The organism is Aequorivita antarctica (assembly GCF_007997155.1).
Taxonomy (GTDB): domain Bacteria; phylum Bacteroidota; class Bacteroidia; order Flavobacteriales; family Flavobacteriaceae; genus Aequorivita; species Aequorivita antarctica.
Genome location: NZ_VORT01000007.1, coordinates 1 through 57,671, shown reverse-complemented (window position 1 = coordinate 57,671; position 57,671 = coordinate 1). Strand labels below are relative to the sequence as shown.

Genomic DNA, 57,671 nt, shown 5'->3' with positions numbered 1-57,671 from the left:
AGCTTATTTTCTGTATAAGTATTTTAAAAAATGGCTCGCCATTCAACTGCTTTTGGCGGTCATTGGGTTTATTGGCTTGGTGCCTATAGTTATAAAATATTTAAATTATTCCTCCAAATGGATGCAGCAACCAGATAGTATTGAAAGCGTTATATTCCAAAAAAAACCGAATATTTATTACATTCAACCAGATGGCTATGTAAATTTTTCTCAACTGGAAAGCGGATTTTACAATGTGGACGATTCGGGCTTTAAGACATTTTTGGAAGAAAACGATTTTAAAAATTACCCCAATTTTCGAAGCAATTATATTTCGACCTTAACTTCCAACAGTGCAACATTTATGATGAAGCACCACTATTACAATAGAAAAACGGATTATAAGGAAATGATTAACGCACGAAAAAACATAATTTCTGAAAATCCAGTGTTGACCATTTTCAAAAACAATGGTTATAAAACACATTTTATTACCGAGCATCCATATTTATTGGTAAATCGACCAAAAGTGGGATATGATTTTACCAACTTCAAATACAGTGAAATTCCGTATATCACTACAGGTTTTAATGTTGTTAAAGATGTGTATCCCGATTTGGAAAAAGCTATCGCTTCCAAGAGCGATGTTGGAAATTTCTTTTTTATAGAAATTTTTGAACCGAGCCACATATCAAGTACAAAAGCTGCCTCGAAAGGAAAAGAAAAAGAACGGGAACTGTGGCTTAAAAAAAGGGAAATTGCCAACGGAAAAATAAGAAAAATGGTAAGCCTTATTGTTGAAAATGATCCAAATGCGTTAATTATGATTATGGCAGATCACGGAGGTTTTGTGGGCTTGGATTATACCCATGAACTTTACAAAAAAACTACTGACCGCAATATTGTTTATAGTGCTTTTAGCGTAATGTTTTCTATTCGTTGGCCAAACAATGAAGTGCCGTCTATAGATTCAAATTTAAAGAGTTGTATAAATGTTTTCCGGGTTTTATTTTCTTATTTGGGGAACGACAAAGAATATTTGAAACACCTTCAAGAAGATAAAAGCTATTTAATTTTAAAAGAAGACGCGGTCGAGGGAGTCTATGAATATATAGACGAAAAAGGAGATGTTGATTGTAAAAAAATCTAACTTGCACTATTAATATAGTTCAAGAGACCAATTCATAAACGATAATACAAAAAGCTTTGGCAAACTATTCCGTAAAAAAGTATACTTCGAAAGATAGAGCACTTTGGCAGTCTTTTTTGCTGAACACAAAAAATGCTACGTTTCTTTTTCATCGGGATTTTATGGAATATCATTCTGATAGATTTGAGGACCATTCTTTACTAATTTTTAAAAATGAAAAAGTGGTTGGGATCTTACCAGCCAATATTTCTAGAAAAACCTTATACACCCATCAAGGCTTAACTTACGGCGGCTTGCTACTTAACGAAAAAGCAAAATTGAAGGAAGTTGTTGAGATTTTTAAAAATCTACTTCAGTGGTTGGACGAAAATAAAATTAAAAAACTTCAGTTAAAAGTAATACCAAGCATTTACAATCTGTTACCCTCGGATGAAATGGATTATCTGCTTTTTATAGTTAGAGCCGCAATGATAAGAGTTGATGTTTTAAGTGTAATAGACAAACAGCGTCCATTGAAAATTGCATCAAACCGCTTGGAAGGAGTTAAAAAAGGCCAGAAAAATAACTTAAAAGTAGTGGAAGGAAATGATTTTGAGCCATTTTGGAATACTATTTTAATTCCAAATTTGGCTTTGCGCCACGCAGCGATGCCTGTTCATTCGGCTGTTGAAATCACTCAGTTGGCAAATTATTTTCCAAAAAACATATTGCAATTTAATGTTTATAAAGAAAATGAAATAGTTGGTGGGGCAACAATTTTTGAAACCGAAAATGTGGCCCATATGCAATATATTTCAGCCAATGAAGACAAACAACAGTTGGGAACATTAGATTTTTTGTTTGAATATTTAATAAATCAGCGTTTCAAGGAAAAGAGATATTTTGATTTTGGGACTTCAAACGAAAATAATGGAAGAAACATAAACGAAGGATTGCTTTATTGGAAAGAATGTTTTGGAGCCAGAAGTATTTCACAATCATTTTATGAAGTGAAAACAGCAAATTATAAAAAATTAGAATCCGTATTTATATGATTCCATTCTTGGATTTAAAAACAATCAACCAACGTTTTGAAGCTGAACTTCAAAGCAGTTTCCAACATTTTTTGGATTCTGGTTATTATATTCTGGGAACTCAAGTGAAATTGTTTGAAGCTAATTTTGCGGGGTTTTGCGGGGCAAAGCACTGCATAGGTGTTGGCAACGGTTTGGATGCACTACGATTGATTATAGAAGGCTATAAAATCCTCGGAAAGCTAAAAGAGAATGACGAGGTTTTGGTGGCTTCAAATACTTACATCGCAACGATTTTAGCAATAAAGCAAGCGGGTTTAATCCCTGTTTTGGTAGAAGCTGATTTGAGCACTTATAACTTTAACCTTGACTCACTTAAAAGTTCTATTTCCGAAAAAACCAAGGCCATAATGCCCGTACATCTTTACGGACAACTTTCACCTATGGAGGGAATTTTAAAGATTTCAAAAGAAAATAATCTGTTGGTTATTGAAGACGCGGCACAGGCCCATGGAGCAAAAGCAAAAGATGGAAGACGCGCAGGAAATATTGGCAATGCGGCAGGTTTTAGTTTTTATCCTACCAAAAATTTAGGAGCTTTGGGAGATGGGGGAGCTGTGACCACCAATGACGACGAGTTGGCTGAAGTAATTCAAAAATTGAGAAATTATGGAGCTTCTACTAAATACGTCAACGAGCTTTTGGGTTTCAATTCAAGACTCGACGAGTTACAAGCTGCATTTCTAAACATAAAATTGCCAACACTGGATGCTGATAACGAGCGTCGAAGAGTCATTGCCAAAAAGTATATTTTTGAAATCAAAAATGAAAAAGTATTACTTCCAGATTACGACGGTAGTGAAAACCACGTGTTTCATCTTTTTGTAATTTGTGTAGAGAATAGAAACGGCTTCATTGATTATTTGGATAGAAATGGAGTTGGCCATTTAATTCATTACCCAATTCCGCCCCACAAACAGCAGGCACTTTCGGAATATTCCCATTTACATTTTCCAAATACTGAAAGAATACATCGCGAGGTTTTGAGCATTCCCATGAGTCCGATCATGACGGATGAAGATGTTGAAAAAGTGATTTCGGTTTTAAATAAATATTAATTGAGAATCCCAGATTTTATACGCGGCAATCTTCTTTTAAAGATGACTTCTTTAAATGCTGGAGTTATTGGCTTTCGCCTGATTATTTCTGCTTTAATACAGCGGTTGTTGTCTGAATATGTCGGGCCAGTAGGGCAATATAAAATAGGGCAATTTAGAAGCTTATCTTCACTTTTAATGTCTATTACTTCCTTAGGAACATTTAATGGAATAGTAAAATACATTGCCGAATATAAAGAAGATGAAATAAAGCTGCAGCGACTGTTTTCCTCTGTTTTTGTATTTCAGATTATTGGGGTTTCTATTACATCTTCCGTTCTACTTTTGTTTTCTTCAGAAATTAGTTCTTACTTATTTTCGTCTACCGAATATTCCTATTTAATAAAATTTACGGCAGTTATAGTTCCTTTTATAGCCGTTCAACGAGTTTTTAATGGTGTTATAAATGGTCTTTCAGATTATAAAAAATACGCTAAAATAGACTTGATTAGCTATTTGGTTAGCGCGGTGCTAACAGTAATATTTTTATTTCAGTATAATTTGGATGGCGTTTTGTTTGCAATTGCTATTACGCCCGTTGTCCAGGTTTCAGTTATGCTTTTCTTTTTTTATAAAGTACTGCGCGAGTATATTCAATTTAAAAGCCTCAAACTTCAAGCACCTATGGCAAAGGCACTTTTGGCTTTTACCGTTATGTCTTTTGTTTCCTCAATTTTATTGCCCATTGTGGAGATAGATATTCGCAGTATGCTAGACGAAAAACTATCTGGAAGAGATGCGGGAATTTGGACCAATATGACGTTTATCTCACAGAATTATATGGTGTTTTCAAGTTCCATTTTTACGCTTTATGTAATCCCCAAATTTGCCGGAATTTATAATTCAGAAAATTTTAAAAATGAAGTAATAGCTATCTATAAAACACTTTTGCCACTTTTTGCTGGGGGGATGATTTTAGTGTTTTTATTTAGAAATGTGATTATAGAACTAATATATCCTGGGCAAATTGAAATGGCTCCGCTCTTTAAATGGCAACTTTTGGGAGACTTTATACGCTTAGCTTCCTTAGTTCTAGTTCATCAGTTTTTAGCCAAAAGATTGGTGTTCAATTTTATATTTACAGAGATAATGTCGCTGGCACTTTTTTATGGGTTTGCATATTATTTCACGGGAATATACGGCATTGAGGGCGTGGTAATGGCACACTTTTTAAGATACGTGGTTTACTTTTTTATAGTTTCTTTCTTAGTGTTTAGATATTTTAAAAAGCAGAATAGGATATCTTAAAGTCATATATCTAGTATAGTTTAAATAGTTTTGAAACCAATTTAGTGAATGCTAGAATCTAAAAATTCATATAGACAGGTAATGAAGGCCACATCACTTTTTGGTGGTGTTCAGGTTTTCAATATTCTTGTTTCTATAGTTCGTTCAAAATTTATTGCTCTTTGGATTGGCCCAGCGGGATACGGAATTGCATCACTTTTCACTTCAACCTTGGGCCTTATAAGTGGAATGACCGATTTTGGACTTGACAAAAGCGCTGTAAAGGATATCTCCTATAACTATAACAGCGAAAACACAAAAAGCGTTTCACGAACGATTCAAATTTTAAAAAGGCTCGTGTGGGTTTCAGCTTGTTTTGGGGCTTTGGTTATGATGATAGCTTCCCCTTGGTTGAGCGAATTTGCTTTTGAAAGCAAAGAATTTACCTTTTCCTTTGTGTGGCTTTCTGTTGCTCTTTTGTTCAAGCAACTTTCAAATGGCCAATTGGCCATTCTTCAAGGTCTTCGGAAATTAAAAAAATTAGCACAGGCAAATTTATACGGAAATCTTTTTGGGTTGGTCATAACACTTCCTCTTTACTACTTCTACCGAGTAGATGCAATTGTGCCTGCTATAATAATATCATCTTTTGTAGCCTTTATTTTTACATTTTATTATGCAAAAACGATTGAAATTGAAAAAATAGGGCTTTCAAATAAAGAGGCTTTCTCTGAAGGTAAGCCAATGATTTACTTGGGAATCATGCTTAGTCTAAGTACCATGATAGGGTTATTGGTAGCCTATTTAATTCAAATTTTTATAAGCCAAACAGGAGGAGTAACTCAGGTGGGATTTTATAATGCAGGTTTTGTGATATTAAATTCATATGTGGGCCTTGTTTTTAATGCCATGGGAACTGATTATTTTCCAAGATTATCTGCGATTTCCGATAAAATTCAACAAATACGCAAAACTGTTTTTGAACAAGCATTCATTGCCATTTTGCTAATTACCCCAATTGTGGTGGTGTTTTTACTTGCAGCTCCATTAATAATAGTGATTCTGTATTCCAAAGAATTCACTCCTATAATTAGTATGGTAAACTGGGGCATTTTAGGCATGGTTTTTAAAGCTGTTTCTTTTTCTATGGGTTATATTATTATCGCAAAAGGAGATTCAAAAACTTTTATTAAAACTGCAATTGGCTTTAATGCCTTACTTTTAGTGGGGAATGTGGTAGGCTATTACTATGGAGGGTTAGAAGGTTTGGGTATTAGTTTCCTCCTTTATTACATTATACATTTCGCAGGAATTCGCATTATAACAAAATATCGTTATGGCTTCTATTTTGAAAAAGGTTTTTATTCCGTTTTCGCTATCTGTATATTATTATGTGGTGTATCTTTCTTGCTTACTTATCTCGAGAACACTTATTTAAAATATATCGCACTATCATTAGTAGCACTGTTTTCTTTTGTATTTTCATATATTCAATTAGATAAGAAAATGGATATAAAAGAAGTGTTCGGAAAATTTTTTAGACGAAAGAAATGATAGAATTCTTAAAGAAAATATATAGAAGTCTCCGTGAGAAATTCAGGTTTTATAAATCTGTGAATTGGATTAAAACATACTATTTCAATTATAAGATGTTTCCTAAAGCAGTAGCCAGAAAACTTCCCGTATTTTTTTATGGACCAGTAAAATTTTCATCTTTAAAAGGTGATTTCAAAATTGAAGCTCCCATAAAGAGAGCTATGGTAGGATTTGGACAGCCTTATGAGCTAATTACTAAATATAAAGGCACCTCTGAACTATTTTTGAGTGGAACTTTTGTAGTTAAGGGGCACGTTCAGTTTGGGAAAGATTATTTTGTGTATGTATATGACAATGCATATTGTGAATTTGGACATATGGCTTCCTTAGCTTCCAACGGAAAAGTAATATGTAAAAACAAAATTGTTTTAGGCACTTATGCAAGAATTGGCTCTGAATCGCAACTGATTGACACCAATTTCCATCAAATGGTGAATACTAAAACGGGTGAGAAATACCCAATAAATGGTAGCATTAAACTTGGGGACTATAATTTTATTAGCAATAGAGTGTCTATTATGCAAAAAACGGTAACTCCAGATAATTGTTCCATTGCTTCAAATACCTTATGTAATAAAGATTATTCCAAATTTGGTGAAAACGTCTTAATTGGAGGAATACCTGCAAAATTGCTAAGAGAAAATATCTCTCGCGATTGGGATGGTGAACTAGCTAATCTAACAAAGTATTTAATTGTCACATAAGTTTTACATTATATTTCCAATGCTGTAGTATCAATCAGCAACTTTCATAAAAAGATGTCCCCGTTTAAAATTTACCGTTAATAACGTCATCTTTTGAGACAATTAGTACTGCTTTTTTTTGAAAATAATCTCTTTGTCAATCGGGCAAAGTGAACAAGTGTTTATAGCTATCTTTGCAAAAAAATCCAAAGCTAAATTTTTATGTCTCTTACCCTTTTTAATCCTTTTGAGGATTTGATATTCGACGAACATTTTTGCTTCCTTTCCGGAGTATTGACAACTGAAAGGATTTCCGTTTTTCCACAATGGCTGATGGATCAATTCAAATTTGGTGATGAAAAGATTGAGATGATGGACAAAACCAAATCCTACAAATATTCCGATCTTGAATTGCCATGTTCCCCCGAGGTAAAAAAGGCTTTCACAAATTTGGACCTAAAAATTCAGGCGGCCTATGAAAAGGGTTTTGAAGGAATGGAATCACTAGACCAAGAGTTGCTTTTCCAGTGGACTGGAAGAATGGTTTACGGACTTCTGTACTACGAAATGCTGTATGAAAGAGATAGGCTGTTAAGACAGGGCGAGGAGTTTGCGCTTTCTGCCCATCTTAGGGAACGCTTTGGTCGTTTTCATTTGATGCTTCAATCCATAATTGAGCCCGTTTCTTTCGTTGGGCAAAAACCGTGGAGCATCGTTGTATTTCCGCTTAAATATTCGGCTGATATTTTTAGCTATCGCGATGATGCAATCAATTTAATGTTCTCATTCGGTGTAAATGGCTTTGGTTTTATTGCCTGCTTACAGGACAATGGCCTAATCGGGGAGAAGGAAAAGGAGTTACTCGATAAAATGGCAGGCCATGTTTTACATCCCATTCAATTTGAGGAATTGTACGCAAGATTTCATTATTCAGATTATATTTTGCAATACAAACCTGAATACAAAATCGAAAACCAAGAGGATGGGATTACCATAGAAGCGCTTCCGATTGAGATTTTAGAAAACAGACCGATTTTCGGGTTTTGGGACGAGGATATATTTGCCCAATTGCTCTCTAACTATTGGAGTGTTTATGGAATTGAAAGAGAGGATATCCTTAAATTTCAAAAGCCACCGCTTAGCTTTCTTGAAAATCCTTATTCCAAAGATTTTATTATCCCAGAATCCATTGATTTGCCTTTCTAACTATTTTTCCCAAACTTCCAGATATTTTTTGGCGATGGAAATATAGTCGTGCTCCCGTTCAATAAACTCTCTTGCATTAGTTGAAATGGCATTTAATTTTTCAGGATTTAAAATTAAATCTTCTAACTTTTCGAATAAAGAATCCAAATCGGGAAGCGCGTTTATACATACTTCGCCTTCCTTCAAATTGTAGCGATCCAAAAACTCGGTTTCGGCTCCTGTAAAAACTACTTTTCCCTTCGCCATTGCTTCTAAAGCGTTGTAACCTTGGTCATATGCAAACACTTGGTCCAAAAGAATGTGCGCCGAATTGTACTTTTTAATATACTCAGAATACGGAATGTTTTCAACCGTAATAACTTCAACTTTTTCAGCATATTTCTGCTGAAGTTTTTTAAGTACCGCTTCAAAATAATCATTTCCTTTTTTGAAATAATTAGCCCGATTGATACCGTGGAAAACGATAATTTTTCCTTCGGAAGAAAACGGTTTAAACTTTAATTCTTCAATATTTACGGGGTTTGGAATCAGACCAAAATACTTTTCATTTCCAAGAAGAGGAATGTCATAATCCAAATCGGAAGCAATTATGCCGTTAAGTTTTTTAAATACAAAATCGTGCAAATCTTTGTATTCAGGTTTTAGATATTTCAAGGCTGGAAAAAAATCTTTTTCTGAAACCTTCTTTTCAAAAAGTGGATTGAAGATAGAGTAGCGAAACTTTTTTTCGAATGCATATTTCACGCTTGTATAATCCGTTCCGCAAGAAAGCAGGAAAAGTCTTTTGTTGTTTTCTTTTAAAAATGAAATGATTTCTTTTTCATACTTCGGCAAAATTCCCAACGGACTTTCGTTAATTAATTGCACAACATCAAAATCCTTGAATTTTTCTTTCTGCTTAAAAAATTGATTTTTTAAGGAAAGTGAAGTAATATCTATTCCAAAAATTTTGAACAGACCAACCTTTATTTTTTTTGAAATTCCGGAATCGTATTTACGTTTTAAAAGGATATCTGAGGGGAAATTTTTAAAATCATCTCCTGTTGAAACCAGTACCACTTCGTGACCAAGTACATGCAACCCTTCTTTTAAGGAATTGTGCAACCTGCTGTATTCGCCCACCAAAAGTATTTTCATCCTATTTTTTTATCACAAAATTCACAAAGTAAAAGCACAAAGTTCACAGAGAAACCTCTGTGTCCTCTGTGACTCTGTGGTTAATTTTTTCATACTCAAGATTGAAAGTATTCTTAGAAACTTATCTTTGCCTTGTGCAACCAAAAATACATAATAAATAGCGATGGGCGCTGAAAAGAAATTCAAAGTGTGCCTAGTTTCCATCTCGCTTGCAAAAGGCGGCTTGGAACGGTCTTGTGCTATGCTTTCTCAAATGTTGGAAGCAAAGGGTCACGAGGTGCATTTGGTGATTTTGAACGATGAAGTTGATTATCCATTCAGTGGTAAATTGCTGAATTTGGGAAAATTGAAAACTGAAAAGGATTCGATGATTAAACGGTTGCTTCGCTTTCGGAAATTTAGAAATTATTTGAAAAAAGAAAATTTCGATGTAATAATCGATCATCGCCCCAAAAATAATTTTGATCGCGAACTTTTTTATTCGAAGTTTATTTATCGAGAACTCAATAAAATTTATGTAGTACACAGTTCCAAAAAAGCGGAATACCTCACTGAGAATCCGACGGCGTTTTCAAAAATCTGTCAGAAAAATATTTTGAATGTAGCTGTTTCGGAATACATTGAAAACCAAATCTTAAGAAAAGAAGGAATTGAAAATTCCATAACAATCCACAATGCTTTTGATCCTGCTTGGGCTCAAGAAGCTGACGAACTCCCCAAAATACTTCAAAATAAAAAATACATACTTTCTTACGGCCGATTGGACGATTCAATAAAGGATTTTTCGTTTTTAATTGATGCTTTTTCACAATCAAAAGTTTGGGAAAAAGATTTTCATCTTGTTATTTTAGGCGATGGAAAAGACAAAGAAATGCTCCAAAAACTGGCTGCTTCCAAAGATTGTACTCGCCAAATTTTGTTTTTGCCTTTCACAAAAAGTCCATTTGAAATTATAAAAAATGCCCGCTTTGTAACGCTTACCAGCAAATATGAAGGTTTTCCCATGGTTCTTGTAGAATCACTTTCTTTAGGTACGCCGGTGGTTTCGTTAGACATTATTTCGGGACCTTCGGAAATTGTGCAGCACAAAAAAAATGGTTTGCTGATTGCCGAAAGAAACCTATCTTTATTTGCCGAAGCATTGCAGGTGCTTTGTTTTGAAGACAGTTTTTATAACGAAATTAAACAGAACACTAAACCTTCCGTTGCTCGGTTTTCAATGGCAAATACAGCCGAAAAATGGAATACATTATTGAAACATGGACTACACTAAAATAGACAATATAAATTTAATGGACATCCCGAAAATAACCGATCCGCGGGGCAATCTTTCGGTAATTGAGGGCGATTTGTTACCGTATACGGTGCAACGAATATATTATTTATACGATGTGCCCAGTGATGCTTACCGCGGCGGTCATGCACACAAGGAACAACAGGAGTTTTTAATAGCTCTTAGCGGTAGTTTTGATGTAATTCTGAATGATGGAGAAAACAAAAAAACAATGGCGCTCAATAAGCCAAACAAAGGACTATTGATACCTACTGGAATATGGCGGGAACTTGAAAATTTTTCTTCGGGGGCAGTATGTTTGGTGCTTTCTTCCGGGAAATTTTTGGAAAGTGATTATATTAGGGAATACGAAGATTTCCAATTATTTAAAGGTGCCTAGCCTAAGCCCGAGCTTTTCCAAATTGTCCTTCGTTTTTGAGAGATACTTCAAAATGGTTTTGTTTTGTCGAAGTAGAAACTGTTGCTTTTTGCTGAGATTTTCTTGATTTATTTTCAGAAAATTTTTCTGAAAAGCCTCTTTATTACCTTCCAATTTGGCTAATATGCAAAGCGAGTATCTGTTTAAATCCAAAAACTTTTTAAGTGCGGGATTGTCTTTTTCAAAAATTTCATACGCTTCAAAATTGGCTTTTTCTTCTATTTTTTTTACACTTTGAAACAAACTATTTTTCCGGACTATATAGGTTGCGCACACTTTCGGGCTGAAAACCACTTTGTATTTTAGACCGATACGCACGTAAAGATCAGTATCCTCTCCACTTTTTATTTTTGGATCGTACCAACCTACATTTTCAAAAACATCTTTTTTTAAGACCGTTGAAATACTCAACAATACAGAGTCAAGTTGACTCGCTTCAAAATAATCTACCAGAATTGAATCTTTTCCAATGGTTTTAATGGAATAGCAGTTTGTAAATGTTTTTCCGTTTCGTTTAATTTCTGTTGCAGTTGCAAAAACTGATTCTTCGGGAAAATCATTTAACAATCTGCTTTGCTCTTCCAAATAGAAAGGATGCCAAAAATCATCGGCATCCATCAATGCAATATATTCGGCTTCCGCTTGTTGGATTGCAAAATTTCGGGCAGCCGATGCGCCACTGTTTTCTTTTGAAAAATAACGAATCCGCGGATCCTTAAATTTTAGAATTTCAGCTCCGCTATTGTCAGTGGAACCGTCATTTAGAATCACGACTTCAAAATCAGTAAAAGTCTGGGCCAAAACACTCCTTAAAGTGCCAGCGATGTACTTTTCTTTGTTAAAGACCGATATGATCACTGAAAATTTAGGCATCTCTTGATTTTAAAGAACTAAGATAACCCAAGCGGTACAAATCAAAAAGGAAAAGAGAAGGTTTTGGTGAATTCAGGTTTTTAAGCAGTTTTTCTTCTGAAATATTGAAAAACCAACGCGCAGCAAAGAGTAGATTATAGCTTTTAAGCTTTTGGTATGTTTTTAGAATCTTTACCGTTTCGACGTCAATTACACCAGATTTGTAAAAATTCAATAAATTTTGAAGCGCCAAATTCGATTTTTTTATAAAATCTTCATTGGATTCCAAATTCAAATGAATTACGGGGTTTTCAATATGTAGCAATGAAATGTTGTTTTTTTGAAGTTCATACCCAAAAACCGAATCTTCATAACCATAGCCAGATAGCTTTTCGTTGAATTTTATCTTTTGAAAAACTTCTTTTTTAATGGCAAATCCCATTGTTATAAAACTTCGGTATGGAATTTTAAGGCGTTCTACCAGCGGCAGACTTTCGCGTTCTGAACCATATTTATGCCTTAAACTGAAATTTTCTGACTTGTTTTTCGGGTACTCAATCCCACCAAAAATAACGGAAACTTCATTTGAAAAAGCCGTCAAATACTTTGCTATAAATTCTGAATTTGAAGGAAAAGTATCTGCATCGAGAAAAAGAAGCCAATCAAAATTTGCTTTCTCAGCCAACAGATTACGGATTTTACTTCTACCGATGTTTTCGCCTAAAACCTGAAAACTGCAATGCTTCAATGAATTTATTTTTGAATTATCTTCCAAAGATTTTTTAGCTGTTGAAGCATCATCCAAAACCAAAATTTCATAGGGAATATTTGCATTTTCACATTGCTTTTGCAAGTTTTCTGCCAATGAAAAAACGATGTAATTATATGTTGGGATGAGGATTGAAATCATTTCTTTGCGATCAATACAGTTTCTTCCATAAACCCGTAACGTTTATTTGTTGGAAAAGTTTTGATTTCTACATTCTGAAAACCATTTTCTTTCAATCTATTCTGCAATGTTTGCAAAGAATAGATGCGCACGTGGTCTTCCTGTCCGAAGGCTTCTAGCCTTTCTTCTGGGGTTTTTTTCGAAAAACCTTCGTAAATGTCTCCCTCTTTAAATGGAGTTTGAATTATACAGGTACCATTAGGCCTTAAGACGCGGTACAATTCTTCCATAGCTTTTTTGTCGTCTTCAATATGCTCCAAAATATGATAGCAGATTATCAGATCAAAAAAATTGTTCTCCAGAGGAATTTGGGTAATGTCATAGCGATAATCGGCAAGAAATTCATCTTCGAAATCAGTACTGAAATAAGTAATGTTTGGGTTTTTCTTCAACAATCTGTAAACACTTCGCGAAGGCGAAAAATGAAGTGCCTTTCCGTGGATTAAATCATTCTCGTTAATAAATGAATAGAGTCTTCGGGTTCGTGAACGGCTTCCGCAAAAAGGGCAAAGCAAGTCGCCATCAGGAATCGGGATGAACTTTTTAAGTCCATGACCACAAACGGTACATTCATATTTATTTCCACGAAGATGAAAGGCAAAAATGGCTCGTAAAAAAACCTCATTTTCAATAAGGAATTTACGCGGAACAACAGAAAGCGCAAATTTTTTCAGGGTCTGGTACATGTTGCTAAAATACAGCAATCTTTTTAGGATATGGAACAAATTATATCTTGAATCTTTTTGTCTATTTTTGGTCTACTTCATTTTGAAAAAAACAATTACCTTGTAAAAAAGAATCTGCCTTGCGAATTTCATTACTACTCTTATTTATTATTCTTTCCTCATTTTCAGTTATTGCACAAACGGAGGCTTGGTTTTATCTTCGTGCTCGCGACACTTCTTTTGTACCTCCCTTTGAAAAAAACGGAGACTATTTGAAATATTCAGGTAATGATGCCAGATTAAAAGCAGCTTTGAAAAATTATAAAATTAAAATTTTCAAGAAAACGTGGAAACATGCCAAGAAACAAAACCTGAAAAAGACTTTTTTTGTTGTTGCAGATAATGAAGCTTTGATGACTGATTTATTGCAAAATATGTCCCATCTTTTTGAATTCGGTGAACTGATTGCCGACGAAGACAAAAAAATATTTGAACCCAATGACTATGGACTTACCAGCACCATTGGTGAAAACTTGGGAGCACAGGTAAATTTAGACTATCTCGATTTTTTAGAAGTACCTAAGGCGTGGTATTACACTACTGGTTCGCGAGATATTGTTATTGGCATCTCTGATGGTTCCATAGAACCCGATGACAAAGAGTTTGAAGGTAAAAGTAAAATTGTACGGAAATCCCTTTTGGTAAATGGACATGGCTTTTCGGTTGCGGAAACTGCCGCAGGCCAAGGTGATAATGGGTATGGAATTCCTGGGGTTTGCTATGATTGCAGTATTTATGCTACCAACTATAGGCACTTAAATACATTGGAGCAGTTAGTAGAACTTTCCAAAATGGGTGTGAAGGTTATCAATTGCAGTTGGGGAATCTCGCGATACTACGAAACAGCACAAGCGGCTATTTATGAAATGATGGACAATGGTACTGTAGTAGTGGCCGTTGGACATAATATCGCTTTTTCCAAATCCGATGGAAAAAAAATTTACTATCCAGGTGGCTATGATAAAGTGATAGCGGTGTCTTCAGCATCTCACAGATATGAACATTTTTCAGAAAACATCCAATATTTGAAAGATAAAGAAATCTATTATATAAAAGACATTCGCAATTACGTAGGCCAAACTGGCGGTTTTAAAAATAACGACACTACTCAAACTCCTTCTCTTTACCCAATTAGTATAAGCAATCTGAATACATCAATAGATATTGTCGCCCCCGGAACAGGTCTTTTTCGTTATGGGAAACTTAAGCTGGATAACAAAGTTGAAACAACACAATTTAATCAAACTTCTAGTGTTGCACCATTGGTTACGGGGACGATCGGGCTTATGTTTTCGCTCTATCCGTGCCTTCCGGCTGAAGAAGTGGAAAGCATTATTAAGTTTACTTCTACCAATATTGACGATGTAGAACCCAACAAACCTTATGCGGGACTGTATGGCTCTGGAATGTTGAATACAGGGCGCGCCGTAAAAATGGTTTTTGATATGTTCGCCGAAAAGGAAAGAGTGAAAATTGAGAACCAGCGTTTCAGCCGATGGGATTTTAAGCTCACGGCTATTTCTGAAGTGTTGATGCAAAACCAGGAATTTACAGAAGATTCCAACTTGGAGTTAACTTCCCGAAAAAGAATAACTATTGCAAAAAACACGGTTTTAAAGCCAAACGCAAAAGGAAAAATTCATTTAAAAATTGATCCGTCGCTCAAGAAAGAATGTGAGCTGCAACTCAGGGACCCCAGCGTTTTGAAAGATTAACTTCTTTTATAAACAAGAAACCTTTATACCGTTTTCTGGACAACTTCAAAAATCTGATTTTCATCACATTTTAAAGTTTTTGAAGGATATTTCAACAGTAGCGCATAATCGTGCGTTGCCATTAAAATAGTGTTTCCGTTTTTGTTTATTTCGCGTAGCACTTCCATTACTTCCACACTTGTCTGTGGGTCGAGATTTCCGGTTGGCTCATCTGCTAGGATTAACTCTGGATCGTTTAAAAGTGCACGTGCAATGGCAACACGCTGTTGTTCGCCGCCCGAAAGTTGGTATGGATATTTGAACGCTTTGGTTTTCATATCAACTTTGTCAAGCACTTCGTTAATTTTGCTTTCCATTGCAGCTTTGTCTTTCCAGCCAGTTGCGGTAAGAACAAAACGCAAGTTGTCACTTACTGTTCGGTCGTTCAATAATTTAAAATCCTGAAAAATAACACCTAGTTTTCTTCTTAAAAAAGGGATGTCGTTTTCTTTTAAGGTCGCCAAATCGTAACCCACAATATTCCCTTCGCCTTCTTGAAGTGGAAGATCGCCGTAAAGTGTTTTCATAAAACTACTTTTCCCAGTTCCAGTTTTCCCAATCAAATAAACAAATTCACCCTTTTCTACAGAAACGGAAACATCAGAAAGAACTAAATTCTCTCCTTGAAAAATTGAAGCGTCTTTTAAAAATAATACATTATCGGCCATGGGTTTTAGGTTTTAGCTTGACGATTTATGATTGTGGATTTCGATTTCAAAAGTAAATTGAAATACTGCCAACTGCAACTGAATACTCCTAACTTATTTATTTTTCTGAAATTTTTTCTTTTAAAGCATCAATTTCCTTTTGCTGCTGAAGTGTATAAAGCGTCAATTCCTCAATTTTCTGGAGCAAAACCAAATTCATTTCTTTCAGTGAAATTCCATCATGAAGCATCATTTTGGCTGAAGGGACATTTGGTAAATGGTTGTTTTCTTTTAAAAACGTTTCCAGTTCTTCCAAAGAAATCAATCGGTATTCCGGCATTGCTTCTGAAAAACCTGTGAAATAGTTTTCAAATACATAATCGGGTGCCACGGCGCCATCTAAATCTACTAATACTTCTTGGGTATGTATTTTTCCTTTTACGGTCAAAAGCTCATCAGGTAAACTGGTTCCGATACCGATTTTGCCATCTTTTTCCGAAAGATTCTTAAAGGGATTGCGTTGGGCTGTTGCGGAAATAGAAAATAATATAATGGAGAAAATTAATAATCTGTTCATTACAATGTTTTTAGAAATTATGAAGTTTTAAAATTACGGTATTTTTTGAAAGAGATTCTTGCTATGTTAAAATCTGTTGCAGAAGTTTATACTTATTCCGCTTTTGAAGCGTTATCATTCAAAGAAAATCCACCAAAAAACCATTCGTTAATTAAACCTTAAAAATTTACAGTATCGCCGAAAGCTACATTTAAAGTTAAATATCTTTACGCCACAAAAACTGTAAATAATGATAAAGAATTTTCTTGTCTTTTCGCTTTTTCTATTTCTTTCATTTTCATCGCTTTCGCAGCAAACCGCAGCATTTACCAATGACCTTGCTGAGTTCAATCAGGCATTAGAACTCTATAATAACGGACAATTTTTAGCTGCACAAAGCCTTTTCGACAAAATAAAAAGCAACACCAGTGACGAAACCGTGCAGAGCGATTGTGCTTACTACATTGCCAACGCCGCCGTGCGCTTGAACCAACAGGATGCCGACCAGTTGATGGAGGAATTTGTGGAGAAATACCCCACGAGTTTAAAACGAAATTCGGCATTTATAGACGTTGCCAATTTTTATTTCGAAAATGGAAAATATTCTCATGCCCAAAAGTGGTACGATAAAGTGGACGCCGGAAGTTTAAGTAGAAGCGAGCAGGAACGTTTCAACTTCAATAACGGTTACGCAAATTTCAAGGCGAAAAGGTATGACGACGCTAAAAGCTATTTCAATAAAGTTTCCACTTCACAGAAATACGGTTCACAGGCGAAATATTATTTGGGGTTTATAGCCTACGAAGGGGATGATTACGAAGAAGCAAACAAAAACTTTGAAGAAGTAAAAGGGGAGGAGCGCTATTCCGAAGATCTTAGTTACTACCAAGCCGATATGAATTTTAAGCTTGGCAATTTCGAAAAGGCTATCGATATGGGGAAGGAGCAGTTCAGCAAAAGTAATCCGCAGGAACAAAGTCAGCTTTCAAAAATTATCGGGGAAAGTTATTTCAACCTAGGTCAATATGCTGAAGCGATTCCATATTTAAAAGAATATAAAGGCACACGCGGCAAGTGGAACAATACAGATTATTACCAATTGGGCTATGCCTATTATAAAGAAGGGGATTATGAAAGTGCCATCGGCGAGTTCAACAAAATTGTGGATGGGAAGAATGCTGTTGCCCAAAATGCATACTATCACTTGGCGGAAAGTTATTTGAAACTCGATAAAAAACAGGAAGCGTTGAATGCTTTTAAAAATGCTTCGGAAATGGATTTCAGTGCCGAAATTCAGGAAGATGCTTATTTGAATTATGCAAAATTGAGCTATGAAATAGGGAACAGTTATAAAAGCACACCGCAGGTTTTGCTTTCGTTTATTGAGAAATACCCCAACAGCGCCAATAACGACGAGCTGAAAAAATTGTTGATTGATAGTTATATCACTTCAAAAAATTATAAGGAAGCATTAAATTTGTTGGAAAACAACAAAAATTTTGCAGACAAAGCGGCCTATCAAAAAGTAGCATTTTACTGGGGAATTGAACTTTACAACGAAGCAAATTACAACGAAGCCATTTTGTTTTTTGATAAAAGCATGAAAGAATCGCAAGACCCAAGTTTTGCAGCCCGCGCTACCTATTGGAAAGCGGAAAGCGATTACCAACTTTCAAATTTTGAAAAATCATTGGCTGGTTATAAAAAGTTTGCACAGATGCCTGGATCGCAAAACACTTCAGAAAATAAAAATTTGAAATACAATTTGGCTTACAACCAATTCAAGCTTAAAAATTATCCAGATGCGATTAGCAATTTCAAAAGTTATGTTGGCTCGTCTTCCGCTGAAACAGTCCGTAAAAAGGATGCTTATCTACGTTTGGGCGACAGTTATTTTGTAACAAGCCAATACTGGCCTGCGATGGAAAATTACAACGCTGCGAATGAATTGGGTGGCGATAATGATTATGCAGAATTTCAAAAAGCTATCAGCTATGGTTTTGTGGATAGAAGCGATAAAAAAATTGAGGAACTTATTTCTTTCGTTAAAAAATATCCAAAATCAGTTTACCGCGACGATGCATTGTATGAATTGGGAAATACCTACGTCGCGCAAAACAAAACGAATGAGGCAATTTCGGCTTATGATCAAATGGTCCGGGACATTCCAAACAGCAGTTTCGTTTCAAAAGCTTTGCTGAAAAAAGCATTGATTTATGAGAACACCGGAAAAAGTAACGAAGCACTGGCTATTTTCAAAAGAGTGGCGAAGGATTTTCCCTCAACGGCAGAAGCGTTACAAGCTGTTTCTTCGGCAAAAATTATTTATATAGATCAGGGAAATGTTGACGAATATGCGCGTTGGGTAAAAACCTTGGATTACGTGCAAGTGGGCGATACAGAACTAGACGATGCAGCTTATTTAGCAGCAGAGCAACCATATTTAGAAAATAAACAATCGCAGGCACAGGGCCGTTTTGAGGATTATTTGAAGCAATTTCCAAATGGACAGCATGCATTGAATGCACATTTCTATTTAGGGCAAATTTATTTCGCAGACACAAAGGCAGATCAAGCCATTCCGCATTTTGAATATGTTGTAAATCGCGAACGAAGTGAATTTACAGAACAAGCTTTGGCCCGCATTTCAGAATTGTATTTAGGTAAAAAAGATTACCAAAATGGGTTGAAATATTTAACGCGTTTGGAAGCCGAAGCAGATTTTCCACAGAATATCATCTTCGCGCAAACCAATAGTATGAAGGCTTCATATGAATTGAAACAATATGCCGAAGCAGTAAATTATGCCGAAAAAGTGCTTCAGAATTCAAAAATTGACAATTCAATAAAAAGCGACGCACAAGTAATAATCGCCCGTTCTGCGATGAAAACGAATAACGAAGCAAAAGCCAAAACAGCATATGCGGAAGTGCAGAAAATTGCAACCGGCCAACTTGCTGCCGAAGCGCTTTATTACGATGCTTACTTCAAAAATAAAGAAAGAAATTATGAAGGCTCAAATGCTTCCGTACAGAAATTGGCGAAGGATTATTCCGGTTATAAATTATACGGCGCCAAAGGTTTAGTACTAATGGCAAAGAATTTTTACGCATTGAAAGATGCATACCAAGCAACGTACATTTTGGAAAGTGTGACCAAAAACTTCACTGATTATCCAGATGTAGTTGAGGAAGCAAAAACAGAATTGGCCGTAATCAAAAATGCAGAAGCAAAAACCAATTCTTCCGTTGAAACAGGCGGAAACTAAGCAATTATTTTAAAACGATATTACTATAAATATGTCAAAGAAACGCATAGTATTATTTTCATTCGCAACAATTGTATTGTTCAATTTCTCGATGTTTTCGCAAGAAAAAGAACTCGACCCTGAGGTTGTAAATATAGTGAAACCATATACGCCCACAATTTCGGACGCCTTCAAAGTGAAGGAAACTCCTTCGTTGAACGATTCTATTTCCACTACAAAAAAGGAGGTGAAATACAGTATTTTCTCGGTTCCGGTAGCTTCAACTTTTACGCCAGCAAAAGGAAAGGCAGCTACGGTTGAAAAAGCAAAACCCATAAAATTGTATGATAACTACGCAACGCTTGGTTTCGGAAATTACACTTCCATTTTAGGCGAATTTTACAGCAATTTTGAAATCAGTCGTACCGATAACGCTGGATTTTTCTTTCGGCACAATTCTTCACAGGGCGATATAAAAGATGTTAAACTGGACAACAAATATTACGATACTAGCCTAGATGCGAATTACACAAGCAGACAAAAAGATGCAACTTACAGACTTGACGCAGGCGTGGAACACCAAATTTACAATTGGTACGGTTTGCCCGAAGATTACGTAACATATCCCGAAAACGTGATTGCGGATATTGATCCGTTGCAAATGTATTTCAGTGGTTATGCAGGTGGGAGCATTGCGTTGGACGATTCTTTTTTCGAAAGGGCTGCTGTGAATATTCGCTATTTGGGCGATGCGTTTTCTTCTTCGGAAATTAATGCCACGTTGAAGCCTGAGTTTTCCTTTCCATTGGAAAACTTAACTTTGAAAGTAGATGGCGATATTGATTATTTAAGCGGAAGTTTTGACAGAAATTACACGAACACTTCCGATATTAAATACAGTTATTTAAACGTGGGATTGGTGCCGTCCATTACTTTTGTAAATGACGATCTTAGCGTTTCATTGGGGGTTGCGGGCTATATAAGTTTGGATTCCGAAAATAGTGATACCGATTTTTCTTTATATCCGAGATTGAATGCTTCTTACCGGTTGCTGGATGAGACCGTGATTGTTTACGGAGGGGCAGAAGGCGGGCTTCAGCAGAATTCATATTATAATTTAAAGGAAGAAAACCCATTTGTTTCGCCTACTTTAAATATTGTTCCGACGAAAAAATTGTACGAAGGTTTCGGTGGAATTAAAGGGAAAATTTCAAATTCTGTAGCCTACAACGTGAGGGCTTCTTACGGAAAAGATGAAAATCGTTCTCTTTTTCAAATGAATCCCTTAAAGATTTACAACCCAAATTTTAAAGGATATGAATACGGAAATTCTTTCAACGTGGTTTATGACGATGTGAACACACTTGCTTTTTTCGCAGAATTAAAAGTGGAGGTTTCAGATAAATTTACTTTGGGGATCGACGCCAACTATTATAATTATAGCACAAATTTGCAAAATGAAGCGTGGAACTTGCCAGATTTAAAAGCTTCGGTATTTTCAAATTTCAACATTACCGAAAAATTGTATGGCGGTGCTTCTCTGTTTTATGTGGGAGAGCGGAAAGATTTAGTTTACAATAATGATCCTTTCGGAAATTCCATCAATCAAGAAATTACACTGGATGGCTATGTAGATGCCAACTTAAGCTTTGGTTACAGATTTACAGAGAGACTTTCAGTTTTTGTAAAAGGAAGCAACCTTTTTGGAGACAATTACGAAAAATGGATGAATTACCCCGTTCAGGGCATTCAAGGATTGGCTGGGGTTACCTATAAGTTTGATTGGTAGTTTCCTAAAAAAAATTATAATTTCTGAAAACATCCGTCTTTGTCGGATGTTTTCTATTTTTACACTTCAACAAAACCAATTATGAAAAAACTACTCTTCCTTTTATTAGCGCTATCGATTGCTTCCTGTGCCCCAGATAAACTTTCTGCAGATTTACTTATTAAAAATGCAACCATTTATACGGTTGATAATGATTTCAGCACTGCAAACGCCTTGGTGGTTAAAGACGGAAAGATCCTCGAAATAGGCTTAAAGCCTGAACTTGAACTGAAATACAATATCAAAGAAACTTACGATGCAAAAGGAAATACCATAGTTCCTGGTTTGATTGACGCCCATGCGCATTTATACGGCCTTGGATTAGCCTTGCAACAGGTAGATTTAGTAGGGACCACAAGTTTTGAAGAAGTTTTGGGACGTGTTGTAGCTTTTCAGGAAGAAAAAAATATGCCTTACATTATTGGTCGCGGTTGGGATCAAAACGATTGGGATGATAAAAATTTCCCCACTAAAAAGGAATTGGATTCTCTATTTCCCAATACACCAGTTTCGTTGCGCCGAATTGACGGTCACGCAATGTTAGTAAACTCAAAAGCATTGGAACTTGCTGGAATTACTTCAAAAACTAAAGTGGCTGGGGGTGAAATAGTTTTGGGAAATAACGAACCTACAGGAATAATTATTGATGCGCCAATGGGTTTAATAGGAAAAACCTTCCCAGAAATTACAGCAGAAGTTTCCGCAGAAGCGCTTTTGGAGGCGGAAAAAATTTGTCTTCAATATGGATTGACTACCGTTGACGATGCTGGTTTGGGCAGAAATATTATTGAGTTGATTGATTCTCTTCAAAAAGATGGAAAGTTTAAACTGAGAATGTACGCAATGGTTAGCAATAGTCCTGAAAATCGTGATTATTATCTTAATAATGGAACTTATAAAACTGATAGATTGAATGTGCGTTCCTTTAAAGTTTATGCAGACGGTGCGCTTGGCTCCAGAGGTGCGACAATGCGTGAGGCATACAGTGATATGCCAGGACATTTTGGAGCAATGATTACTACAGCCGATAGTTTGGATTATTTAGCTCAAAAATTTGCAGCTTCCGAGTTTCAAATGAACACACACGCCATTGGCGATTCTGCAAATATTGCAGTTTTACGGGCCTATAAAAAGGCTTTAGATGGTAAAACAGACAGACGTTGGAGAGTGGAGCACGCACAGATTATTTCTCCACAGGATTTTAATTATTTTGATGATAACAACAATATCCTTCCTTCGGTACAACCAACACATGCCACTAGCGATATGTATTGGGCTGAAGATAGAGTAGGAGCAGAACGGATGAAGGGTGCGTATGCTTTTAAAACTATGTTGGACAAGGCCGGTATCGTTGCCTTGGGAACCGATTTCCCCGTGGAACAAGTAAATCCGATGTACACTTTTTACGCCGCTGTTGCCAGAAAGGATTTAAAGAATTATCCTGAAAACGGTTTTCAAATGAAGGATGCTTTAACCCGCGAAGAAGCTTTAAAAGGAATGACAATTTGGGCTGCATTCGCCAATTTTGAAGAAAAGGAAAAGGGAAGCATCGAAGTAGGAAAGTTTGCTGATTTTACGGTTCTTGATAAAGATATTATGAAAGTTGATGAAAATGAACTTCCAAATATAAAGGTAATTGCAACTTTCATTAATGGCGAAATGGTTTACCAAGCCAAATAAATAAAACTCTGTGTCCTCTGTGCCTCTGTGGTGAAAAATTAACACAGAGGCACAGAGAGCACAGAGAAAAATTGATATGGAAAATATCCTAAAACAACTTCCACAAAAAGCAAAAGAAGCGGAACCCGAAAACAAAAAGTTCTTCTCGAAGCTGAAGAAAAAGCCGCCAAAACATCTCGACAGTTTGATGCAAGAACTGCACGAGGAAGAGTTCCAAAGGACAGATTGTTTGACTTGCGCGAATTGCTGTAAAACCACCGGCCCACTTGTTACCGATAAAGACATAGAGCGTATTTCAAAACATTTTCGGATGAAACCGCAACAATTCATCGAAACCTATCTGCGGATTGACGAAGATAAAGATTATGTGCTGCAAAGCGTGCCCTGTACTTTTTTGGGAGCAGATAATTATTGTAGCATTTATGAGGTACGCCCAAAAGCCTGCCGCGAATTTCCCCACACAGATAGAAAGAAATTTCAGCAGATTTCAAACCTTACAATGCAGAATGTTGCCATTTGTCCCGCCGCTTTTAATATTGTGGAAGAGATGAAACGACTTTTAAATAAGTAGACAGTCTCAGTCGCAGTTTTCAGTAATTAAAACTGCTTACTGCAACTGAAAACTGCGACTGCGACTTTTTCAAGGGTAAAGCAAATATTGCCCTCGAATAATTCGAAATTCCATAAGTCCTTTTTTCCAGGAATCTCGGATTTCTTCCGCAGATAACCCTTGCTCAATCTGTTTTTGCAACTTGTCCGTTCCGGCAAGTTTCACAAAAAAAGAATTGAAAAAATCCTTCTTTTTTCCGTTGGCGTTGTACGCATCAATCAACCATTCCAAATTGATTTTACTTAATCGCGGTTCTTTCCGAAGATCTTTACCGTGGCATACCTGCCCTTTGAATTTTGGGCTTTTTGCACCTTCGTTGGATTGAGGCGTATATTCAAAAGTATATTTTGAAGCAGGTAAGCTAGGCGCGCCAAAAACCTGAAACTGCATATCCGTGCCGCGGCCGGCACTTATAAATGTTCCTTCAAAAAAGCAAAGGCTAGGATACAAATTTATAGCTTGATCGTTCGGCAGATTGGGTGATGGTTTTATGGGAAGTGAGTACTCTTTTTGATGATTGTAGTTTTTCATTTTAATAACAGTCAGCTCACATTTCACTTTATTCTTCAACCAACCTTCACCATTGAGCATTTGTGCATATTCCCCGATCGTCATTCCATGAACAACAGGCACAGGGTTCATTCCAACAAAACTTTGGTTTTCGGGTTCCATAATTGGACCATCAACGTAATGTCCGTTTGGGTTTGGTCTGTCCAAAACAATTACAGGAATTCCCGCTTCGGCACAGGCTTCCATTACATAATGAAGTGTGGCAATATAGGTGTAAAATCGAGCGCCCACATCTTGTAAATCAAAAACCATTACCTCAATATTGGACACGCCTTTATTAATATCCTCTTCTATTTTTTTAGCACCAGCCAATTGTTCCAGCTTCGGTTTTTTATTGTCGCCATAAAGCGATATAAGCGGAACACCAGTTTTAGTGTCAATACCGTCTTTAACGTGTTCGCCAGCATCTGCCTTGCCTCTGAATCCGTGTTCTGGTGAGAAAACTACTTTTACCGAAATATTTTTTGAAATTAAAAAATCGACCAAATGTTGCTTTTCATTTTCTAAAAAAGAAGTCTGATTGGCAACAACGCCTACATTTTTACCTTTTAGCAGTTCAGAATATAGTTGAAATTGCTCCGCACCAACAATGATTTCTTGGTCACTGAGCATATCGGCTTCGCTCAATGTAAACTCCGCCGAAGTGTCTTCTTGAGTCTTGGCTCTTGCTTCTTGATTCTCTTTTCTCTTTCCTCTTTCTTCTTTCTTCTCTGTAGAACTTCCGCAGGAAAAAATAGTCAAAACAACCAATAAAACTGTATTTTTGAAAAAAGATAAAGCCATATAACTTCAGTGAATTTCGAATTTTTCATCGCCCGGCGCATCATTGCTTCCAAGGACTATAAAAGTAGTATTTCGGCACCGATAATAAAAATTGCAATCACTGCAATCGCGCTCGGTATTATTATGATGCTTATCTCCATCGCCACAGGCGTGGGACTTCAAAAAAAGATACGGGAAAAGGTTTCTGCTTTCAATGGAGACATCATTATCACGAATTTCGACACCAATTTTTCCAACGACTCACAAAACCCGATTTCAAAAAATCAGGATTTTTATCCAGAATTCAAGAATATTGACGGCATTAAACACGTGCAGGTTACCGCTTCCAAAGGTGGCGTTATCCGCACGGAAACAGATTTTGAAGGCGTTGTAGTAAAAGGAGTGGACGCAGATTACGATTGGGAATATTTCAAAGATTATTTAACGGAAGGAAAACTACCCGATTTTAAAGGAGATTTGAATGAAGATATCCTGATTTCAGAATATTTGGCGAATAGGCTGCATTTGAAACTCGGTGATAAAGTGACTACTTTCTTTCTTAATGATGAAGTTTCCAAAACGCCACGCAGCCGTGGTTTTGATATTGTTGGTATTTACAATAGCGGCTTTCAGCAGTTTGACGAACAATTTATAATTACTGATATTCGCCACATTCAGCGCTTGAACAAATGGGAAGACGATCAAATTGGCGCTTTCGAGGTTTTTGTAAACGATTTTGATCAAATAATCCCGATTGGAAACGAAGTTTACAAAGAAACGAGCAGCACGCTGGACACGCAAACCATTCGCCAAAAATACGCCTCTATTTTTGAGTGGCTGGACCTTTTCGACTTCAATATCATTATGATTATTGGGATTATGATATTGGTGGCAGGTATTAATATGATTACAGCACTCCTAGTACTTATTTTGGAGCGCACTCAAATGATAGGAATTTTGAAAGCGCTTGGCAGTAGTAATTGGAGCGTGCGGAAAGTATTTCTTTACAATGCAATGTATTTGATTGGGGTAGGTCTTTTTTGGGGAAATGTTATTGGGATTGGACTACTTTTGGTTCAGAAATACGGTAAAGTTTTCAAACTTAATCCAGATACATACTACGTAAACGAAGCCCCTGTTTATTTGCATTGGGATTATATTTTAATATTGAATGCAGGCACTTTTCTACTTTGCCTTTTAATGCTTTTGATTCCCTCCTTTATTATTTCGAAAATTTCTCCGGTGAAGGCCATAAGGTTTGAGTAGACTCTTCAATCCAGTCTTTGCTTTTCATCAATAAATTGTACCTTTGTCCACAAACCCCGAAGCTTTATGCTTAGGGGTTCACTTCTAAAAAAAACTATGGAATACGCAGAAAATATATTGGGAACCATCGGAAACACGCCTATGGTGAAAATCAACAAAATAATTGGGGACATCCCTGCTTTGGTTCTCGCCAAATATGAAACTTTTAATCCCGGTAATTCGGTTAAAGATAGAATGGCTTTAACAATGATTGAAGACGCTGAGGCAGATGGTAGCTTAAAACCTGGCGGAACAATCATAGAAGGTACTTCCGGTAATACAGGAATGGGTTTAGCGCTTGCTGCAATTGTAAAAGGTTACAAAATGATTTGCGTAATCAGCGATAAACAGAGCAAGGAAAAAATTGACATACTTAAAGCTGTGGGAAGTAAAGTTATAGTTTGCCCAACCAATGTTGCACCCGAAGATCCACGTAGTTATTATTCCACCAGCAAAAGGCTAGCTGAGGAAACACCGAATAGTTGGTATGTAAACCAATATGACAATCCAAGTAACACAAAAGCACACTACGAAAGTACCGGCCCAGAAATCTGGAAGCAAACCGATGGAAAAGTTACTCATTTTGTAGTAGGTGTTGGTACTGGCGGAACAATTAGCGGTGTTGGAAAATATTTAAAAGAACAAAATCCGAATGTAAAAGTTTGGGGAATTGATACCTACGGAAGTGTTTTCAAAAAATATCACGAAACGGGAATTTTTGACGAAAACGAAATCTACCCTTATATAACCGAAGGAATTGGCGAGGATATTCTTCCGAAAAATGTTGACTTCAGTGTAATTGACGGTTTCACGAAAGTAACCGATAAAGATGCCGCAATCTACACGCAGAAACTTGCAAAAATGGAAGGTTTCTTTTTGGGGAATTCAGCTGGAGCTGCAATTAAGGGGCTACTTCAACTGAAGGATAAATTCACCAAAGATGATGTAGTAGTGGTTCTTTTCCACGATCACGGCAGTCGTTATGTGGGAAAAATGTACAATGACGAGTGGATGCGCGAGCGCGGTTTTGTAGAAGACGAAGCCAAAAATGCTTCCGATTTGATAAAGGAACACGAAGACAAACCATTGATTACTGTTAAAACGGAGGAACTTGTAGGCCACGCTATTGAGCGAATGAAGAAATACAATATTTCACAGATTCCTGTGGAAGATACTACTGGTTTTGTGGGGGCTTTAGACGAGACTGATTTACTTCGAAAATATCTGGAAAACAAAAATGTAGCAGACCTTCCTATAAAAGAAGTGATGCACAAACCCTTTCCAATAGTAAAGAAAAGCACCCCAATCGAAGAAATTTCAAAATTGATTCACAAAGAAAACAATGCTGTTTTGGTAGATTTGGGAAATGGCAATTATAACATAATTACAAAACACGATATTATTCGGGCATTGTAGTTTTTTTTGATATTTTAAATTAAATCCCGCTTCCCTATAAATGGAGCGGGATTTTTGTTATTTTTAGGCTACTATGAAAAATGAAGCTAAAAAATTATTTCGATTTTTGCGTACTAAACCCGTGCCAGCAAACACCAATGAAATATTGGCTTTGGAGCGCACCAAATTGGCCAACGAACGCACACTGCTCTCATACATCCGTTCCTCACTTTACCTGTTGATAGGTGGTATTGGGATTTTGCAATTGAAAGATTTTGAAAATATAAAATGGTTGGGCTATGTGGCGCTCGCTGTTTGTGTAATTTTTTTGGCAGTAGGCATTTTTAGATACGTGTTGCTTTCGCGAAGACTTTATAAATGGAACCGTATTCTTTATGTAGATACTATTTCAGAAAAAGTTCATAAACAGGCTGATACGCAAGAGAAATCGCAAAAGCAAGAAGTCGAGGCATAGTATTTTTTGCTATATTTACATTACATTTTTAAGACTCCCCTTAAATTTTATTTCTAATGAAAGAAGATTTTCTGCACTACGTGTGGAAATTTCAGAAGTTTGATGTGGGTAGTTTTTACACTTCGAATAATGAAAATCTCCACATAAAGAACCAAGGGAGCCATAACTTAAACTCAGGGCCAGATTTTTTTAATGCTCAAATTGAGCTGGACAACCAGCTTTGGGCTGGTAATGTTGAAATCCACATTAAATCTTCAGATTGGTACACACATGGCCATGAAGCCGATGCTGCTTATGATAATGTGATACTGCACGTTGTTTGGGAGCATGATGCTGAAATTTATAGAAAGGACGGCTCGGTGATTCCCACATTTGCTGTGAAAAAGCACATTCCAAAACCTACTTTGGAGCAATATCAAAAGCTGTTTTCAAAAGAAAAAAAATGGATCAACTGTGAAAATGATTTTGACGCTGTCAGTGGTTTTACTATTGAAAATTGGCTGGAAAGGCTTTATTTTGAAAGGCTTCAGAAGAAAGAAAAAATACTTCTCAAAGAATTAAAAGATACCCAAAACCATTGGGAAAGTTTACTGTTTAGAATGCTTTGTAAAAATTTTGGGTTGAAAGTGAACGGCGATTCCTTTTTCAGTATTGCAAAATCAATTGATTTTTCCGTAGTAAAAAAATGCAGTCAGGAGCGGCAGGATTTGGAAGCCCTTTTGATGGGACAAGCAGGATTATTGGAGGGAGAAACAGAAGATTGGTATTTCAAAACGTTGAAAACCAATTATGGATATTTAAAACATAAATTTCAATTGAAAAACGAAGATGTAATTTCTCCTAAGTTTTTTAGACTCCGTCCGCCAAATTTCCCAACAGTGCGTTTGGCACAGTTTACTATGCTTTATTTTGAGCAAGAAAACTTGTTTTCTAAAGTAATTGCTGCCCAAGATGCGAATGAGCTTTATGAGCTTTTCAGAGTAAACGGAAGTGAGTATTGGGATACCCATTATAACTTTGGAATTGGTTCGTTGGAACGAAAGAAGCGCATTACCAAAAGCTTTGTGGACCTTTTGATAATCAATACAATTATTCCCCTAAAATTTTGCTATGCAGTACAGCAGGGCAGAGACATTTCTGAAGAAATACTGAAACTTGCTTCTGATATTTCTTCCGAAGAAAACACGATTGTGAAGAAATTCAATTCATATAGAGAAATTTCAAAAAGTGCATATCAAAGTCAAGCATTACTTCAACTAAAAAATGAGTACTGCGACACAAACAGCTGTTTGCATTGCGCAATCGGTAATTCAATAATTAGTTCCGAAATGAAAAGATCAAAGAACTAACAAATCCAAGGCTGTTCTTTTCTTTTCCTAGGTATACAGATTTAGACCAAAAAAATGTAATTTGCGGGTATGTTGCAAGCTATATATTCATTGCGCCATTATTTTGAAAAACGTGGCTTTTATGTTTCTTCTCGTTTCGCAGACAGGTTGGGTATGCGTGCTAAAAGCGTTCGGTTATTTTTCATTTATGTTTCCTTTGCCACCTTTGGCGTAGGCTTTGCACTCTATCTTACCATGGCTTTTTTACTGAAGTTGAAAGACCTTGTAAATACCAAACGAACCTCTGTTTTTGATTTATGAAGCAACTCTTAAGTTCCAAAATAACGGTTGCAATTCTGCTCTTGCTCTTGGTGTTTACAACGGGGGTGGTTGGCTTTCACTTTTTTTCTGACTACAGTTGGATAGATGCTTTTTATATGACGGTGATTACAGTTACAACCGTTGGTTATGGTGAGGTAATGCCATTGAGCCCACAAGAAAAAATTTTTGTCTCGCTTCTCATCATTTCCAGTATCTTTATTGTTGGTTATGCCATTTCGGTAATTACAGAATATATTTTAAGTAAAAACACAGGTATTTTAAGACAGAAAAAAGTGCAGAAAAAATTAGAATCCATGCATAATCACATTATAGTTTGCGGTTATGGCAGAAACGGAAAACAAGCAGCTCAAAAATTATTGGCATACAAGAAGCCATTTGTAATAATAGAAAGAGACGAAGAAGTGATAGATCGTTTCTCTGATGAAAATATGTTATTCATTATGGGCGACGCCATTGAAGATGAAACTTTGATGAAGGCGGGTATAGAAAGAGCTTCAACACTAATTTGTGCTACCCCAAATGATGCAGACAACCTGTTCATTGTACTTTCTGCCAGACAAATGAATAAAAAACTTAAAATAATAAGCCGTGCCAGTGAGGAAACCAGTTACAAAAAACTGAAACTTGCTGGAGCCGATAACGTAATTATGCCTGATAAAATTGGCGGCGACCACATGGCTTCATTGGTAGTTGTTCCAGATCTCGTGGAGTTTTTAGACAATTTGACCGTTTCAGGACAGCAGGACAGTATTAATGTAGAGCAGATACCTTTTGAGAAAATGTGTCCGCATGGGAAGGAACAAGCCATAAAAGATTTGGATGTACGAAAAAAAACAGGCTGCTCCATCATTGGCTACCGAACCCCAACGGGTGAATATATTGTTAACCCCGAACCTTCGCTCATTCTTCAAAAAAACTCTAAATTGATATTGATTGGACGCCCTGATCAGATAGAAAACCTTAAAAAAGAATTCGGAGTTTAAGAATACGTTAACAAATTTCTTCTCAATCTTTTGAAATTGTGATTTTTTTTAAGCATATTGTTCGTTTTGTTTAATAAAACGTTTCATCTTAAAAATTCACTATGAAGAAATATCTTCTTTCGCTATTTACATTTTTTATACCATTTATCAATTTCGCCCAAGAACAAAAAAGTTTTGGCGAAAAAATCGATGGTGTATTTGCCGAATATACAACGCCAATCGTAGATTTAATTTTTTATCCCGTAACAATAGCGGGAAAAGAAATGCCTATTGTAATTATTCTTTTATTGTTGGGAGCACTCTTTTTCACACTATACTTCAATGGGGTTAACTTTAGATACATAAAAATATGTATAAAAACAGCCGCAGGAAAATATGACGAATTGGATCATCACGTTCCTGCTGATCAGGATATTGAGATAAAGGATGGTGAAATTCACGATACTGTTCATTTAACAGGTGAAGTTCCCGGGGAGGTTACACACTTTCAAGCACTAACGGCTTCCTTGTCCGCCACTGTAGGATTAGGAAATATTGCAGGCGTTGCGGTTGCCATAGCTATTGGCGGTCCAGGAGCAACAATATGGATGATTGTAGCTGGACTATTAGGAATGGCTTCAAAATTTGTAGAATGTACTTTGGGTGTAAAATATAGAGAAGTAGACGGAGACGGGAAAACCTATGGTGGGCCTATGTATTACCTTTCAAGTGGCCTTAAAGAAATGGGAATGGCTGGTTTTGGGAAAGTATTGGCCATCTTTTTTGCCGTTATGTGCATTGGAGGGTCCTTTGGAGGAGGCAACATGTTTCAATCCAATCAAGCCGCAGCACAGTTGACCCAATTAATGGACTGGGATGGCCCAAACGCTGGCCTTTATGTAGGTTTGGTTATGGCCGTTATTGTTGGCTTGGTCATTATAGGTGGAATTAAAAGAATAGGGTCAGTAACTGAAAAAGTAGTTCCTTTTATGGCTATTATTTATGTGGGAGCTGGTTTAGTGATTATAGGAATAAATTATGATATGATTCCTTATGCTGCCAATCAAATATGGGATGGAGCAATAAACCCCAACGCTGCTTTTGGTGGTGTAATGGGAGTATTGATAGTAGGGTTTCAACGTGCGGCACTTTCCAATGAAGCTGGGGTAGGTTCTGCTGCCATTGCTCACTCTGCAGTAAAAACCCGTTATCCAGCCAGTGAGGGACTAACTGCTTTACTTGGGCCTTTTGTTGATACGGTTATTATATGTACAATGACCGCTATTGTGATTGTAATTAGCAATGCCAAACACAACTTATTTACATATGGAAATCTTGATTCTGCAAGTAATGTAATGCTTAATGCGACCAATCAGCCAATTAATGGGGTTGATTTAACCTCGGTAGCTTTTGATTCTGCAATTCCACATTTTTCAGTTGTACTAACTATTGCCGTTATTCTTTTTGCCATTTCTACAATGATTTCTTGGTCTTATTATGGGCTACAATCTTGGAAGTTTCTGTTTGGTAAAGGAAAGGTTTCTGATACAACATATAAGGTGTTGTTTTTAATATTTTTGGTTGTTGGCGCCTCTTCAAGTTTGGGAGCTGTAATCGGTTTTTCCGATGCAATGATTTTTGCGATGGTATTCCCGAACATTATAGGTTTAGTATTGCTTTCGCCTAAAGTGAAAAAGGAATTGAGAAAATACCTAAATGCTATTAAAATAGATAAAATGGATGCTACTATCCATAAAGAGAGTAAAGAAGAGAGAGAAGTTTAAAAATATTTTATAAATATAAAATCCCACTTCACGTTCAGCAAAAAACGAAGTGGGATTTTCTTTTTGTTGTTGCTCATCGTTTTATTCCTGTGTGTATATTGAATTTTATTTTTCCAAGGAAGAGGCATTTGATGTTTTATTTTGTGGAAATTATTCACTTAAAAAGGAACTAGATTCCTTTCGTTTTGGTGTAATTGAAAACAAAAAAATAAAAAATATTCCTTTTAGCTAATTTCCATTCAGATTATAGAGGTTCCATTTTGGGAATGGCCACTAAAGAAATTGACAGTTTGTTGAATATAGAAAGGAAGACAAATAGGTTAATTCTTAAGCAGATTTTGCAAGAATTACAGGTGTTTCAGATTTTTTGTTTACTGAATTGAGCTTGTATTTTATATTCCCAGATTGGACGGTAGCCCCTAGTAAATGGAAAGTTTTAAAAAAGGGTTTAGGGTTTAAGAAAGCCTTAACAAATTTATATACATTTTTTTGAAAATGTAGTTTTTTTTAAGCATCTTGCTTCGCTTTATTTAGGAAAGCGTTTCATCTTAAAAATCTACCATGAAGAAATCCCTTCTTTCGCTAATCACATTTTTAATTCCATTATTAAATTTTGCTCAAGAAACGCCTCCAGAAATGGGGATTGATGAACAAATTAATCAGGCTTTTCTACCTGTATCTAATTTTTTCTCGAATGTAATTTTCTTTCAAATAGGTGGAGTTCCGTTTGTTCTTATTTTACTAGTTTTCAGTGCCACATTTTTTACATTGTACTTTGGGTTTCCTAATTTCAGATACTTTTGGCGGGCAATACAAACTGTTCGAGGCAAATATGAGGATATAGAAAATCACGGGGCTAAAATTTTATACGGAGAAGGTGGCATTGCTCAAGGTGTTGACATGAATAAGGTTGACGATTTTGCGGCACACGTTGAGGCACTTGACGATGATTTGGCCATTGATGGTGATATTGTAGATACAATACGTGACGAAAGTTCTGCTGGAGAAGTTAGTCATTTTCAAGCCCTAGCCACTGCAGTTTCGGGAACCGTAGGTAATGGAAATATAGCTGGGGTTGCTTTGGCAATTGCACTTGGTGGGCCGGGAGCTACTTTTTGGATGGTAGTCTGTGGACTCTTGGGAATGTCTACAAAGTTTGTGGAATGTACGCTGGGTGTTCAATATAGAGATGTTGGTCCAGATGGTACTGTATATGGAGGTCCAATGTATTATTTGAGCAAAGGACTCAAGGAAAAAGGCTTTGCAACACTAGGCAAAATAGCAGCTGTGCTATTTGCTATTTTTTGTATTGGTGGTTCTTTTGGTGGGGGTAATGCTGCACAATCCAATCAAGCAACCATTGTATTGAAAGATTTGTTCAACCTTCAAAGTACAGCTGCTGGTTTTTGGATTGGCGTATTGCTTGCTATATTAGTTGGTATTATTATAATTGGAGGTATAAAAAGAATTGCCCAAGTAACTGAAAAGGTAGTTCCATTTATGGCGATTTTTTATGTAATTGCTTGTTTGTATATAATTTTAAGTAATTATACATTAATTGACGATGCTGTAAGCCTAATTATTTCTGAAGCATTTAAACCAACTGCAATTGGTGTTGGTTCTTTAATTGGAGTATTATTGGTTGGTTTTAAAAGGGCGGCCTTTTCCAATGAAGCTGGTGCTGGTTCAGCATCAATTGCTCACTCTGCAGTACGTACAAAATATTCCGCAAGTGAAGGTTTGGTGGCGCTATTAGAGCCTTTTATAGATACAGTAATTATATGTACTATGACTGCTTTGGTAATTATAATCTTTAATATGGGAGGTTATTTTGAATATGGAGACGTAACTGGTCACGGTGTTGCAATTATTGACGGTGTATCTTATGAAGGCTCTGGAATTACCGCTCAGGCATTTCACGCATTTATCCCGTATTCCAATATTTTCTTGACTATTGCTGTATTCCTTTTTGCTGTATCAACAATGATATCTTGGTCATATTATGGGCTTCAATCTTGGAAATATCTTTTCGGAAGAGGAAAAACCATGGATTTAGTTTATAAAGTTCTTTTTTGTATCTTTATTATCATTGGTGCCGCAGCAAATATGAAATCTATTTGGGATTTTTCAGACGCAATGATATTTGCGATGATTTTTCCAAATATGATTGGACTTTTCTTCCTTTTCCCAGTTGTTAAAAAACAATTAAGAAGATATTTAGATGCAATAAAGATGAAGAGAGAGGCCATATCAGATTAAACTTTTTGTCAAATGAATATAAAATCCCACTTCACGTTCAACAAGCAACAACGAAGTGGGATTTTCCTTTTGTTGCTACTCATCGTTTCTTTGTTGTGTGTATATTGGTTTGTGGATTTTTCAGAAGAAGATACCTTCGATACTTCCTCCCTAGAAATTGTTTCAATGCAAAAAGAGCTGGATTCGCTTCGCCTTGTTGAAATGGAAAACAGGAAGCCTAAAAAATATCCTTTTAACCCCAATTTTATTACAGATTATAAAGGTTATACCCACGGAATGTCAAACGAAGAAATTGACCGTTTACTTAAATACCGAAAAGAAGGGAAATGGATTAATTCTGCAGCTGACTTTAAAAAAGTAACGGGCGTTTCAGATTCTCTATTGAATGAATTGAGTCCGTTTTTTAAATTTCCTGATTGGGTAGCTAATCCAAAACCGAAAAATAATTTCAAAGATTATAAAAGCGAAAAAGGCTTTTCAGAAAAAACTTTCTCCCAAAAAATTGATCTCAATAAAGCAACCGAAGAACAATTGCAACAAGTGAGCGGCATTGGCGAAGCGCTCAGTAAACGGATTGTTGCCTATCGGGAAAAACTAGGTGGTTTCTCAGATGATATTCAATTATATAGTGTTTACGGGCTAGATGCTTCAGTAGTGCAGCGAACCCTAAATCTTTTTACCGTAAAAACCTCGAAGCATATTTCAAAGATAAATGTAAACATCGCCTCAGCCTCCGATATTTCAACCATTCCCAGCATTTCTTTTGAAATGGCAAAGAAAATTTGGGAATACCGAAGACTCCGTGAAAAAATAAATAGTATTCAAGAGTTGGAAAAAATTGAAGGAATGACGGAAAGAAAGTTACAGCTAATTCAGTTATATTTGTCCGTTGAGTAAATTTAAAAAATCGCCGAAAGGCTCATAAATATTAGTTTTCAGACCACATGAATAAGATGTATTTTACAGAAGAACACGAATTTTTCAGGAAGAGTTTTCAGGATTTTCTTCAAAAGGAAGTAGTGCCACATATTGAGAAGTGGGAAAAAACCGGACATATTGAACGGTTTATTTGGGAGAAATTTGGTGAAATGGGTTACTTCGGAATATTTCAACCAGAAGAATACGGCGGGATGGATCTCGATCTTTTTTACACCGTTATCTTTTTGGAAGAACTTCAAAAAGTGAATAGTGGCGGTTTTGCTGCAGCAATGTGGGCGCACGCATATTTAGCAATGACTCACCTTAAAAAAGAAGCCAATCACGAACAAAAAGAAAAATATTTAGCGCCAAGCATTACAGGTGAAAAAATTGGCTGTCTTTGTATCACTGAACCCTTCGGTGGAAGCGACGTTTCTGGAATGCGCAGTACTGCGGTAAAGAAAGGCGACTATTATATTTTGAATGGTTCAAAAACATTTATTACCAACGGAATTTACAGCGATTACTTAATAGTCGCTGCTAAAACAGCTCCTGAATTGGGCAATAAAGGTATTAGCATTTTTGTGGTGGATCGCGATGCAAAAGGCGTTTCCGCAACTAAACTGGATAAACTTGGCTGGCGTGCTAGCGACACTGGGGAAATAGCTTTTGACAACGTTGAAATTCCTCTCGGAAATTTACTGGGCGAGGAGAATGCTGGATTTCCTTATATAATGCAACATTTCGCTTTAGAACGCCTTATAATGGGTGTCAATGCTCATGCACGCAGCGAGTTCGCTTTGGAGTACACCATTCAATATATGAAAGATCGGTTTGCTTTTGGAAAAAGTATTTCGAAATTTCAAGCATTGCGCCACCGTGTTGCGCAAATAGCCAGTGAAATTGAGGTTTGCAAAACTTTTAATTATGTTACAGCAAAACGTTTAAATGACGGCGAATATGTGGTAAAAGAAGCCACGATGAGCAAACTTATTTCTACGAAAGTTGCCGATGAGGTAATGACGGAGTGTCTTCAATTTTTAGGGGGTTATGGGTATATGGAAGATTATCCTTTGGCGCGTTTATTGCGTGATAGCAGACTGGGGCCAATTGGCGGTGGAACTTCAGAAATCCTTCGGGAGATTATTGCCAAAATGGTCATAGAAGGAAAAGAGTATAAACCAGCAACCTAATATTCTTCATTCTTTTAAATTTTATAAATCTAATTGCGAGAAATGAAATACTACAACATAAAACATTTTTTCACACTATTAATTTTTTTCATCAGCGCAACCACCTTCGCCCAAACAGAACTGAGGGGAAAAGTTGCCGATTTCTTAACTTACCAATCCATTGAAAGCGCCAGTGTTTATGTAGAAAATACAACTATCGGCTCTATAACCAACGCAGATGGTAATTTCGTATTAAAAGTGCCTCAGCAACATTTACAAGACACACTGGTTATTTCCTCAATCGGTTACAAAAGCTTTAAAGTTGTTATAAGTGAATTTGAAAACGGTTCTGATATATTTTTGGAAGAAGATGTGGCATCTTTGGATGAAGTAGTTATTGTTGCTGACCCACGACCCACGACGGGCAATGGCATAGTACAAAAAGCCATTGAGAAACTACCAAAAAACCTTCCAGAGCAACCCTATCTTCAAAAAGGATTTCTACGACACAAAGAACGCAACAAAAAAGAATACAAATGGTTAATTGAGAGTGCCATCACTTTGTATGATTCCAGCTATGCTTCTGGCGCAAAAAACAATCTGAAAATAAATGTTGACGAAACCCGAAAAAGCTATGATTTAAGAGATGTTGATAGCCTTTTTACCTATTCGGCCTATCTTAAAAGTATAGGGTCAAAAGCAGGAAATTTAAGTAGAAATAAAATTAAAACTTCATCTTTGGTTGAAGCCATAAAGTGGAATGACAGCCGTGTAAATGGTTTAGAAAACCTTTTTAAAGGGAAGCTCAATTTGGTAAGAAATTCAAATATAACGGGTGCTTTGTTGGGAAAAAATATGTTGGAGAAGCAACAATTCGATTTGGACACTATTTTGGTTGACAATGGAAGAAAACTCTATAAAATCAAAATTACAAAAGGGAAAGATTTCGTTGGTTTGAATACGCCAAACATTTATAACGAAGGTTTTGAACCGAAAGGGTGGATCTATATTTACTATGACAATTACGCCATTAAAAAAGTGGAATATGAATTGGTAGCCGCTTCTGATGTACAGAAAAAAAGAAGTAAAAGTCTTTTTGACACACAGACCATTCACAAGCTTATAGTTACCTATATGGAATATAACGGTAAAATGTATCCAAACTACATTTATTACGAAACTCCAAAATTGGTCAACACTGGCGATAGGTCTTCCGATAGGACAAAGACCGAAGCCGAACCTGGCTTTGATAAGGATGAACAATATTACTACACCATTCAAGAAATATTATTCAGTGATATAATCCAAGACCCAGATTTAATAAACCAAGAATTAAAACAAAACGATTGGTCTGCAGATATTTTTTCAAGCAAACCCTATAATGAATCGTTTTGGAAAACCTATAACGTATTGTTAGAAAGTAAAGAAGAAGAGAAACTTATACAGGACTTGAGCAAACGCGCATCTTTGTACAAAGAATAATTTTTCTAAAAAACTGATTACTGATTACTGATTATTGAATACTTTTTTTTACTTTTGCCGTCCTAAAGAGAGGAGGTGATGACACTATGTTAATTATACCAGTTAAAGACGGAGAAAATATCGACAGAGCGCTGAAGCGTTTCAAGCGTAAATTTGATCGTACAGGAACTATGCGCCAGTTGCGTTCTAGACAAGCTTTTGCAAAGCCTTCTGTTAAGAAGAGAGCACAAATGCAAAAAGCTCAATACATCCAGAATCTTAGAGATCAGGAAGATATTTAGTATTCTTTTTTGAATCTAAAACATACAAATCCGTTGGAATTTATTCCAGCGGATTTTTTTTGTGATTAAAAGTTATTGGGTTAAAGAGTTATTGAGTTATTTTGTAATAGATCAAGAAACAAGAAATGATTTTCAAGCCTTTCACAGACTATCTCCAGCTCGAAAAAAAATATTCGCCACATACGGTGACTGCCTATTTGAAGGATTTGGAAGATTTTCAAAAGTTTGCTTCGGAAGAATATCAATATGCTGATATTGTAAATGTAAATTATTCCATCGTGCGAAGCTGGATTGTTTCACTGGTAGATTCAGGTATATCAAACCGGACGGTAAACCGAAAGCTTTCTTCGCTAAAAACCTATTATAAGTTTCTTCTGAAAACGGGTCAAATTGAAATAAACCCATTGGCCAAGCACAAAGCACTAAAAACATCCAAAAAGATTCAAGTCCCTTTTTCCGAAAGAGAAATCGTGGACGTTATGGAAATGATGCAGGTCGAAGACAATTTTGAGGGTTTGCGTGACCGATTGATTGTGGAGCTTTTCTATTCTACTGGAATACGTAGAGCGGAACTGATAAGTGTAAAACTGAATGACGTTTCGTTTCCGCAAAAAACCATCAAGGTTTTGGGTAAAAGAAACAAAGAACGAATAATTCCGTTGTTGCCCGCCGTACTGAAAACCATTAAAGAGTATTTGCCATTTCGCGAACAATTGGAAAAGATTGAAGACACTGAAATGTTGTTTCTAACCTCAAAAGGGGTTAAAATCTACGAAACCCTTGTCTATCGGATTATAAATTCTTACTTTAGTCTAGCTTCAGAAAAAGTAAAGAAAAGCCCACATATTTTGCGGCATTCTTTCGCAACACATCTTTTAAATGAAGGAGCAGATATTAATGCGGTGAAGGAATTGTTGGGCCATTCTAGTCTTGCGTCAACACAAGTTTACACGCAAAATAGTATTGCAAAGTTGAAAGAGGTATATAAAAATGCACACCCACGCAATTAACAAATCCAGAAAGAAGCTTATGGCGTAAGACTACATATTAACTTTAAAAATAGAATAGTATGAAAGTGAACGTACAAACACCCAACTTTGCTGCCAAAGATGAATTATTGGTATTTGTTGAAAAACGATTATCCAAACTAGAACAGTTTTATGATAAGATCGTTTTTGCAGATGTATTTTTAAAAGTTCAGAAAACGAGCGAGAAGGAAAATAAAGCTGTAGAGGTTTTGTTAAGTATTCCTGGGGATGATATAATGGTAAAGAAAGAAGCGAAAACTTTTGAAGAAGCCATAGACGAGGTAGTAAAAGCGCTTGAAAGACAGCTTAAAAAAAGAAAGCAGAAACAAAAAGCATATTTGTAATAGAATTTTTTAGAAAAAGTTTTGTAGAAAAAATAATTTCTCTACATTTGCAGTCCGTTAGAAATAGCGGACTTTTTTATGGCTAAAATATAGCCTTAAAAATAGGTCAAAAAGCCGATGTAGCTCAGCTGGCTAGAGCAGCTGATTTGTAATCAGCAGGTCGTGGGTTCGAGTCCCTCTATCGGCTCTTTAAAATTTTGAAATACTCATTTGAAATTTGGATTTAAAAATTTGAATTTTGAATGACTCGGGGAGATACTCAAGCGGCCAACGAGGGCAGACTGTAAATCTGCTGACTACGTCTTCGCAGGTTCGAATCCTGCTCTCCCCACATTAATTTTCTCGACAGAGAAAACGGAGTAATTGAAATGTTGAAATCCAAGATTCTGATTTTTCAGAATTAAAAATGCGGGAGTAGCTCAGTTGGTAGAGCGTCAGCCTTCCAAGCTGAATGTCGCCGGTTCGAACCCGGTCTCCCGCTCAAAAACCTGTAAAGGCAGGAATGTCTTCCTTTCTTTTAAAGGAAAAATTAAATACTTTACGCCGGTGTAGCTCAGGGGTAGAGCGTTTCCTTGGTAAGGAAGAGGTCATGGGTTCAATTCCCATCATTGGCTCAAATTTGATTACAAGTAACACTAATATATTTATAACTAAGATTAAAATTAATACAAAATGGCAAAAGAAACATTCGATCGGTCAAAACCCCACTTAAATGTAGGTACAATTGGACACGTAGATCACGGTAAAACAACGTTAACCGCAGCTATTACCAAAGTAATGGCCGATGCGGGTTATTCGGAAGCCAGATCATTCGACCAAATTGATAACGCTCCAGAGGAGAAAGAAAGAGGTATAACAATCAACTCTTCACACGTAGAGTACCAAACAGCTAATCGTCACTACGCGCACGTTGACTGTCCTGGTCACGCGGATTACGTGAAGAACATGGTTACTGGTGCTGCCCAAATGGATGGTGCTATTCTAGTTGTTGCTGCTACAGACGGACCAATGCCACAAACACGTGAGCACATCCTTCTTGGTCGTCAGGTAGGAATTCCACGTATGGTTGTATTCATGAATAAAGTGGATATGGTTGATGATGAAGAATTACTTGAATTAGTTGAAATGGAGATTCGTGATCTTCTTAACTTCTACGAGTATGATGGTGATAATGGACCTGTAATTGCTGGTTCTGCACTTGGCGCACTTAACGGTGAGCAAAAATGGGTAGATACAGTTCTTCAATTGATGGAAGCTGTTGATACCTGGATTGAACTTCCAACACGTGATGTTGACAAGCCTTTCCTTATGCCTATTGAAGATGTATTCTCTATTACTGGTCGTGGTACTGTTGCAACAGGACGTATCGAAACAGGTGTAGCGAACACAGGTGATGTTGTTGACATCATCGGTATGGGTGCTGAAAAATTAACTTCTACCGTAACTGGAGTTGAGATGTTCCGTAAAATCCTTGATAGAGGTGAAGCGGGAGATAACGTAGGTATCCTTTTGAGAGGTATTGAAAAGAACGATATCCGTCGTGGTATGGTTATCTGTAAAAAAGGATCAGTAACGCCACACGCTAAATTCAAAGCTGAGGTTTATATCCTTAAAAAAGAAGAAGGTGGACGTCATACTCCATTCCACAACAACTACCGTCCACAGTTCTACGTTCGTACAACTGACGTGACTGGAACAATTATGCTTCCTGATGGTGTTGAAATGGTAATGCCTGGTGATAACTTGACTATTCATGTTGAATTGCTTCAAGCTATTGCAATGAACGTAGGTCTTCGTTTCGCGATTCGTGAAGGTGGACGTACTGTAGGTGCAGGTCAGGTAACTGAGATTTTAGACTAATTATCATATAATTGAAAGCGTTGGGTGTCCCGAATTAATTTCGGGATACCTTGGCTTTTATAGCGGGTTTAGCTTAATGTAAATAAAAATTGCTAATCCTGATAAACGGGTTTAGCTCAGTTGGTAGAGCACTGGTCTCCAAAACCAGGTGTCGTGAGTTCGAGTCTCCCAACCCGTGCAAAAATAATTTTTTCTGAAAAGTATAGCACAAGTCAAAACTTTCAGAATTATCCATAATTAATACGACGTCACCATGGTAAACTATATTACTGAATCTTACAAAGAACTTAAAAACCACGTTTCCTGGCCTACTTGGGCAGAGGCTCAAAAGTTAACTGTTATTGTTGCAGTATTTTCTGTTGTGTTGGCCTTGGCAGTTTGGGGCGTAGATACTGTTTTTAGCAAAGTGGTAGGGTTATATTTTGATTGGATCAAGTCGTAAGCAATGACCGAAACAACAAGTACAAAAAAGTGGTATGTAGTCCGTTCAGTAAGTGGGCAGGAAAACAAGATCAAATCGTATATCGAAGGAGAGATAAAACGGTTGGAGCTTGAGGATTATATTGAGCAAGTGCTAGTACCTACTGAAAAAGTAATACAGATTCGTAACGGAAAAAAAGTAAACAAAGAACGTGTTTACTTTCCTGGTTACATAATGATACAAGCAAATTTGGGGGGTGAAATTCCTCACATCATAAAATCAATAAACGGAGTGATTGGCTTTTTGGGTGAAACCAAAGGCGGAGATCCCGTGCCGCTTAGACAGTCTGAAGTAAACAGAATGTTAGGTAAAGTAGATGAGCTTTCTGTTAAAGATGACAGCGTAAACATCCCTTTCACAATAGGCGAAACAGTAAAAGTAATAGACGGGCCATTCAATGGATTTAACGGTACCGTAGAAAAAATAAATGAAGAAAAACGCAAGCTTGAAGTAATGGTGAAAATCTTTGGAAGAAAAACACCATTAGAATTGAGTTATATGCAAGTTGAAAAAGTTTAATTGTTACGCTTAATAGGTTTTTTCAAAGGCTTCCACTTTTGAATAACCACACTAAAATTTAGAAATGGCAAAAGAAATCAGTAAAGTAGTTAAGTTGCAAGTTCGCGGAGGTGCTGCTAATCCATCACCACCAGTTGGACCTGCTCTTGGTGCTGCCGGTGTTAACATCATGGAGTTCTGTAAGCAGTTTAATGCAAGAACTCAGGATAAGCAGGGTAAAGTATTGCCTGTAGCGATCACGGTTTATAAAGACAAGTCTTTTGATTTTGTTATAAAAACCCCACCCGCTGCTGTGCAAATCCTTGAAGCTGCGAAAGCAAAAAAAGGCTCCGGAGAACCACACGCAAAAAAAATAGCCACAATCTCTTGGGATCAAGTTAAGGCAATCGCGGAAGACAAAATGCCCGATCTTAACGCATTTACCGTTGAGTCTGCTATGAAAATGGTAGCTGGTACTGCACGTTCTATGGGAGTTAAAGTAAAAGGTGACGCACCTTTTTAATCTGAAAAAGAATCTATAAAATGGCACAATTAACAAAAAAGCAAAAGGAAGCTAAACTTAAGGTAGAGGATAGAACCTATACCGTAGCTGAAGCTTCTGCTTTAATAAAAGAAATCACCAGCGTAAAGTTTGATGCTTCCGTTGATCTTGCGGTACGTCTTAACGTGGATCCACGTAAAGCGAACCAAATGGTTAGAGGCGTTGTTACCCTTCCACACGGAACTGGTAAAGACGTAAAGGTATTGGCATTGGTAACTCCAGACAAGGAAGCCGAAGCCAAAGAAGCAGGAGCAGATTACGTAGGTCTTGATGAGTACCTCGATAAAATTAAAGGAGGATGGACAGATGTTGACGTAATTGTAACTATGCCAAGCGTTATGGGTAAATTAGGTCCTTTAGGACGCATATTAGGTCCTCGTGGTCTTATGCCAAACCCAAAAACAGGTACAGTAACAATGGACGTTGCTAAAGCAGTTTCTGATGTAAAAGCTGGTAAAATTGACTTTAAAGTTGACAAAACTGGTATTGTACACGCATCAATAGGGAAAGCATCTTTTGATGCCGAAAAAATTGCAGGAAACGCAAGAGAATTATTAACAACCCTCGTTAAACTTAAGCCACAAGCGGCAAAAGGTATTTACATTAAGAGTATCTTCATGTCGAGTACAATGAGCCCAGGCGTTCAAGTTGACACTAAAAGGTTTACTGAGTAGTAAAAACTGGAAATTATGACAAGAGAAGAAAAATCACAAGTAATTGAAACGTTGACTGCCCAGTTGTCTGATAATGCAAATATTTATTTAGCAGACATTTCAGGCCTTGACGCAGGGAACACTACTAACCTTCGCCGTGCTTGTTTCAAAGCAGGTGTTCAGTTGGCAGTTGTTAAGAACACATTGCTTAAAAAAGCAATGGAGAGTTCAGATAAGGACTTTGGTGAATTGACAGGAATACTTAAAGGAAATACTTCTTTAATGTTCTCTGAAACTGGTAATGCACCAGCCAAAGTAATTAAAGAATTCAGAAGAAAATCTGATAAGCCTCTTTTGAAAGGAGCCTACATCCAAGAGTCAATTTACGTTGGCGACAATCAATTGGATAACTTGGTTGACCTTAAATCTAAAGACGAACTTGTTGGAGAGATTATCGGGTTATTACAATCGCCTGCTAAAAATGTTATTTCAGCACTTAAGAGTGGTGGTAACACAATCGCAGGTCTTGTTAAGACCTTATCCGAAAGAGAAGGATAAAATAAACATTGCACTAATTAATTTATATAAACACAATTATTTTTAAAAACGATAGAAATGGCAGATTTGAAAGATTTCGCAGAAAAATTGGTTAACCTAACAGTAAAAGAAGTTAATGAGTTAGCTACAATATTAAAAGACGAGTATGGCATTGAGCCTGCTGCTGCAGCTGTTGCTGTTGCTGCTGGTGGTGCTGGTGCTGCAGAAGCAGTTGAGGAGCAATCAGAATTCACAGTAATGTTGAAAGCTGCTGGTGCATCTAAACTTGCAGTTGTAAAACTAGTTAAGGAATTAACTGGTGCTGGTCTTAAAGAAGCAAAAGAAATGGTTGATAATGCTCCTTCTCCAATAAAAGAAGGTGTATCTAAAGATGAAGCTGAGGCTTTAAAAGCACAACTAGAAGAAGCTGGAGCTGAGGTTGAGCTTAAGTAAGCTCCTTACGTTCCAAACCCTAAGGTTTAGGTCTTCCGTTTCGACGGAAAGACCTAAACCATTTTGCGTATATAATGGTTAACACCTTTTTTATACGATTTTCATTATTATTTTAATTAAAATTCCGTCCATAGATGTCAGCAACGCAAACTGAAAGATTGAATTTTTCCTCTGTAAAAAATAAGCCGGACTATCCCGACTTTTTGGACATTCAGATTAAATCCTTTCAGGATTTTTTCCAGTTGGAAACCAAATCAGAAGAAAGAGGCCAAGAAGGATTATATAAAACCTTTTTGGAAAATTTTCCGATTACCGATACCCGCAACCAGTTCGTTTTAGAGTTTTTAGACTATTTCGTTGATCCGCCAAGATACTCCATTCAGGAATGTATAGAGCGTGGTCTAACTTATAGTGTGCCTCTTAAAGCGCGGTTGAAACTGTACTGTACAGATGCCGAGCACGAAGATTTTGAAACCATCGTGCAGGATGTTTACTTAGGTACCATTCCTTACATGACCCCAAGCGGAACTTTCTGCATTAATGGGGCCGAGCGTGTTGTTGTTTCACAGCTTCACCGTTCACCTGGTGTATTCTTTGGACAGTCGTTCCACGCAAACGGAACTAAACTGTACTCTGCCCGTGTTATTCCTTTCAAAGGTTCATGGATTGAGTTCGCCACAGATATCAACAGTGTAATGTATGCTTACATTGACCGTAAGAAAAAGTTACCTGTAACTACACTTTTCCGTGCCATTGGTTTTGAAAGGGATAAGGATATTCTTGAAATATTTGACCTTGCGGAAGAAGTTAAGGCTTCAAAAACAGGACTTAAAAAATACATCGGCCGTAAACTTGCCGCACGTGTGCTAAAAACTTGGCATGAAGATTTCGTAGATGAAGATACAGGCGAGGTTGTTTCCATTGAACGTAACGAAATTATTTTGGACCGTGATACCGTTCTTGAAAAAGAACATATCGATGAAGTAATTGACTCTGGTTCAAAAACAATTTTATTGCACAAAGAGGATAACCTTCAGGCTGATTACGCCATTATCCACAACACCTTACAAAAAGATCCGACCAACTCTGAAAAAGAAGCGGTAGAACACATATATAGACAACTTCGTAACGCTGAACCGCCCGATGAAGAAACAGCTCGTGGCATCATCCACAAACTTTTCTTCAGCGACCAAAGATATAATCTTGGTGAAGTAGGTCGTTACAGAATGAATAAAAAACTGGGTCTTGATATCCCTATGGACAAGCAAGTGCTTACCAAGGAAGATATCATCACCATTGTTAAATATTTGATCGAGCTTATCAACAGTAAAGCAGAGATTGATGATATTGACCACCTTAGCAACCGTCGTGTACGTACTGTAGGTGAGCAATTGTCACAACAGTTTGGTGTTGGACTTGCCCGTATGGCACGTACCATCCGCGAGCGTATGAACGTTCGTGACAATGAGGTTTTTACACCTATTGACTTGATTAATGCGAAAACACTTTCGTCAGTAATCAACTCATTCTTTGGTACCAACCAACTTTCACAGTTTATGGACCAGACCAACCCACTGGCAGAGATTACGCATAAGCGTCGTCTTTCGGCACTTGGGCCAGGTGGACTTTCTCGTGAAAGAGCAGGTTTCGAGGTTCGTGACGTTCACTATACACACTACGGTCGTTTGTGCCCCATTGAAACTCCTGAAGGACCAAACATTGGTCTTATTTCTTCACTTGCGGTTTATGCGAAAGTGAACAATCTTGGTTTCATAGAGACACCTTACCGTAAAGTTACAGATGGTAAAATAGACTTGAAGCATGAGCCAATTTATCTTTCCGCTGAAGAAGAGGAAGAAAAGCACATTGCACAAGCTAACATTCCATTGTCTGACAAAGGTGTAATTGAAGCAGAAAAGGTTATTGCTCGTATGGAAGGTGACTTCCCACTAGTTGATCCTACTGTTTTGAATTATGCGGATGTTGCGCCAAACCAGATTGCATCTATTTCAGCATCTTTGATTCCTTTCTTGGAACACGATGATGCGAACCGTGCACTGATGGGCTCAAACATGATGCGCCAGGCGGTACCTTTATTGATTGCAGACTCGCCAATCGTGGGAACAGGTCTTGAAAGACAAGTTGCTTCCGATAGCCGTGTATTGATAAATGCTGAAGGAGACGGTGTGGTAGAATATGTTGATGCAAACGAAATCACTATTAAATATGACCGTACCGAAAACGAACGTATGGTAAGTTTTGATACTGATGACAGAACATACCAATTAGTAAAATTCAGAAAGACAAACCAAAGTACCTCCATTAACTTGAAGCCTATTGTTCGCAAAGGTGATAGAGTGAAAAAAGGACAAGTACTTTGTCAAGGTTACGCTACCGAAAAAGGAGAACTTGCTCTTGGACGAAACATGAAGGTTGCCTTCATGCCTTGGAAAGGTTATAACTTTGAGGATGCAATCGTTATTTCTGAAAGAGTAGTACGTGAAGATATTTTCACTTCTATCCACATTGACGAATACTCTTTGGAAGTTCGAGATACCAAATTAGGTAATGAAGAATTGACAAACGATATTCCAAACGTTTCGGAAGAAGCTACAAAAGATTTGGATGAATTCGGTATGATTCGAATTGGAGCTGAGGTAAAGCCTGGCGATATTCTTATCGGAAAAATTACTCCAAAAGGGGAAAGCGATCCAACACCAGAAGAAAAACTGCTTCGCGCCATTTTTGGTGACAAAGCAGGTGATGTTAAAGATGCTTCGCTTAAAGCTTCGCCATCTTTGCACGGTGTGGTAATAGAGAAGAAATTGTTTGCCCGTGCCGTAAAAGACAAACGCAAGCGCGCGAAAGACAAAGAAGACATCGCCGAACTTGAGGCAAAATACGAAGCAAAATTTATTGCACTTCAAGATGTTTTGGTTGAAAAACTTTTCACAATTGTAGGTGGAAAAACTGCCCAAGGTATAAACAATGACCTTGGCGAAATAGTATTCCCAAAAGGTAAAAAGTTCACATTAAAAATGCTACACGCTGTTGACGATTACACTCACTTAACTGGAGGTACTTGGTCGACTGATGATGAAACCAACGTGTTGGTTGCAGATTTGATGCACAACTATAAAATTAAGGAAAACGACCTTCAAGGTAACTTGCGTCGCGAGAAGTTTACCATCTCTGTTGGAGATGAACTTCCATCCGGAATTTTGAAACTTGCAAAAGTTTACATCGCTAAAAAGCGTAAACTGAAAGTAGGGGACAAGATGGCGGGACGTCACGGAAACAAAGGTATTGTTGCACGTATTGTACGTGAGGAAGATATGCCTTTCCTTGAAGACGGAACTCCTGTTGATATCGTGTTGAACCCACTTGGGGTACCATCGCGTATGAACATTGGGCAGATTTATGAAACGGTTCTTGGATGGGCTGGACAAAAGTTAGGTCGCAAATATGCAACCCCAATTTTTGACGGTGCAACCATAGACCAGATTAATGAATTGACTGATGAAGCTGGAATTCCAAGATTTGGACACACCTACTTATTTGATGGTGGAACCGGAAAGCGTTTTGATCAACCTGCAACTGTAGGTATAATCTATATGCTGAAACTGGGCCACATGGTAGATGATAAAATGCACGCACGTTCCATTGGACCGTACTCACTTATTACCCAACAACCTCTTGGTGGTAAAGCACAATTTGGTGGTCAGCGTTTTGGAGAGATGGAAGTTTGGGCCTTGGAAGCATACGGTGCATCCAGCACACTTAGAGAAATATTGACTGTTAAATCTGATGATGTTATTGGAAGGGCTAAAACCTACGAAGCAATCGTAAAAGGTGAAACCATGCCAGAACCAGGATTACCAGAATCTTTCAACGTACTTATGCACGAATTGAAAGGATTGGGTCTTGACATTAGATTAGAAGAATAGCTGAAAGGCGGTGCCGGTAGGCGCGCGATTAATCGCGCGCCTACAATGGGTACATTGCGTACCCCAAAAAAAAATTAATTTTTTTTCAACATGATGAACAGAAATAAAGAAAACACAGTACAGAAATTCGACAAGATTTCTATTGGTTTGGCTTCCCCTGAATCCATTTTGGCGGAATCACGTGGTGAAGTATTAAAGCCCGAAACAATAAACTACCGTACGCACAAACCAGAGCGTGACGGTCTTTTCTGTGAGCGCATTTTTGGTCCGGTAAAGGATTACGAATGTGCCTGTGGTAAATATAAAAGAATCCGCTATAAAGGTATTGTATGTGACCGTTGTGGTGTAGAAGTAACGGAGAAAAAAGTACGTCGTGACCGTGTGGGGCATATCAATTTGGTAGTTCCCGTGGCGCACATTTGGTACTTCCGTAGCCTTCCAAACAAGATTGGATACCTTTTGGGGTTGCCTTCCAAGAAACTGGATATGATAATTTACTACGAACGTTATGTAGTAATTCAACCAGGTATTGCAGTATATGAAGGTGGTGAGAAGGTGAAGAAAATGGATTTCCTTACAGAAGAAGAATATCTAGCAATACTAGATTCAATTCCACAGGAAAACCAGTATTTGGATGAAACCGATCCAAATAAATTTATCGCGAAAATGGGAGCAGAGTGCTTGATTGATCTTTTACAAAGAATCGATTTGGATACTTTATCTTATAACCTTCGTCATAAAGCAAATAACGAAACTTCAAAACAACGTAAAACAGAAGCACTTAAACGTCTTCAAGTTGTAGAAGCACTTCGTGATTCAAACAAAAACCGCGAGAACAAAGCCGAGTGGATGATTATGAAAGTAGTTCCGGTTATTCCACCAGAATTACGTCCATTAGTGCCGCTTGATGGTGGCCGTTTTGCAACTTCAGATTTAAATGATCTTTACCGTCGTGTAATTATACGTAACAACCGTTTGAAGCGATTGATGGAGATTAAAGCTCCAGAAGTAATTCTTCGTAACGAAAAACGTATGCTTCAGGAATCAGTAGATTCATTGTTTGATAACACACGTAAATCTTCCGCAGTAAAAACTGATAGCAACCGTCCATTGAAATCCCTTTCAGATTCATTAAAAGGTAAACAAGGTCGTTTCCGTCAAAACTTGCTTGGTAAGCGTGTGGATTATTCGGCTCGTTCGGTAATCGTCGTTGGACCAGAATTGAAATTGTTCGAATGCGGTATTCCAAAAGATATGGCAGCCGAACTTTACAAACCTTTCGTAATCCGTAAATTGATTGAAAGAGGTATTGTAAAAACTGTAAAATCTGCAAAGAAAATTATAGATAAAAAAGAGCCTGTAGTTTGGGATATTCTTGAAAATGTATTGAAAGGTCACCCAGTTATGCTTAACCGGGCCCCAACTTTGCACAGACTTGGTATTCAAGCTTTCCAGCCAAAGTTGATTGAAGGAAAAGCAATCCAGTTGCACCCATTGGTATGTACCGCCTTTAACGCGGATTTCGATGGTGACCAGATGGCGGTTCACCTTCCACTTGGCCCAGAGGCTATTTTGGAATGTCAGCTTTTGATGCTTGCTTCACATAACATTTTGAACCCAGCAAACGGTTCGCCGGTTGCGGTTCCTTCTCAGGATATGGTTTTGGGTCTTTACTATATGACCAAACTTAGAAAATCTACTGATGAAGTAAAAGTGAAAGGGGAAGGACTTACTTTTTATTCTGCTGAAGAAGCTATTATTGCCTACAATGAAGGGATGGTAGACTTGAATGCTGAAATAAGAATACGTACTACTGACTTTAATGATAAGCGAGAATTAGTAAAACAAATCATCACCACAACTTTAGGAAGAGTAATCTTTAACGAGAAAGTTCCTGAAGCTGCTGGATACATCAACGAAGTATTGACCAAAAAGTCACTTCGTGATATTATTGGTGGAATTTTGAAAGTAACTTCAGTTCCTGTTACTGCAGCTTTCCTTGATGAAATTAAAACCCTTGGATATAAATTCGCTTTTGAAGGTGGATTGTCTTTCAGTCTTGGTGATATTATTATCCCTGCTGAAAAACAAAGCATGATTGATAGTGCTAACACACAAGTGGATGGTATTATCAACAGCTATAACATGGGTCTTATTACCAACAACGAACGTTACAACCAAGTAATTGATATTTGGACTGCAACCAACGCTGAACTTACCGAGCTTTCTATGAAGCGTATTCGTGAAGATCAACAAGGTTTCAACTCTGTGTATATGATGCTTGATTCTGGTGCGAGGGGTTCTAAGGAACAAATCCGTCAGTTAACAGGTATGCGTGGATTGATGGCGAAACCAAAAAAATCAAACTCAGGTGGAGGCGAGATTATTGAAAACCCAATTCTTTCTAACTTTAAGGAAGGGCTATCAATTCTTGAATACTTTATCTCTACCCACGGTGCGCGTAAAGGTCTTGCGGATACGGCTCTTAAAACAGCGGATGCAGGTTACTTAACACGTCGTTTGGTGGATGTTTCACAGGATGTTATTATCAATATAGAAGATTGTTACACACTTCGAGGAATTGAGGTTTCGGCTTTAAAGAAAAACGAAGAGATTGTTGAAACACTTCGCGATAGAATTGTTGGGCGTACTGCGCTTAATGATGTTATAAATCCACTTACCAAAGATTTGCTTGTTGCTTCTGGAGATCATATTACCGAAGAAGTGGCTGATGCAATTGCCGCCTCTCCATTGGAAAGAGTGGAAGTTCGTTCTGCACTTACTTGTGAGGCAAAACAAGGAATCTGTTCACAATGCTATGGCCGTAACCTTGCTACCAATAAAATGGTACAACGTGGTGAAGCTGTTGGTGTTGTTGCAGCACAATCTATTGGTGAGCCTGGTACTCAGCTTACACTTCGTACGTTCCACGTGGGAGGTATTGCAGGTAACATTTCCGAAGAAAATAAATTGGTTGTTAGATTTGACGGTAAAGCTGAGATCGAAGATCTTAAAACCGTTAAAGGTGAAGACAACCAAGGAAAACCTTTGGATATTGTTATTTCTCGTACTTCAGAATTAAAACTTGTTGATAAGAAAACAGGAATTACACTTAGCACCAACAATATTCCTTATGGTTCCACACTGTATGTGAAAGATGGCGACAGCCTGAATGCTGGTGATGTAGTATGTTCTTGGGATCCATATAACGGGGTAATTATTTCAGAATTTGCTGGAAAAATTAAATACGAAAACATTGTTCAAGGTATAACCTATCAGGTTGAGATTGATGAGCAAACTGGTTTCCAAGAAAAAGTAATTTCTGAATCCAGAGATAAAAAACGTATTCCAACCCTTCAGATTTTAGGGAAGAAAGACGAAGTTATCCGTAGCTATAACTTACCTGTTGGCGCTCACTTGATGGTGGACGATGGCGACAAAATTAAGATTGGTAAAATTCTTGTGAAAATTCCACGTAAATCTGCAAAAGCGGGTGATATTACGGGAGGTCTTCCACGTGTTACCGAACTTTTTGAAGCACGTAACCCTTCAAATCCAGCAGTAGTTAGTGAGATTGATGGTGTAATTTCCTTCGGAAAAATTAAACGTGGTAACCGCGAGATTATCGTTGAGTCCAAATTGGGCGAAGTGAAAAAGTATTTGGTGAAACTTTCAAACCAAATACTAGTTCAAGAAAACGATTACGTTCGTGCAGGTATGCCACTTTCTGATGGTTCTATCACTCCAGAAGATATCCTTCGTATTAAAGGCCCATCAGCAGTGCAGCAATATCTTGTGAACGAAGTTCAGGAGGTTTACCGTCTGCAAGGGGTGAAGATCAATGACAAGCACTTTGAAGTTGTTGTTCGCCAAATGATGCGTAAAGTTAGAATTCAAGATCCGGGAGATACTACTTTCCTTGAAGATCAATTGGCTCATAAGGATGATTTCATCGAAGAAAATGATAAAATTTTCGGGATGAAGGTTGTTACCAACGCTGGTGATTCTGAAAACTTGAAAGAAGGGCAAATACTTTCTCCACGTACACTTCGTGATGAAAACTCTTTGTTGAGAAGAAACGATAAAGTACTTGCAGAAGCACGGGACGTAGTTACTGCAACGGCAATTCCGGTACTCCAGGGTATTACCAGAGCGTCGTTACAGACCAAATCATTTATCTCTGCAGCTTCCTTCCAGGAAACTACCAAAGTATTGAACGAAGCGGCAGTTGCCGGTAAAGTTGATACCTTAGAAGGCTTGAAAGAGAACGTAATTGTAGGACATAAAATACCAGCCGGAACCGGTATGCGTAGATATGATACTATAATTGTAGGTTCTAAAGAAGAGCTTGAGGAAATGAACCGCGTAAAGCAAGAAGTAAATTATAATTAATATTAAAAAAGGTGCGTTTTCAAAAATGCACCTTTTTATTTTAGATTGAATATTTTACAAGAAATCTAAAATCTAACATCTAAAAAATGGCAGATCAAAAAAAAGAACAACCCAAACAAGGACAGATAAATATTGAATTGGATGAAGCTGTGGCACAGGGCATTTATAGCAACCTTGCCATTATCAACCATTCCGTTTCTGAATTTGTGGTGGATTTTGTAACCATTATGCCCGGAATTCCAAAAAGCAAAGTGAAGTCCAGAATTATCTTGACGCCACAACACGCAAAAAGATTTCTGAAAGCATTGGGTGACAACGTTAAACGATTTGAAAATGCCCACGGCGAAATAAAGGATTATGAGCAACCGCCCATTCCTTTAAACTTTGGCCCTACAGGCGAAGCATAAAAAAAAGCCCCGAAATTTCGGGGCTTTTTTTATGCTTTAATTTTTAGAATTGAAAACGAACTTTAACCTTATTTCTTAATGTTTCCATCCTTTTCAAACTCACTCACAAAGTGAAGTTTCACGTTCGGATATTTTGATTGCGTCATTTGAAGCGTAAACGCTGAATCGGCAAAGAATACCAATTGCCCTCGTTTATCTTTCGCTAAAAATTTCGCTTTAACTCTTTTGAAATCTATAAATTCTTCGCTTTTAGGATCTTTGGGCTCTACCCAGCAGGCTTTGTGAACATTTAGGTTTTCATAAGAACATATGGCGCCGTATTCATGTTCCAAACGGTATTGGATTACTTCAAACTGAAGCGCACCAACAGTTCCTATTGCTTTTCGCCCGTTTAATTCCAAGGTGAAAAGTTGTGCTACACCTTCATCCATCAATTGGTCGATTCCCTTTTCAAGTTGTTTGCTCTTCATTGGGTCGGCGTTGTTGATGTATTTAAAGTGTTCTGGAGAAAAACTTGGAATTCCTCGGTAGTGCATTTCTTCACCTTCTGTAAGCGTATCTCCAATCTTAAAGTTTCCTGTGTCGTGAAGACCAACGATATCACCAGGATAGGAGATATCAACAATTTGTTTCTTTTCGGCAAAGAAAGCGTTCGGACTGCTGAATTTTAGTTTTTTTCCGTGACGAACATGAAAATAAGGTGAATTCCGTTCAAAAGTTCCCGATACAATTTTTACAAAAGCCAAACGGTCGCGGTGCTTTGGGTCCATGTTTGCATGTATTTTGAAAACGAAACCTGAAAACTCCTTTTCGTCCGGCTTCACCAAACGTGTGTTGCTTTCCTTTGGGCGTGGGGTAGGGGCAATTTCAACAAAGCAATCCAGTAATTCCCGTACACCAAAATTATTTAAAGCAGAACCGAAAAATACGGGTTGAAGTTTTCCTTCCAAATATTCATCACGATCAAAATCTGGGTAGACTTCATAAACCAATTCTAGTTCCTCGCGAAGTGTTTTTGCGGCTTTATCCCCAATCAGTTTTTCAAGTTCAGTACTGCTTACATCTTCAATTTCAATAGTCTCCTCGATGTTTTTTCTGCTATCGCCGCTGAAAAGATTTACGTTTTTTTCCCAAACATTATAGATTCCTTTAAAATCATAGCCCATCCCGATTGGGAAGCTTAATGGCGTAACGCGAAGATTGAGTTTCTGTTCAATTTCGTCAAGCAATTCAAAAGCATCTTTACCTTCACGGTCCATCTTATTGATGAAAACAATCATCGGGATGTTTCGCATGCGGCAAACTTCAACCAATTTTTCGGTTTGTTCTTCAACCCCTTTCGCTACATCAATTACAACTATAACACTATCAACCGCTGTTAGTGTTCTGAATGTATCTTCGGCAAAATCCTTGTGCCCAGGAGTATCAAGAATATTGATTTTTATTCCTTCATATTCAAAAGCTAATACGGAAGTGGAAACGGAAATTCCACGTTGGCGCTCTATTTCCATAAAATCGCTGGTAGCACCTTTCTTAATTTTGTTGCTTTTTACAGCGCCAGCTTCTTGAATTGCTCCCCCGAAGAGCAATAATTTCTCCGTTAAAGTGGTTTTACCAGCATCGGGGTGACTAATAATTCCAAAAGTTCTTCTGCGTTTTATTTCTTTTGTTAAAGACATTTGTTTTTTCTATATTGGGTGCAAAGATAAAGTTTGTTAGTGTAGTTTTAAACCGTAGTTGACTATAATATTATCGAATCTTTATTTTGTTAATATAAATTTTGAAAGTGTCTTTCTTCCTACACTTTGTTTATAAATCAATACTTGAGAATTTATATGATTAAAGCGTCATTTCCTGGTATAATTTGACCAATGGAAATGAACAAACTTTAAAAAAATTATTTTTTTTCTTACCTATAGACTCTTCAAAACCCTTATATTCAGAGAATATACGTACTAACACGTATACATTTTTCCTACAAAAAAACACTTCTTTTTATTCGATTTAGGTCGTTTACCGACTATTTTTTACAGTTCAACTAATAGTTGTTTGTTAGTATTTTCTTACCACTTTTTCCAATGTATATTTGGACATTAATTGAGGTGAAATGTTCAATTATTGCATTATCAAAAATATCGGTACTAATAAAATTCTAACTTATGTTTAAAATAATTACTAAATTATTTACTTCTGATAAGAGGTTTTTAATAGGTCTCATTTTAATAGCTTGCCTGAGTAGTCAAGGATATTCTCAGGTCAAAAGTTCTGTGGATGGGGGAGAAGTGATATTGCCTTATACTCAAGATTATTTGGATCAATACAATGCTGCTCTAGATAAAAAAGCTGAAGCATATAATGCAACCTTTCGTTCTAGGTCGAAAGCTGAAGCTTTTAATAACAGTAATAAAGGCAACATTATTGGAGCTTGTAATTTAATTACTTGCGGTTCTTTTGAACGTGCTGATCTTTATAATACAGGAACATTTCGTACCGCTGTCGGAGGTGTTAATGGCCAATATTGGGCAAGTACAAATGGTGGTGCTCCATATAAATGTTGGAATACAAGTGGTACAGTAGATTGGTCTGAAGGACAGTACGTGTCTTATTCAAATTCAAACTCTAATACGCAATATCCTGGAATTATACAACCATCTACATTTGACGGAGGCGGGTTTGCTATATTTTCATATCAAAATGAGGCAATAAGCCAAACTTTAACCGTTGTACCAAATACAGTATATACAGTATGTTTTGAGATTGCAGTAATACCACGTTATAACACGGTAAACCAGAACAACAATCAAGGTGGTTCAATAATTGAATATGATCCAAATTTGGATTTTGGTGTAAGAAATGGTGCTGTTCAAATTAGCGATCCACTTACTTATAATGAAAACAATCTTGTCCAACATACAACTAGTGATTTTCCATCTAGATTATCTTTTGCCACAAGCGGCAATGGTGGGAATCAAAATCCTGGCGGATGGACTAAAATAAACCCATACTGGGAAAATAGATGCATTACTTTTAGATCAGGGAATAGTGCAACAACTGTTGAAGTTTTTTATAAAACTGGAAACCCAGGAAGATCGGTGGTTTTGGTTGATGGACTAAGATTATCCGTTGAGGGCTATGCAAACTCTCCAACAGTATCTCCAACTTCAATGCAATATTGTCAGCCAACACAGGTTGCGCTTAATACCTTTGTTACATCAACAACTCCACCGGGAGCACAATTATTATGGACTACTAATCCTGATATAACGATTCAATCTGATCATTTAGCCCCTAATCCAACAGTTACTACCCCAGGGGTTTGGTATGCTTTTTATTATAACTCAGCTTTAGGATGTACTTCTCCTTCAAGACAACTAACATTAACTAATACAGATTTAGATTCAAATTATACAAAGCAAAACGTAACTTGTTTTGGCGGAAATAATGGATCGATTGATTTGACTGTTACAGGTGGATCATCTTCCTATACTTATTTATGGACAACTAGCAACGGAAGTGGTTTAAATCCCAGTGCGCAAGATCAATCTGGTCTAACAGCTGGAACTTATAACGTAACGGTTAGTGATGGTACTTGTAATACGCTTGAAACAGTTGTAATTACCCAGCCTGCGGCCGTAAATCCACCTGTAAGTGGCGGCAACCAGACCCAGTGTGAGGCAAGCCCAATCCAGACATTAACAGCAACCGCCACGGTACCCGCAGGCCAGACAGTAGTTTGGTACAACCAGGCAGTTGGAGGTTCAATCGT

The 57,671-nt window shown here is 37.2% G+C and carries 46 protein-coding genes, 5 tRNA genes and 1 pseudogene (1 of these 52 running past the window's edge); 44 read left to right on the top strand and 8 right to left on the bottom strand.

All coding sequences use genetic code 11. From position 1 onward, the window contains the following. From ESU54_RS10730 to ESU54_RS10700, 7 genes are all read left to right on the top strand, one after another. Window positions 1-1,129: the 3' portion of a hypothetical protein gene (locus tag ESU54_RS10730; protein ID WP_111844400.1), read on the top strand. Its footprint begins 362 nt before the window's first position; the window shows 1,129 of its 1,491 coding nt (coding positions 363-1,491); its start codon lies beyond the left edge, outside the window; the stop codon is at window positions 1,127-1,129. 56 nt (window positions 1,130-1,185) lie between these two features. Continuing rightward, window positions 1,186-2,163 (top strand): GNAT family N-acetyltransferase, encoded by a 978-nt coding sequence (locus tag ESU54_RS10725; protein ID WP_111844401.1) that lies wholly within the window; start codon window positions 1,186-1,188, stop codon window positions 2,161-2,163. Continuing rightward, window positions 2,160-3,260, top strand: a complete 1,101-nt coding sequence (locus tag ESU54_RS10720) for a DegT/DnrJ/EryC1/StrS family aminotransferase (protein WP_111844402.1) — start codon at window positions 2,160-2,162, stop codon at window positions 3,258-3,260. The genes ESU54_RS10725 and ESU54_RS10720 overlap by 4 nt, the downstream gene beginning before the upstream one ends. Next, a complete protein-coding gene (locus ESU54_RS10715) occupies window positions 3,261-4,547 on the top strand; it encodes an O-antigen translocase (protein WP_111844403.1) in 1,287 nt (428 codons plus the stop codon). It abuts the gene before it with no gap. 48 nt (window positions 4,548-4,595) lie between these two features. Then, window positions 4,596-6,080 (top strand): O-antigen translocase, encoded by a 1,485-nt coding sequence (locus ESU54_RS10710; RefSeq protein WP_111844404.1) that lies wholly within the window; start codon window positions 4,596-4,598, stop codon window positions 6,078-6,080. Next, window positions 6,077-6,826 carry an acyltransferase gene (locus ESU54_RS10705; RefSeq protein WP_235004575.1) on the top strand — a complete coding sequence of 250 codons (750 nt, stop codon included), beginning with the start codon at window positions 6,077-6,079 and terminating at the stop codon, window positions 6,824-6,826. Before ESU54_RS10710 ends, ESU54_RS10705 begins: the two co-directional genes overlap by 4 nt. A gap of 201 nt (window positions 6,827-7,027) precedes the next feature. Continuing rightward, window positions 7,028-8,011 carry a hypothetical protein gene (locus ESU54_RS10700; protein ID WP_111844405.1) on the top strand — a complete coding sequence of 328 codons (984 nt, stop codon included), beginning with the start codon at window positions 7,028-7,030 and terminating at the stop codon, window positions 8,009-8,011. On the opposite strand, the gene ESU54_RS10695 is transcribed toward ESU54_RS10700, so the two are convergent. Next, a complete protein-coding gene (locus ESU54_RS10695; RefSeq protein WP_111844406.1) occupies window positions 8,012-9,148 on the bottom strand; it encodes a glycosyltransferase in 1,137 nt (378 codons plus the stop codon). Between the two features lie 163 nt (window positions 9,149-9,311). Between ESU54_RS10695 and ESU54_RS10690 the strand changes: the two genes are divergently transcribed. Further along, window positions 9,312-10,421 carry a glycosyltransferase gene (locus ESU54_RS10690; protein ID WP_111844407.1) on the top strand — a complete coding sequence of 370 codons (1,110 nt, stop codon included), beginning with the start codon at window positions 9,312-9,314 and terminating at the stop codon, window positions 10,419-10,421. Beyond that, entirely contained in the window at window positions 10,408-10,821 is a 414-nt protein-coding gene (locus ESU54_RS10685; RefSeq protein WP_111844408.1) for a sugar 3,4-ketoisomerase, read from the top strand. Before ESU54_RS10690 ends, ESU54_RS10685 begins: the two co-directional genes overlap by 14 nt. Here the strand turns inward: ESU54_RS10685 and ESU54_RS10680 are convergent. From ESU54_RS10680 to ESU54_RS10670, 3 genes are read right to left on the bottom strand one after another with little or no spacing between them, the layout of a single operon-like run. Then, window positions 10,804-11,733, bottom strand: coding sequence for a glycosyltransferase family 2 protein (locus ESU54_RS10680; protein WP_111844409.1), 930 nt, complete (start codon window positions 11,731-11,733; stop codon window positions 10,804-10,806). The genes ESU54_RS10685 and ESU54_RS10680 overlap by 18 nt on opposite strands. Continuing rightward, window positions 11,726-12,622 carry a glycosyltransferase family 2 protein gene (locus ESU54_RS10675; RefSeq protein WP_111844410.1) on the bottom strand — a complete coding sequence of 299 codons (897 nt, stop codon included), beginning with the start codon at window positions 12,620-12,622 and terminating at the stop codon, window positions 11,726-11,728. Before ESU54_RS10675 ends, ESU54_RS10680 begins: the two co-directional genes overlap by 8 nt. Next, window positions 12,619-13,347 carry a methyltransferase domain-containing protein gene (locus ESU54_RS10670; protein ID WP_235004576.1) on the bottom strand — a complete coding sequence of 243 codons (729 nt, stop codon included), beginning with the start codon at window positions 13,345-13,347 and terminating at the stop codon, window positions 12,619-12,621. The genes ESU54_RS10675 and ESU54_RS10670 overlap by 4 nt, the downstream gene beginning before the upstream one ends. Window positions 13,348-13,466: 119 nt before the next feature. Here ESU54_RS10670 and ESU54_RS10665 point away from each other — a divergent pair, with 119 nt between their 5' ends. Next, window positions 13,467-15,101 (top strand): S8 family peptidase, encoded by a 1,635-nt coding sequence (locus tag ESU54_RS10665; RefSeq protein WP_111844412.1) that lies wholly within the window; start codon window positions 13,467-13,469, stop codon window positions 15,099-15,101. A 23-nt stretch (window positions 15,102-15,124) separates the two neighbouring features. On the opposite strand, the gene ESU54_RS10660 is transcribed toward ESU54_RS10665, so the two are convergent. Next, window positions 15,125-15,808 carry a cell division ATP-binding protein FtsE gene (locus ESU54_RS10660; RefSeq protein WP_111844413.1) on the bottom strand — a complete coding sequence of 228 codons (684 nt, stop codon included), beginning with the start codon at window positions 15,806-15,808 and terminating at the stop codon, window positions 15,125-15,127. 97 nt (window positions 15,809-15,905) lie between these two features. Then, window positions 15,906-16,364 (bottom strand): tail fiber protein, encoded by a 459-nt coding sequence (locus tag ESU54_RS10655; RefSeq protein ID WP_111844414.1) that lies wholly within the window; start codon window positions 16,362-16,364, stop codon window positions 15,906-15,908. 229 nt (window positions 16,365-16,593) lie between these two features. Between ESU54_RS10655 and ESU54_RS10650 the strand changes: the two genes are divergently transcribed. From ESU54_RS10650 to ESU54_RS10635, 4 genes are all read left to right on the top strand, one after another. Then, entirely contained in the window at window positions 16,594-19,611 is a 3,018-nt protein-coding gene (locus ESU54_RS10650; protein ID WP_111844415.1) for a tetratricopeptide repeat protein, read from the top strand. 31 nt (window positions 19,612-19,642) lie between these two features. Next, window positions 19,643-21,379: a TonB-dependent receptor gene (locus tag ESU54_RS10645; RefSeq protein ID WP_111844416.1), complete on the top strand. Its 1,737-nt coding sequence runs from the start codon at window positions 19,643-19,645 to the stop codon at window positions 21,377-21,379. Window positions 21,380-21,460: 81 nt separating this feature from the next. Beyond that, entirely contained in the window at window positions 21,461-23,098 is a 1,638-nt protein-coding gene (locus tag ESU54_RS10640; RefSeq protein WP_111844417.1) for an amidohydrolase, read from the top strand. A gap of 76 nt (window positions 23,099-23,174) precedes the next feature. Next, window positions 23,175-23,669 carry a YkgJ family cysteine cluster protein gene (locus ESU54_RS10635; RefSeq protein WP_111844418.1) on the top strand — a complete coding sequence of 165 codons (495 nt, stop codon included), beginning with the start codon at window positions 23,175-23,177 and terminating at the stop codon, window positions 23,667-23,669. 69 nt (window positions 23,670-23,738) lie between these two features. On the opposite strand, the gene ESU54_RS10630 is transcribed toward ESU54_RS10635, so the two are convergent. Further along, complete coding sequence (locus ESU54_RS10630) at window positions 23,739-25,061, bottom strand: exo-beta-N-acetylmuramidase NamZ family protein (RefSeq protein WP_111844419.1); 1,323 nt, start codon at window positions 25,059-25,061, stop codon at window positions 23,739-23,741. Between the two features lie 9 nt (window positions 25,062-25,070). Between ESU54_RS10630 and ESU54_RS10625 the strand changes: the two genes are divergently transcribed. From ESU54_RS10625 to ESU54_RS10485, 29 genes are all read left to right on the top strand, one after another. Next, window positions 25,071-26,306 (top strand): ABC transporter permease, encoded by a 1,236-nt coding sequence (locus ESU54_RS10625; RefSeq protein WP_111844420.1) that lies wholly within the window; start codon window positions 25,071-25,073, stop codon window positions 26,304-26,306. A gap of 96 nt (window positions 26,307-26,402) precedes the next feature. After that, window positions 26,403-27,761 carry a pyridoxal-phosphate dependent enzyme gene (locus ESU54_RS10620; RefSeq protein ID WP_111844460.1) on the top strand — a complete coding sequence of 453 codons (1,359 nt, stop codon included), beginning with the start codon at window positions 26,403-26,405 and terminating at the stop codon, window positions 27,759-27,761. Between the two features lie 106 nt (window positions 27,762-27,867). After that, window positions 27,868-28,215 carry a DUF202 domain-containing protein gene (locus tag ESU54_RS10615; protein WP_317046621.1) on the top strand — a complete coding sequence of 116 codons (348 nt, stop codon included), beginning with the start codon at window positions 27,868-27,870 and terminating at the stop codon, window positions 28,213-28,215. Between the two features lie 56 nt (window positions 28,216-28,271). Then, window positions 28,272-29,564 carry a DUF2851 family protein gene (locus ESU54_RS10610; RefSeq protein WP_111844422.1) on the top strand — a complete coding sequence of 431 codons (1,293 nt, stop codon included), beginning with the start codon at window positions 28,272-28,274 and terminating at the stop codon, window positions 29,562-29,564. 69 nt (window positions 29,565-29,633) lie between these two features. Then, window positions 29,634-29,864 (top strand): PspC domain-containing protein, encoded by a 231-nt coding sequence (locus ESU54_RS10605; RefSeq protein ID WP_111844423.1) that lies wholly within the window; start codon window positions 29,634-29,636, stop codon window positions 29,862-29,864. Next, window positions 29,861-30,868: a potassium channel family protein gene (locus ESU54_RS10600; protein WP_111844424.1), complete on the top strand. Its 1,008-nt coding sequence runs from the start codon at window positions 29,861-29,863 to the stop codon at window positions 30,866-30,868. Before ESU54_RS10605 ends, ESU54_RS10600 begins: the two co-directional genes overlap by 4 nt. Window positions 30,869-30,969: 101 nt before the next feature. Next, complete coding sequence (locus ESU54_RS10595) at window positions 30,970-32,631, top strand: alanine/glycine:cation symporter family protein (RefSeq protein ID WP_111844425.1); 1,662 nt, start codon at window positions 30,970-30,972, stop codon at window positions 32,629-32,631. Between the two features lie 561 nt (window positions 32,632-33,192). After that, on the top strand, window positions 33,193-34,890 hold the full coding sequence (locus tag ESU54_RS10590; RefSeq protein ID WP_111844426.1) for an alanine/glycine:cation symporter family protein: 1,698 nt from the start codon (window positions 33,193-33,195) through the stop codon (window positions 34,888-34,890). Between the two features lie 12 nt (window positions 34,891-34,902). Beyond that, window positions 34,903-35,787 carry a ComEA family DNA-binding protein gene (locus ESU54_RS10585; RefSeq protein ID WP_111844427.1) on the top strand — a complete coding sequence of 295 codons (885 nt, stop codon included), beginning with the start codon at window positions 34,903-34,905 and terminating at the stop codon, window positions 35,785-35,787. A 47-nt stretch (window positions 35,788-35,834) separates the two neighbouring features. Beyond that, the gene (locus ESU54_RS10580; protein WP_111844428.1) at window positions 35,835-37,001 is read left to right on the top strand and encodes an acyl-CoA dehydrogenase family protein; all 1,167 of its coding nucleotides are present in this window, start codon (window positions 35,835-35,837) and stop codon (window positions 36,999-37,001) included. Between the two features lie 42 nt (window positions 37,002-37,043). Next, on the top strand, window positions 37,044-38,462 hold the full coding sequence (locus ESU54_RS10575; RefSeq protein ID WP_111844429.1) for a carboxypeptidase-like regulatory domain-containing protein: 1,419 nt from the start codon (window positions 37,044-37,046) through the stop codon (window positions 38,460-38,462). A gap of 86 nt (window positions 38,463-38,548) precedes the next feature. Then, window positions 38,549-38,743 carry a 30S ribosomal protein S21 gene (rpsU, locus tag ESU54_RS10570; RefSeq protein WP_111844430.1) on the top strand — a complete coding sequence of 65 codons (195 nt, stop codon included), beginning with the start codon at window positions 38,549-38,551 and terminating at the stop codon, window positions 38,741-38,743. Between the two features lie 125 nt (window positions 38,744-38,868). Further along, window positions 38,869-39,753, top strand: a complete 885-nt coding sequence (locus tag ESU54_RS10565) for a tyrosine-type recombinase/integrase (RefSeq protein WP_111844431.1) — start codon at window positions 38,869-38,871, stop codon at window positions 39,751-39,753. 59 nt (window positions 39,754-39,812) lie between these two features. Further along, window positions 39,813-40,115 carry a ribosome hibernation-promoting factor, HPF/YfiA family gene (gene hpf, locus ESU54_RS10560; protein WP_111844432.1) on the top strand — a complete coding sequence of 101 codons (303 nt, stop codon included), beginning with the start codon at window positions 39,813-39,815 and terminating at the stop codon, window positions 40,113-40,115. A 113-nt stretch (window positions 40,116-40,228) separates the two neighbouring features. Next, window positions 40,229-40,302: transfer RNA gene (locus ESU54_RS10555), tRNA-Thr, on the top strand. Window positions 40,303-40,364: 62 nt separating this feature from the next. Next, window positions 40,365-40,446 (top strand) — tRNA-Tyr (locus ESU54_RS10550). A gap of 77 nt (window positions 40,447-40,523) precedes the next feature. Then, window positions 40,524-40,596: transfer RNA gene (locus tag ESU54_RS10545), tRNA-Gly, on the top strand. Window positions 40,597-40,657: 61 nt separating this feature from the next. Continuing rightward, a tRNA-Thr gene (locus ESU54_RS10540) sits at window positions 40,658-40,729 on the top strand. A 58-nt stretch (window positions 40,730-40,787) separates the two neighbouring features. Next, window positions 40,788-41,975 carry an elongation factor Tu gene (tuf, locus tag ESU54_RS10535; protein ID WP_111844433.1) on the top strand — a complete coding sequence of 396 codons (1,188 nt, stop codon included), beginning with the start codon at window positions 40,788-40,790 and terminating at the stop codon, window positions 41,973-41,975. A 105-nt stretch (window positions 41,976-42,080) separates the two neighbouring features. Next, a tRNA-Trp gene (locus ESU54_RS10530) sits at window positions 42,081-42,153 on the top strand. 75 nt (window positions 42,154-42,228) lie between these two features. Next, entirely contained in the window at window positions 42,229-42,417 is a 189-nt protein-coding gene (gene secE, locus ESU54_RS10525) for a preprotein translocase subunit SecE (RefSeq protein WP_111844434.1), read from the top strand. 3 nt (window positions 42,418-42,420) lie between these two features. Continuing rightward, complete coding sequence (nusG, locus tag ESU54_RS10520) at window positions 42,421-42,975, top strand: transcription termination/antitermination protein NusG (RefSeq protein ID WP_111844435.1); 555 nt, start codon at window positions 42,421-42,423, stop codon at window positions 42,973-42,975. Between the two features lie 64 nt (window positions 42,976-43,039). Further along, on the top strand, window positions 43,040-43,477 hold the full coding sequence (gene rplK / locus ESU54_RS10515) for a 50S ribosomal protein L11 (RefSeq protein ID WP_111844436.1): 438 nt from the start codon (window positions 43,040-43,042) through the stop codon (window positions 43,475-43,477). 20 nt (window positions 43,478-43,497) lie between these two features. Beyond that, window positions 43,498-44,190, top strand: a complete 693-nt coding sequence (rplA, locus tag ESU54_RS10510; RefSeq protein ID WP_111844437.1) for a 50S ribosomal protein L1 — start codon at window positions 43,498-43,500, stop codon at window positions 44,188-44,190. A gap of 15 nt (window positions 44,191-44,205) precedes the next feature. Further along, window positions 44,206-44,727 carry a 50S ribosomal protein L10 gene (gene rplJ / locus ESU54_RS10505; protein ID WP_111844438.1) on the top strand — a complete coding sequence of 174 codons (522 nt, stop codon included), beginning with the start codon at window positions 44,206-44,208 and terminating at the stop codon, window positions 44,725-44,727. A gap of 57 nt (window positions 44,728-44,784) precedes the next feature. Beyond that, window positions 44,785-45,159: a 50S ribosomal protein L7/L12 gene (gene rplL, locus ESU54_RS10500; RefSeq protein WP_111844439.1), complete on the top strand. Its 375-nt coding sequence runs from the start codon at window positions 44,785-44,787 to the stop codon at window positions 45,157-45,159. Between the two features lie 134 nt (window positions 45,160-45,293). Then, window positions 45,294-49,106 carry a DNA-directed RNA polymerase subunit beta gene (gene rpoB / locus ESU54_RS10495; protein ID WP_111844440.1) on the top strand — a complete coding sequence of 1,271 codons (3,813 nt, stop codon included), beginning with the start codon at window positions 45,294-45,296 and terminating at the stop codon, window positions 49,104-49,106. Window positions 49,107-49,199: 93 nt separating this feature from the next. Further along, window positions 49,200-53,498 (top strand): DNA-directed RNA polymerase subunit beta', encoded by a 4,299-nt coding sequence (gene rpoC, locus ESU54_RS10490; protein ID WP_200830106.1) that lies wholly within the window; start codon window positions 49,200-49,202, stop codon window positions 53,496-53,498. An 86-nt stretch (window positions 53,499-53,584) separates the two neighbouring features. Next, on the top strand, window positions 53,585-53,905 hold the full coding sequence (locus ESU54_RS10485; protein WP_111844442.1) for a DUF3467 domain-containing protein: 321 nt from the start codon (window positions 53,585-53,587) through the stop codon (window positions 53,903-53,905). Between the two features lie 68 nt (window positions 53,906-53,973). On the opposite strand, the gene ESU54_RS10480 is transcribed toward ESU54_RS10485, so the two are convergent. Beyond that, window positions 53,974-55,584, bottom strand: a complete 1,611-nt coding sequence (locus ESU54_RS10480; protein ID WP_111844443.1) for a peptide chain release factor 3 — start codon at window positions 55,582-55,584, stop codon at window positions 53,974-53,976. A 588-nt stretch (window positions 55,585-56,172) separates the two neighbouring features. On the opposite strand from ESU54_RS10480, the pseudogene ESU54_RS10475 reads away from it, so the two are divergent. Further along, window positions 56,173-57,671: pseudogene (locus ESU54_RS10475) on the top strand (hypothetical protein); the annotation flags it as partial.

Excerpts from the sequence above, each read along its gene's own strand:
- ESU54_RS10720 (WP_111844402.1), top strand. The coding sequence starts at position 2,160 with ATGATTCCATTCTTGGATTTAAAAACAATCAACCAACGTTTTGAAGCT.
- ESU54_RS10710 (WP_111844404.1), top strand. The coding sequence starts at position 4,596 with ATGCTAGAATCTAAAAATTCATATAGACAGGTAATGAAGGCCACATCA.
- ESU54_RS10705 (WP_235004575.1), top strand. The coding sequence starts at position 6,077 with ATGATAGAATTCTTAAAGAAAATATATAGAAGTCTCCGTGAGAAATTC.
- ESU54_RS10700 (WP_111844405.1), top strand. The coding sequence starts at position 7,028 with ATGTCTCTTACCCTTTTTAATCCTTTTGAGGATTTGATATTCGACGAA.
- ESU54_RS10695 (WP_111844406.1), bottom strand. The coding sequence starts at position 9,148 with ATGAAAATACTTTTGGTGGGCGAATACAGCAGGTTGCACAATTCCTTA.
- ESU54_RS10690 (WP_111844407.1), top strand. The coding sequence starts at position 9,312 with ATGGGCGCTGAAAAGAAATTCAAAGTGTGCCTAGTTTCCATCTCGCTT.
- ESU54_RS10685 (WP_111844408.1), top strand. The coding sequence starts at position 10,408 with ATGGACTACACTAAAATAGACAATATAAATTTAATGGACATCCCGAAA.
- ESU54_RS10680 (WP_111844409.1), bottom strand. The coding sequence starts at position 11,733 with ATGCCTAAATTTTCAGTGATCATATCGGTCTTTAACAAAGAAAAGTAC.
- ESU54_RS10675 (WP_111844410.1), bottom strand. The coding sequence starts at position 12,622 with ATGATTTCAATCCTCATCCCAACATATAATTACATCGTTTTTTCATTG.
- ESU54_RS10670 (WP_235004576.1), bottom strand. The coding sequence starts at position 13,347 with ATGTACCAGACCCTGAAAAAATTTGCGCTTTCTGTTGTTCCGCGTAAA.
- ESU54_RS10660 (WP_111844413.1), bottom strand. The coding sequence starts at position 15,808 with ATGGCCGATAATGTATTATTTTTAAAAGACGCTTCAATTTTTCAAGGA.
- ESU54_RS10655 (WP_111844414.1), bottom strand. The coding sequence starts at position 16,364 with ATGAACAGATTATTAATTTTCTCCATTATATTATTTTCTATTTCCGCA.
- ESU54_RS10650 (WP_111844415.1), top strand. The coding sequence starts at position 16,594 with ATGATAAAGAATTTTCTTGTCTTTTCGCTTTTTCTATTTCTTTCATTT.
- ESU54_RS10645 (WP_111844416.1), top strand. The coding sequence starts at position 19,643 with ATGTCAAAGAAACGCATAGTATTATTTTCATTCGCAACAATTGTATTG.
- ESU54_RS10640 (WP_111844417.1), top strand. The coding sequence starts at position 21,461 with ATGAAAAAACTACTCTTCCTTTTATTAGCGCTATCGATTGCTTCCTGT.
- ESU54_RS10635 (WP_111844418.1), top strand. The coding sequence starts at position 23,175 with ATGGAAAATATCCTAAAACAACTTCCACAAAAAGCAAAAGAAGCGGAA.
- ESU54_RS10630 (WP_111844419.1), bottom strand. The coding sequence starts at position 25,061 with ATGGCTTTATCTTTTTTCAAAAATACAGTTTTATTGGTTGTTTTGACT.
- ESU54_RS10620 (WP_111844460.1), top strand. The coding sequence starts at position 26,403 with ATGGAATACGCAGAAAATATATTGGGAACCATCGGAAACACGCCTATG.
- ESU54_RS10610 (WP_111844422.1), top strand. The coding sequence starts at position 28,272 with ATGAAAGAAGATTTTCTGCACTACGTGTGGAAATTTCAGAAGTTTGAT.
- ESU54_RS10605 (WP_111844423.1), top strand. The coding sequence starts at position 29,634 with ATGTTGCAAGCTATATATTCATTGCGCCATTATTTTGAAAAACGTGGC.
- ESU54_RS10600 (WP_111844424.1), top strand. The coding sequence starts at position 29,861 with ATGAAGCAACTCTTAAGTTCCAAAATAACGGTTGCAATTCTGCTCTTG.
- ESU54_RS10595 (WP_111844425.1), top strand. The coding sequence starts at position 30,970 with ATGAAGAAATATCTTCTTTCGCTATTTACATTTTTTATACCATTTATC.
- ESU54_RS10590 (WP_111844426.1), top strand. The coding sequence starts at position 33,193 with ATGAAGAAATCCCTTCTTTCGCTAATCACATTTTTAATTCCATTATTA.
- ESU54_RS10585 (WP_111844427.1), top strand. The coding sequence starts at position 34,903 with ATGAATATAAAATCCCACTTCACGTTCAACAAGCAACAACGAAGTGGG.
- ESU54_RS10580 (WP_111844428.1), top strand. The coding sequence starts at position 35,835 with ATGAATAAGATGTATTTTACAGAAGAACACGAATTTTTCAGGAAGAGT.
- ESU54_RS10575 (WP_111844429.1), top strand. The coding sequence starts at position 37,044 with ATGAAATACTACAACATAAAACATTTTTTCACACTATTAATTTTTTTC.
- rpsU (WP_111844430.1), top strand. The coding sequence starts at position 38,549 with ATGTTAATTATACCAGTTAAAGACGGAGAAAATATCGACAGAGCGCTG.
- ESU54_RS10565 (WP_111844431.1), top strand. The coding sequence starts at position 38,869 with ATGATTTTCAAGCCTTTCACAGACTATCTCCAGCTCGAAAAAAAATAT.
- hpf (WP_111844432.1), top strand. The coding sequence starts at position 39,813 with ATGAAAGTGAACGTACAAACACCCAACTTTGCTGCCAAAGATGAATTA.
- tuf (WP_111844433.1), top strand. The coding sequence starts at position 40,788 with ATGGCAAAAGAAACATTCGATCGGTCAAAACCCCACTTAAATGTAGGT.
- secE (WP_111844434.1), top strand. The coding sequence starts at position 42,229 with ATGGTAAACTATATTACTGAATCTTACAAAGAACTTAAAAACCACGTT.
- nusG (WP_111844435.1), top strand. The coding sequence starts at position 42,421 with ATGACCGAAACAACAAGTACAAAAAAGTGGTATGTAGTCCGTTCAGTA.
- rplK (WP_111844436.1), top strand. The coding sequence starts at position 43,040 with ATGGCAAAAGAAATCAGTAAAGTAGTTAAGTTGCAAGTTCGCGGAGGT.
- rplA (WP_111844437.1), top strand. The coding sequence starts at position 43,498 with ATGGCACAATTAACAAAAAAGCAAAAGGAAGCTAAACTTAAGGTAGAG.
- rplJ (WP_111844438.1), top strand. The coding sequence starts at position 44,206 with ATGACAAGAGAAGAAAAATCACAAGTAATTGAAACGTTGACTGCCCAG.
- rplL (WP_111844439.1), top strand. The coding sequence starts at position 44,785 with ATGGCAGATTTGAAAGATTTCGCAGAAAAATTGGTTAACCTAACAGTA.
- rpoB (WP_111844440.1), top strand. The coding sequence starts at position 45,294 with ATGTCAGCAACGCAAACTGAAAGATTGAATTTTTCCTCTGTAAAAAAT.
- rpoC (WP_200830106.1), top strand. The coding sequence starts at position 49,200 with ATGAACAGAAATAAAGAAAACACAGTACAGAAATTCGACAAGATTTCT.
- ESU54_RS10485 (WP_111844442.1), top strand. The coding sequence starts at position 53,585 with ATGGCAGATCAAAAAAAAGAACAACCCAAACAAGGACAGATAAATATT.
- ESU54_RS10480 (WP_111844443.1), bottom strand. The coding sequence starts at position 55,584 with ATGTCTTTAACAAAAGAAATAAAACGCAGAAGAACTTTTGGAATTATT.